The organism is Thermotoga neapolitana DSM 4359 (genome assembly GCF_000018945.1).
GTDB lineage: Bacteria > Thermotogota > Thermotogae > Thermotogales > Thermotogaceae > Thermotoga > Thermotoga neapolitana.
The window spans coordinates 1837846-1884562 of record NC_011978.1; the positions used below are offsets into that span (position 1 = coordinate 1837846).

Sequence of the window (46717 nt, forward strand, 5' to 3'; positions counted from 1 at the left end):
CCACAATCCGAAAGTGGTATGGGCAGACGAGCCCACCGGTGCCCTCGACAGCGAAACAGGAGGTATGATCATAGATCTACTCATGGAGATGAAAAAGAACTCCACTCTGGTGATCGTGACACACGATGAAAGGATAGCAGAGAAGGCAGATCGGGTCATCAAAATAAGGGACGGTCAGATCGTACAGGATATATACGAAACGGCGTTGTAGCCGATGTGAAGCATCAGGTGTTCAAAACTTCTGTATCCACACTCTTCCCACTGAGAAAGGAGACTTTCGATTTCTGGCGCTCTTCCATAAATTCTCATTTCGCCGTTTAAAAACTCGACCGTTCCTTCTGGTCCTGCGTAGTAGAAGATCCCGTTCATTTCTGCGAGCCTTCTTGTGAGAAGATCCACCAGCTCCACAAACACCTGAAGTCGGGGAACCCGGATCGCTTTCTGAAAGGGAAAATCTCTCAGAAGCCTTCTGTTTCTTTCCAGCAAATTTCCAAGATTTCCTCCCGCTTTTATGAACCTCGTTTCCAGTTTGTAACCACCTTCAAGGTGACTGCCATTTTTCACGAACAGGAAAGCGGGCTGTCTTGCCGAAATCTTCATGTTGATGGGAACTATCACCCTTCCTCCATCCTTCAGCTGACAAAACCAGTGTTCTGGTACCTCGTCCACTCCAACGGTGACGAAGATCACATCGTACGGTGCAAAATCCGAAACACCATAATAACCATCTCCACAAACAACGACAACGTTTTCTATTCCAAGGCGTCTCATGTTTTCTCGGGCAATTCTGCAAACCTCTTCGAAATACTCCACGGTCACAACGAGTCCTTTCTTTCCAACAACCCTGCTCATCACGGCTGCGTTGTACCCCGTTCCGCCTCCTATTTCCAGAACCCTCATTCCCTCATCCAGATCCACCCACTCCATGAACATCGCCATCAGCGAAGGCTGACTGGAAGTGCTGAAGACTTCCCCGTCCTCGTAAGAAACGAGCACCGTGTCCTCATAGACATAGGAGAGTGGATAGTGCCTTGTCAGGAATTCTTCCCGTGGTACCTCCAGAAAGGCCTTTGCGATACGATCACTTATTCCGTGGTTTTTCAAAATCCAGAAGAGCCTTTCTCTCATAACATCCCCCTGTGTTATCATATCACTGAGGGAGGGATCGGATGAAAAAAGCAGCGATAATCACAGTCGGAAGTGAACTTTTAGAAGGCCTTATACTGAACAGAAACGCTCAGTTTCTCTGCCAGGAATTGAAGAATCTTGGATACAGGGTGATAAAAGTCTCAACGGTGGGTGACCACCTCGAAGATATAGCCGAAGAGGTCAGATCACTCCTTCCAGAGGTTCACCTTCTGATACTGACAGGAGGCCTTGGCCCAACAAAGGATGATCTCACACGAGAGGCGGTGGCAAAAGCCCTGAACAGAAAACTCCTCCTCGATTACAATCTCAAAACGAAAATCGAAGAAAAGGTGAAAAAATACCATTCTAAAATACCATCTAACATCGAAAAGCAGGCACTCGTCATCGAAGGAGCAAAAGTGATCGACAACCCTGTTGGAAGTGCGCCGGGTCAACTTCTGGAAGTGGATGGAAAAAAGGTGATTTTGCTTCCTGGACCACCGAAAGAGTTGATTCCCATGTTCGAATCATTGAAAGAACTTTTGAAAACTCCCCATGCCTTTTATCAGGTCGTCCTGAAATACTACAGCATACCCGAAGCAGTACTGGAAGACCTCCTGAAAGAGATACTGTACTCTCAGGACAGAGTGGAAGTGGCTACGATGGCAGATCACGTCGAAGGTGTAAGATTGAGACTGACAACGAGTGCAGAACACAGAGAGTTCCTGGACGAACTCGTGGAAAAGATCCTCGAAAAGACGGGAGAGTACCTTTACGGAATGAACGACGAGAAGATGGAAGAGGTGGTCGTCAGGCTTTTGAAAGAGAACAAAAAAACACTTGCCGTTGCCGAATCCTGCACGGGTGGTATGCTCTCTTCACTCGTGGTGAATGTTCCGGGAGCGTCAGACGTCTTCATAGGAGGTGTGGTGGCCTACAGCAACGAGTTGAAAAAAAGCATCCTTGGGGTGAAAGAAGACACCCTGAGAAAATACGGAGCCGTGAGTGAACAGTGTGTTCAGGAAATGACTGAAGGGTTGAAAAAACTCACAGAAGCCGACATCTGTGTGGCCATTTCTGGAATAGCAGGACCATCGGGTGGTACTCCCACCAAACCCGTTGGAACCGTTTTCATAGATCTTTTTGAACAGAATCATTCTACAGTGCGTTATAATTTCTCTGGGGATCGGAACACCATAAGAACCCGATCAGCGATGATGGCTCTTGAGAACCTGAGAAAACATCTGAAGGAGCGTGGAAGATCATGATGGAAGAATATCTGGGAGTGTTTGTCGATGAGACAAGAGAATACCTTCAGAATCTGAACGATACCCTGCTGAAACTGGAAGAAACCCCCGAGGACATGGAATTGATAAACGATGCCTTTCGGGCGCTTCACACCCTGAAGGGTATGGCAGGAACCATGGGGTTCAACAGCATGGCAAAACTCTGCCATTCCCTTGAAAATGTTCTCGACAAGGCCAGAAACGGTGAAATAAAGATAACATCGGATCTTCTCGACAAGATCTTCGCGGGAGTCGACATGATCGCCAGGATGGTCGACAAGATCGTATCTGAAGGAACCGATGAGATCGGAGAAGATATTGAAGTGTTCACCGATACAATAAGAAGCTTTGTTCCTTCAGAAGGAAAACCAGAGGAAGAAAAAGCACCAGCGAAAAACTCTAAAGTCGACGATGAAAAGAACCCTCCACAGGCTTCAAACGAAGCGGAAGAATCGATGGTCCTTCCAGAAGAGGTGGTTCATGTCCTCCAGGAAGCAAAAAACAAAGGGTACAGGACTTTCTATGTAAAGGTTGTCCTCAAAGAAGGCACACAGCTCAAATCCGCCAGGATCTACCTTGTCTTCCACAAACTGGAAGAGCTGAAGTGTGAGGTTGTAAAGACCGTTCCTCCAGTGGAAGACATCGAGGAAGAAAAGTTCGAGAACGAAGTGGAACTGTTTGTCATCTCTCCCGTCGATCAGGAAAAACTCTCTGAAGCCCTGAGTAGCATCGCCGATATAGAAAAAGTCATCGTGAAGAGTATCATCCCCGTTACGGAGAAAAAGGCTACTTACGAAGAAAAAGAAGAAAAAACAGAGGAGAAAAAAGAGGAAGTTACCAGAAAGAAGATCGTCTCTCAGACCGTCAGGGTGGACATAGAAAAACTGGATACCCTGATGGATCTCATGGGAGAACTCGTCATAGCCAGAAGCAGAATTCTGGAGACTCTCAAAAAATACAACATAAAGGAAATAGACGAAAGCCTAACTCAACTGAGCAGGATCACTCTAGACCTTCAGAACGTCGTGATGAAGATCAGGATGGTTCCCATCGCCTTCGTGTTCAACAGATTCCCTCGAATGGTCAGAGATCTGGCGAAGAAGATGAACAAAGAGATCAACTTCATCATGAGAGGAGAAGACACAGAACTCGACAGAACCTTCGTTGAGGAAATAGGAGAACCTCTTCTTCACCTTCTGAGGAACGCTATAGACCACGGTATAGAACCAAAAGAAGAGAGGATAGCCAAAGGAAAACCTCCTGTGGGAACCCTCATCCTCTCCGCCCGACATGAAGGAAACAACGTGGTGATAGAGGTCGAAGACGACGGAAGGGGAATAGACAAAGAAAAAATTCTCAGAAAAGCGATAGAGAGAGGGCTGGTGGATGAATCGAAAGCTACCAGTTTGTCCGATCAGGAGATACTCAACTTCCTTTTCGTGCCGGGGTTCTCCACGAAGGAGAAGGTTTCGGAAGTGTCTGGAAGAGGAGTTGGAATGGACGTTGTCAAGAATGTTGTTGAATCCTTGAACGGAAGCATAAGTATAGAGAGTGAGAAAGACAGGGGAACAAAGGTCACCATAAGACTGCCACTCACCCTCGCCATCATTCAGGCTCTCCTTGTGAAGGTGAACAACCTCGTCTACGCCATTCCAATAGCAAATATCGACACAACCCTCAGGATATCCAGAGGCGATCTACAAAGGGTGCAGGACAAGAATGTCATAGTGATAAGGGGCGAAGTGATACCGGTCTACAAACTCTGGGAGGTTCTTCAGATAGAACACGAGAGGGAAGAGGAGGAAATGGAAGCGGTCATCGTGAGAATAGGAAACAGGAAGTACGGAATAATAGTCGACGAGCTTCTCGGTCAGGACGACATCGTTATAAAATCTCTTGGAAAGGTGTTCTCCGATGTCAGAGAGTTCAGTGGAGCGGCGATCCTTGGTGATGGAAGCATCGCTCTCATCATAAACGTCTCCGGTATTGTATAATGGAGGTGAAGAAGTTGCCCGATATGAGAGAGTTCGAAGTGCTCTCCTTTGAAGTGGAAGATCAGGCTCTGGCCTTCGATGTGGATAACATCGAGATGGTGATAGAAAAACCAGAAATAACCCCTGTCCCCAAATCCAAACACTTCGTGGAAGGTGTTATCAATCTGAGGGGTAGAATCATTCCCGTGGTGAACCTTGCAAAGGTTCTCGACATTTCCTTCGATGACTCGAAGATGAAGAGCATAATCGTGGCGAAGACAAAAGATGTGGAAGTGGGTTTTCTGGTTGACAGGGTGCTCGGGGTATTGAGGATAACGGAAGAACACGTTGAAATGGTGGACGTGTCTGACAAGTTCGGAAAGAAATCCAAGGGATTGATAAAAACGGATGGAAGGCTCATAATTTATCTGAACATCGACGAAATAATTGAAGAAATAACAGTTAAGGAGGGAGTGTAAAAGATGGCGAAGAGAGTTTTGATAGTTGATGACGCAGCGTTCATGAGGATGATGCTGAAAGACATCATCACCAAAGCAGGATACGAGGTGGTAGGAGAAGCCACAAACGGGCGTGAAGCCGTCGAAAAATACAAGGAACTCAAACCAGATATCGTCACGATGGACATCACGATGCCCGAGATGAACGGTATCGATGCGATCAAGGAGATCATGAAGATCGATCCGAACGCCAAGATAATCGTGTGCAGCGCCATGGGACAGCAGGCAATGGTCATCGAAGCCATAAAGGCCGGTGCAAAGGACTTCATCGTGAAACCGTTCCAGCCTTCCAGGGTGGTAGAGGCGCTCAACAAGGTCTCGAAGTGATGTACCATGAGTGCCATTTTGCAGTTTCTTCTAGCCTTTGGAATCGTCCTCTTTTTTCTTCTTATCGTTTATTACTTCGTAAGAAGAGGGTTCTTCTCTCAAAAAGGTTCCAGTATCTCGATAGTGGAAAGGCATTACCTCGATAGAAAGAGTTTCATAGCGATCGTCAGGGTGGTGGACGAGTATTTTGTCATACTGGTGACGGATTCGGGGGCCACGGTCCTTAAAAAACTCGAAGATTACAGAGAAAGTGATTCCTTTTCCTCGATTCTCTTCAGAAAAATAGGGAGAAGGAATAAATGAGGAAAATTCTTGTTTTTTTGCTGATACTTCTCTCGCTGATCTCTTTTTCCCAGGAGGTGCCCTTTCCCTCCATTTCTATAGGCGTCAGACCCGCTGAAGAGCCAGAGGACCTTGTGGTCACCCTAGAAATTCTTCTCATTCTGACTGTATTGACGCTGGCGCCTTCCATTCTTGTTCTCTTCACCTCGTTCACCCGAATCATCGTCGTTTTTTCTCTTTTCAGAAACGCCCTTGGAACAAGGCAAACTCCTCCAAACCAGGTCATGATAGGCCTTGCACTCTTTCTCACATTCCTCATCATGCAACCTGTCTGGAACGATATCTACAACAACGCCATAACGCCGTATCTGGAAAGGGAGATAGGATACCAGGAAATGTTTCAGAGAATCAACAACAGAATCAGGGAGTTCATGATAAAGGAACTGAAGAACCACCACAACGAAGACAACGTCTTCATGCTCGCCCAAAATGCAAACCTCGAGATCACCAGAGTAGAAGAAGCACCAAATTCTGTGTTGATACCTGCCTTCGTCTTGGGCGAACTTGAGATTGCCTTCAAGATGGGAGTGGTACTGTACGTTCCCTTCATAGTCATCGACATGATCGTGGCGAGCATTCTGCTCTCCATGGGCATGATCATGATACCACCCGTGTTCGTTTCTCTTCCGTTTAAAATACTGATCTTTGTGATGGCAAACGGATGGGACCTTCTCGTTGAGGGACTGATAAAGAGTTTTGCGAGGTGATACCCTTGACCATCGAGGTGTTTCTGGATATCATGAAGAGCGGAATAGGTCTCATACTGGAGATAATAGTTCCCCCACTCGTTGTGAGTCTGATCGTGGGATTGATAATAAGTATCTTCCAGGCCGTCACCCAGATACACGAGCAAACACTGATGTTCGCCCCCAGGGTCATCGTTATGTTCCTCACCCTACTTTTTCTGAGTGGCTGGATGGCACAGAAGATCCTGGACTTCTTCACAGAACTTTTGCAAAGGTACTTTCAGATGATCTGAAGGAGGTGTCGATATGAAACGATTATTTGTTGTTTCATTGATATTGACTTCATCTCTGCTCTCTTTTTCCAGTGTGTTCGATATAATCGACGACGCGTACCTTTCTCTTAAGGAGTTTCTCGATCAACCAGACAGCGGTGCCTTTCTTTCTCTTCTGGAGAGAGCAAGAGGCATCCTCATTGTTCCAAAGTATCTGAAACTCGGATGGGTGGTGGGTGGTCAGTACGGCCAGGGAATTTTGCTGAGAAGAGATCCTCTGACGAATACCTGGTACGGGCCACTCTTTGTTAAAATCTACGGTCTGAGCGTGGGACCACAGATAGGGTTCCAATCCGTGTCCCTCATCGCAGTCATCATGGAGAATGTGGAAACCTTCGCCAAAGGAAACATCACACTCGGTGGATCTCTCAGTGTTGCAGCGGGGCCCCTTGGAAGAAGACTCAGTGCGGACTACAACCTTGATGCCTCTGTCTATTCCTACTCGATCGCTCGTGGGTTTTACGCAGGCTTTTCTCTGGAAGGGGCAAAAATAGACGTTGATCTGGACCTCACACGGGAATACTACAACGTGTACAGGGTGGATCCACACGAGATTCTTTCGAAAGAAGTAGAAGGAAGAGCGGAGAAAATAATCGTTCTTTTGAACGAGAAACTCAAAGAAGAATAGGGCACCTCGGGGGTGCCCTTCATCTTGAACTCACCACTTTGTCCACTATACCGTATTCTTTTGCCTCTTCAGCACTCATGAAGAAGTCTCTGTCCGTGTCCTTTTCTATCTTCTCTATCGGCTGGCCCGTGTGTTTGCTGAGAATCCTGTTGAGAAGATCCTTTATCCTCAAAAGCTCTCTTGTGATGATCTCAACGTCTTTTGCAGGACCCTCTGCCCCACCAAGTGGCTGGTGGATCATGATCCTGGCGTTCGGAAGAGCGTACCTCTTTCCCTTTGTACCGGCTGCAAGGAGAACGGCAGCCATCGACGCGGCCTGCCCCACACAGATGGTGGAAACGTCACACTTTATGTACTGCATCGTGTCGTAGATGGCAAGACCGGCCGTCACAGACCCTCCGGGCGAGTTTATGTAGAGGTAGACGTCTTTGTCTGGATCTTCTGCTTCCAGAAACAGAAGCTGTGCTATGACGAGGTTTGCCACGTGGTCGTCTATGGGAGATCCAAGAAAGACGATCCTGTCTTTCAAAAGTCTGGAGAATATGTCGTACGCTCTTTCGTACCTTCCTGTGCTCTCAACAACTATGGGAACGTACTGATCAATTATCTCCTTTTCTTTCATCACCATCACCCTCTCCTCTTGGTTCAACCACCTTCACCGTCACCTCTTCGAGCAAAAGATCGAGTACCTTCCTCTTCAGTATGGCCCATCTCAGATCCTCTCTGAGATCTCTTCTCGACTTCACGAGTGACTTTGCGCGCTCAGGAGAGATTCCCCAGAACGGTGCGAGTTCTTCCGCCTCTTTCTCAAGTTCTTCATCGCTCACATCTACGTTTCTTTCTTTTGCAATTACCTCTATTGCCCTGTCTCTTTTGATATCGTCCAGGATTCTTTTTTTCAACTCTTCTTTCAGTTTTTCTTCACTCTCGTAGGAACTCACAATCTGATCGTACCTTCCTTCCCTCTTCAACCTGTTTATCGTTTCCTGTACGAGAAGATCGAGCGTTCTTTCGGAGATCTCTATCTCCACCACTTCTGGGAGCTTCTCCAGAAGTTGCTCTCGCATGCTTTCCTTCATCTCCACGTCGTATATGTCTTTCCCCTCTTTCTTCAACTCCTCCTTCAACTGCTCCAGCGTCTCGAACTCGTTGTTCACTGTCCTGGCAAGTTCATCCCCGATCTCTGGGAGGGTTCGTCTGTACACCTCCTGTACTTTTAGCCTGTAGGTGTATTTTTTTCCCTCGTACTCTCTTTCTATTTCAACCACATCGTCTTTCTTTTTCCCTATGAGGTCTTTCACGAACGGTCTGTCTTCCCCTTCTTTTATTACGTACTCGTACTCTCTGGTGGTGAGATTCTTTCCTTCTTCGTTGTACACCTCCATGCTTATCCTGACAAGATCTCCTACCTCGGCGGGACCCTCCTTGGGTTCGAGAAGTGCGTGTTTTTCCCTCAGGTCTTCGAGCCTTCTTTCAACGTACTTTTCCAGCACCTTTTCCTCGTCAACCTTCTCCACTTCTATCTTCGAGACGTCTCCTATCTTCACCTCGGGTTCCTCGTGAACCTCCACCACGAACCTTGCCGTATCCTCTTTTATTTCTCTTTCGGTGACCACAGGAGACATGATGAGGTTTCTGTCCTTCAGGGTATCCGGTATAAGGTCCATGAGGAAGTCAAGGGTATACTCCTGAAAGTCCTCACCGAGTCTCATCTTCAGGATGTTCTTTGGTACCCTTCCCTTCCTGAAACCGGGTATCTCTACTCTTTGATTCAGGTACCTGGCCGCTTTATCCTCCGCTTCAAGCACCTCTTCCCTGTTGAAAACGTACTCCAGTACGACCCGGTTCTTGTCTCTTTCGAGTTCTTTCACTTCCATCCTTAGACATCCCTCCTGTTGTGTTTTTTAACCTTTTCCGATGGTATCTCCTCTTGTCCAGATGTTCTTCTGAAGAGAACCCTTGATATTTCTGAGACCGGAAAGTTCCCGAAACAAACTGCTTTTCCTCTCTTCGATGATCCGAAGCCTTTCCCTGTCCTTTTCAAGGATCTCAGATAGTTTTTCCGCAGAAAGATCCTTCAGGAGCTTTTCTCTTTCTTTCAAAAGCACCCGAAGATGTTCATAATCTTCCCTTTCTATGGCCTCATCTATCTTCCTTTCTATTTCATCCACGTTCATCACTTTCACACTCCGAAAGCAAGATGTTCCCATACCTCACCAGTCTACAGTGAAGTTCTGAAAGCCTTTTTTTCAAAGAAAAAGGTGGAATCGAGGTGTCTATCTCCCATCCTTTGCCGGATCTTCCCAGAATACAAAAGTTCTCTCTGAGCACCTTCTCGTCGCCCTCTACAATGATACCACCCTTTCTTCTTTCAAGCACGACAACTGCCACCACGAACCTGTCGTGTGAAAGTGAGACGTGTACAAAATTGAACACACCGAAGTCACGATGTATCTTTACAACAGGTCTTCCACCTGCCTCCAGAAATTCCACATCTGTGAAACGATAACCGTTCAACCCCGTCCCCAGAGCCTTGAAGAACGCTTCCTTGAGTGCAAACCTTCCTGCCACGAACTCTTTTTTGTTTTTCCTGACTCGGAGAATCTCCTTTTCCTCTTCTCCCAGTACTCTTTCAGCGATCCTTTCGGGAACTCTTTCGATCTCAAGAAGATCCACACCAACACCCACGATCATGAGAGAACCACCGGAGGATCCACCACCAGTCCTCTTTTACCGTTCTTCTTCAACCTCAAAAGGACAAGGGTAGCCGTCCTATCAATTTTACCATGAACAAAGCACATTCTCTTCGGTTCGAGACGGTACGAGATAAACCTCTCCAGCCAGTCCATGAGGTTTTCAGGAGAGAGAACGTAAACCGCCATTCCACCGTTCTTTAGGAAACGAAACGTTGTCTTCACAAAAGATTCGATGTCCGATTTTTCCAGGCTCCTCGTTGATGACCTCAGGGGATAGGGACTTTTGACCTTCGTGTAGTGGGGTGGATTGGAGACCACCATGTCAAAGGACTCAGGAGGAAACGAGCAGTCCTCCACAGAGGCGTTCACAAAAGAAACCTTTCCTTCCAGACCGTTCAGAGAGATTCCCTGAACAGCCTTTTCGTACAACTCTTTTTCCTTTTCCACTCCAACCACTTCCACACCGTAAAGCCTTGCAAGAGCAAATCCCACCGTTCCCACACCACTTCCAAGTTCCAGAACTCTTTTCACACCCTTACTGGGTTTTGCGTACCAGACAAGAAGAGAGGAAGCGTGGGTGGGACGGTGGTGGGGACCCGCATCGACTATCTCCACACACCTGATGATGTCAGGATCGAACCTCATAGGGATTCCAGAATTTCCCTCACCATCTTGTTCACGAGTTTTCCGTCTGCCCTTCCTTTCACCTTCGGCATGACAAACTGCATGACCTTTCCGAGGTCCTTTGGAGAAGTGGCTCCTACTTCTTTTATCGCCTCCATAACGATCTTTCTTATCTCCTCTTCCGAAAGTTGCTTTGGAAGGTAAGATTCTATGATTTCCAGTTCTTTCTTTTCTTTTTCAGCGAGCTCAATTCTGCCGTGCTTTTCGTACTCTTCGATTGCCTCTTTTCTTTTCTTTGCCTCTTTCATGAGGGCTTCCATCACTTCCTCATCGCTGGCTTCTTTCATCTTCTCCACTTCGAGATTCTTCAGCGTTGTGAGTATCATGCGAAGCGTGTTCACTTTTATCGTGTCTTTACTCTTCATCGCTTTCTTCAAGTCTGCCATCAGTTTCTCTTTCAGGGACATGACGAATACCTCCTCTCCAAAAGATGAGACCCCGCAGGGCGGGGCCTCAGGAAATCACTCCCTTCATTATTCTTGCAAGTTCCACAAAGGATTCTTTCAGACTGGCTCCTCCAACCAGACCACCATCGATGTCTTTCTGAACGATGAGGCCGAGGAAGTTGTCTGGTTTTATGCTACCACCGTAGAGTATCCTGATCGTCTCAGCCGTTTCATCGTCGTACATCTCAGAAAGAAGCCTTCTTATGAACGCATGCACTTCCTGAGCCTGCTGTGGTGTTGCCACCTTTCCTGTTCCGATCGCCCACACGGGTTCGTAGGCTATGACCACCTTCTGTGCTTCCTCTCTGCTGAGACCGTAAAGTCCTTCTCTTACCTGTTTTTCAACAACGCAGAATGTGAGACCCTTTTCTCTTTCCTCCAGAGTTTCACCCACACAGAAGATCGGTGTCATTCCCTTTTCCAGAACAGCCCTGATCTTTCTGTTTATCAGTTCATCGTCTTCCTTGAAGATGCGCCTTCTTTCGGAGTGCCCCACGATCACGTACTCAACGCCGATTTCTTTCAGCATCACCGGTGACACTTCTCCTGTGAACGCCCCCTGGTCCTCGTAGAAGACGTTCTGAGCACCGAGTTTGATGTTTCTACCCGAGAGGATCTCTCCAACTTCGGATAGTGCGGTGAACGGTGGACAGACCACTGTTTCGAACTCTTTCACATCGTGCAGTTCGTTCAGAAGGAGCGACACGAATTTTTTTGCCTCAGATATGGTCTTGTGCATCTTCCAGTTTCCAGCGAGGATCAATCTACGCCCTGTTTTTTTTTATCGGCGATGCTGGCGATGCCAGGAAGTTCTTTTCCTTCGAGGAACTCGAGCGATGCCCCACCACCCGTTGAAACGTGCGAGAATTTGTCCTCGAGTCCGAATTTGTTGACGGCAGCGGCGCTGTCTCCTCCTCCGACGACCGTGATGGCACCCTTTTCGGTGAGAGAGGCAATGGCAAGTGCTATCTGTTTTGTTCCTTCGGCGAAGTCGTCGATTTCAAAGACTCCCATGGGTCCGTTCCAGACGACAGTCTTTGCATCGGAGAGTTTTTGTTTGAAGAGTTCCACCGTCTCAGGCCCTATGTCGAGTCCCATCCATCCCTCGGGGATACCATCGTCTATCCTGACGACCTTCTTCTCCACACCCGGTTCGATCTTCTGTGCTATGACAGCATCAACGGGAAGTACGATTTCGACACCCTTTTCTTTTGCTTTGTCGAGGAGTTCTTTTGCAAGATCGAGTTTGTCTTCCTCGTACTTCGAGGAACCTATCTGTTTTCCAAGAGCCTTCAGGAATGTGAACATCATGGCACCACCGATGAGGATTCTGTCGGCCTTTTCCATGAGATTCGTGATGACCCCGATCTTGTCGGAGACCTTCGCTCCGCCGAGAACAACCACGTAGGGCTTTTCAGGGTTGTACGTCACCTTGGAGAGGAACTTTATCTCTTTTTCCATGAGGAAGCCAGCGACACTGGGTATGAACTGGGCTATTCCGACGTTGGAAGCATGAGCCCTGTGTGCGGTGCCGAAGGCGTCGTTCACATGGATGTCCGCAAGGCTTGCCCAGAATTTCGCAAGTTCAGGGTCGTTCTTGGTCTCTCCAGGGTGGAATCTGGTGTTTTCAAGAAGGAGCACTTCTCCTTCCTTCAGCTCCTCTACTGCCTTCTTCACTTCATCACCGACTACTGCCGGAACGAACTTCACCTCTTTGCCCAGAAGTTCGGAGAGTCTCTTTGCAACGGGCTCAAGACTGAACTCAGGAGAAGGTTGACCCTTTGGCCTTCCAAGGTGGGAGAGAAGTATCACCTTCGCACCCTGATCGAGCACGTACTTTATCGTCGGAAGGGCAGCCTTTATTCTCGTGTCATCCTGAACAACTCCATCTTTCACGGGAACGTTGAAATCAACCCTCATGATAACCCTTTTTCCTTTCAGATCGACGTCCCTTACGGTCATCTTTTCCATGATCACACCCCCTTGTTTGAGTGTGGAAAGGGCGGGAACACCCGCCCTGAATCACATCTTGAGGAGAAGTTCAAGGGTGTCGACGACTCTGTTGCTGTATCCGTACTCGTTGTCGTACCAGGAAGCAACCTTCACGAGTTTTCCACCGATGACGTTGGTGAGTGTGGCATCGAAGATTCCAGAGAATGTCGTTCCGATGATATCGCTGCTCACGATGGGATCCTCGTTGTATCCGATGATGCCCTTGAGTCTTCCTTCGGTGGCTTCTTTCATGACTGCGTTCACTTCTTCTATCGTGGTTTCCTTCTCAACAAGAACTGTGAGGTCTGTGATGGATCCATCGGGAGTTGGTACCCTTATAGCCATTCCATCGAGTTTTCCTTTCACTTCTGGAACAACAAGGGCCACAGCCTTTGCTGCACCGGTTGTGGTGGGAATGATGTTCACCGCAGCAGCCCTGGCTCTTCTCAGGTCTTTGTGTGGAAGGTCGAGCACCCTCTGGTCGTTTGTGTAGGAGTGAACGGTCGTGAGCATTCCGCTGACGATACCGAATTTTTCGTGGAGAACCTTCACTATGGGCGCGATGGAGTTCGTTGTACAGGATGCACAGGAGATGATCTTGTGTTCGGGCTTCAGCTGGTCTTCGTTACAGCCAATGACGACCGTGATGTCTTCGCCCTTTGCGGGAGCAGTGATGATGACCTTCTTTGCTCCAGCCTGAAGGTGAAGCTCTGCCTTCTCCCTGTTTCTGAACACACCCGTGGATTCGATGACGAAGTCAACTCCCAGGTCTTTCCATGGGAGTTTGGAAGGATCTGGCTCTGCAAAGACCTTGATCTCTTTTCCATCGATGATCAGAGAGTTATCTGTGTACTCAACCTTTCCAGGGAACTTCTTGTGAACGGAGTCGTACTTGAGAAGGTGTGCAAGTGTCTTGGTGTCTGTCAAATCGTTGATAGCCACCACTTCGATGTCGGGGTTCTTCCTTTCGTAGATGATCCTGTAGACCAGTCTTCCTATCCTACCGAAACCGTTAATAGCCACTCTTGCCATGCTCTTTCCCTCCTTCTTACATTAATCCTGGTATTCCAAACTGCTGGGTGATTTTGCTCATTTCTTCCTCTCGACGTTTTTCAATTTTCTCCATGATCTCATTCACAGCGGCTGCAAGAAGATCCTTCAACGTTTCAAGATCTTCCTTCAGATCCTCATCGATCTCTATTTCCTTTACCCTGCGATCACACGTTGCCACGATCCTGACAGCACCACCTCCAACGGAGGCTTCCACCTCCATCTCGGAAAAACTCTCCTCCATCTCCTGCATCTTCTTCTGCAGTTCTTCCTGCATCTTCATGAAATCCTTCAGGAGTTTTTCCTGCTTTCCCCCACCCAGACTCTTTCCACCGAAACTTTTGATCTTTTTCAAATTATCCCTCCTGTTCGAAGAGCTTCAAGATCTTTTGAGAAACCTTCTCCACCGTCTCCTCTTTCCCCATCAGACGAAGTTCTACCTCTACTCTCTTTCCCAGCTTCTTCGAAAAGAGGTTCTCAAGTTCAGGAAGCTTTTTCTTCATGAGTTCATAGTGCATCGCTTTGGAAGAATCGAACGTCACAACGACCTTCCCATCCTCGAAACTCACTTCAGAAAGACTGAGTGCAACGAATATGGAAAGATCTCCTTTTTCCTTCAATTCTTCCATCAACTCTTTGAAACGCTCTTCGAACTCGATGTCTTTATCCTTTTCCTCCTTTGTCGTGCTTTCCTGAGCGTTGTTTTGATCATTATCAGCGTTGCTTGCTTTCGTTTTTTCCAGAACCTTTTCACCGGAAAACCTCGTGGATATGTAAGCGGATCCTACCCGGCACACAAGTCGTTTTTCTTCAGCGAACTTTATCTCCCGAAGAAGGTTGAGAAGCTGCCTCGAAACCTGAACGATCTCGGACGTTGAAGCGTTGTAGACCCTCTCCTCTCTTTCCAGATCGTCCACCAGGTCTTCAACGGCTTCCTGAATGAGGACTTCGTAATCTTTACCGCTGTAATAGACATCATCCAGTACGGTGAAGACCTTTCTCACGTTTCCCGATAAAATGGCGTTTACATAGTCCCTCACCACCTGAATCGGAATCAGTCCAAGCGCCCTGTGGACCGTCTCAAGATCGATCTTTCCCTCCGAAAACTTCCAGACCTGCTCCAGCATGGTGAGGGCGTCTCTCATTCCTCCGGCTGCCCGTCTGGCTATGAACCTCAGCGCTTCATCGTCGATGTCTATGCCCTCGGCCCTGGCTACCTCCTGAAGCCTCTTTTCTATGAGTTCATCGGGTATGTTTCTGAACTCGAAGACCTGACATCTGGAAATGATCGTTGGGGGGACTTTTTCCAGGTTGGTGGTTGCAAGAACGAACACAACGTGGGAGGGAGGTTCTTCCAGAGTTTTTAGCAGAGCGTTAAATGCTTCCTTTGTAAGCATGTGCACCTCGTCTATTATGTAAACCTTGTACTTTCCCTCCATTGGTCTGTAACCCACGGCGTCCCTTATCCTTCTGATCTCGTCTATTCCTCTGTTCGATGCCGCGTCGAGTTCTATGACGTCCATGAACGTTCCCTCATCGATTTCCCTGCACGACCTGCACCTGTTGCACGGTTCAACACCTTCTCTGTTCTCACAGTTCAGGGACTTTGCCAGGATCCTCGCGAGTGTTGTCTTCCCCGTCCCCCTGGGTCCAGCGAATATGTATCCATGGGCTACACTGTTTTTCTGTATCGCCCCGATTATTGCCTTTTTCACGTGATCCTGATTCACCACTTCCGAAAATGTCTTCGGCCTGTACTTTCTGTAGAGAACCTCCATGAAATCACCCCATGCTATAATCGAACTGTATCCAGCACTATTATACCAGAGGGGATTTTAAAAGTGATTGAACAGAGGAGGAAGATCGTGAAAAAAATAACTATACTGGTTCTGGTGCTCGTCCTCATACCAGTCTTCCTGAGCACCACTCCCACCGAGAAGAGTATCTCCTTTCGGGAGATAAACACCATCACTGTGAAAGAGTGGTTCAAGGAACTCGTCAGATCGAGAAGGGCATCTTACAAGTTGAAAAGCGATGAGGAATTCCTCGAAGATCTGTGGAAAACGGTAAACGAAGTGGCACGTGAGACCAACATCGACCCGATCCTCCTTGTGTCGGTCATAGACGTGGAGAGCGATTTCAGAAACGTGATAGGGCTGTACGGTGAACTGGGAATGATGCAGATCAAAAAAGAGACCGCCGAAATGGTGGCAAACATCTACAATCTGGAACCTCCGGAATCTGGCTGGACGGAACTCATCTGGAATTATCGACTGAACATAAAGTACGGTGCTCACTATCTAAAGTATCTGTACGACAGGTTCAACGATCTCAGGCTTGCACTCGAGTATTACAACGGCGGAAACAGCAGAAAGACGTACGCGAAAAGGATCCTTGAAACGTACGAAAGTTTCAAAAAGGAACTCGGAATTTAAACTCTTGTGTACATTTTCCCGGAAGAGTCCTGAATCACCCGCAGAGTTAAACCTTCCACTTCCAGTTCCTCGAGTTTTTTGCCATCCGGGGTTTTGTAGACAACCTTTCTAGTTCCCTTCACCTCCTCGAGGGGCTCAAAAAGGACTCTGGAGAACCTTTTCGCAACAGGGAAATTACTCCTTTTGTTCAAAACAACTCCGCTTACACCCATCAGAAATAGTTTTTCCAGTACTTCTTCGGTGACCTCCTGGAAGAAGAATTTGTTCTTGTCGAACCTTCCCACAGTTACTATCTCTCCTGTCAAGTCGTAGGGTTTTATTCCCTCGGATTTTTCGTACTTTTCGATGATATCAACAACTTCTTTGTCCACAACCACTATCTTCCCGATGTAATGAACCACATCTCCACTCGTCAACCGTCTTATAACGTTCAGAGAAACGGGATACCTCAGGACGATTTTCAAAGAGATCACCTCACAATCATCTGAACGAAGTCGTCTATGAACGTCACAAAAGGATTCATCACAAGCGGTATGATCCAGAGCACAAGTAGCGCTATCATGAACAGTATTCCATACACTTCGTACTTTATGAGCCATTCCATGTATCTATCTGGAAGCAAGGAGGCAAGAATCCTGCTTCCATCGAGAGGCGGTATCGGAAAGAGAGAAAAAAGAGCGTAAGTGAGGTTGTACTTGGCAGCCTTCACCATGAGAAACCACCAGAAGCTTCTTTCAGGCAACTTCGAGGCTATGAACCCGCAAAGAAAAAACAGCAAAAAGCTCGTCAGAGGACCGAGAATGGATATCTTCAGAAGGTCTTTCTTCTTGTTTTTCAGTTTCCAGTAGCGAACCGGAACGGGTCTGGACCACCCGAATTCGAACAAAATGAAGGAGATCGTTCCCACCGGATCAAGATGTACAAAGGGATTCAAAGACAGTCTACCGGCCTGCTTTGGAGTGGGATCACCGAGTCTGTAGGCCGCTATTCCCTTCACATACTCCCTCGGCATCGCAACGATGAGAACGGCAAGAAACCCCGTAAGAATGTTGCTCAGTGTTGGTGCAACCATCCTCATGAACTACCATCTCCTCAGTGTATCTTTCAGGAATTCCTTCATCTCCATGGCGTCTTCTTTTAATTTCTCTTTCAGACTCAATCTTTTCTTCAAAACTTTGGATACCTTGAGCGAGATTTCAAGGGGATCTCTTCTTGAGAAAAAGAACTCTTCTTCCGTGTACTTTCTGAAAAACCTCCTCGCCTTCTGGCAGTCAACGATGACAAAGGGGACTTCAAAGTAAGCAGCAACGAGCGCCGGGTGAAACCTTTCGGTGATGACGATCGACGAACTCTTTATCTCTTCGAGAACGTCTCCTCCGGTTCTGAGTGGAGGAAGGTACTGGCAGTCTTTCGAGAAAGCACTCGAGAGAACGAAATCTTCTATTCCGTGTTCTCTCAGACTCTTCAAAACACAGGACACGTCCAGAGGCTTTTTCAGAAAGAAAACGGCCTTATTCTCCTTTTTCACTTCTGATTCGTCGTTCATGAGATAGAGTATCGAAGGATCTGTTCCAAGCCAGGCGTTTCCTCCGAGCGCTCTGACGTACCTGTAGGAGACGGGCTCTCTTGCTATGAAGACCACACTTTTGTGACTCACCACCTCGTGAACGAGTCTTTTTGAGGCAGTTCTTTTCAAGGGGCCTATGCTGTTTCCAAAAAAGATAAGGGGTTTTTTCATGAGAAGTGACATCCTGGACAGATAGTAATAGTAAAGGATACTTCGAAAACTCGTCACATCCTGAAAAAGTCCCCCTCCACCTGCCATCGAAATCTGCGACCTTCTCAGGAAAGAAATCAGTTTCGGAGAGAACCTTCCCACCGATGTTACTCCCATCGATCTCTTCCCATCCGGAAGGGGAGTGTATATGGTTCCAAAATCCAGTTCCTTCAGGAGATCCACACACGCTCTGAACATGATTTCGTCTCCGAAGTTACCAAAGCCGTAATATCCCCACAGAAAGGCGGTTGCCAAGGAAAATCACCTCATTCTGTAGAAGAATACTCTTGGAGAATTATACTACACGAGGTGAAAGGATGATAACGAACCTCTCAGACAGCGTTTTCGTGATAGGCACTGGAATTTCTTCAAACAGCGTCCTCGTGTGTGGAAAAAAAGTGTGCATTCTCATCGACACAACTCTTTTTCCAGAAAAAGCAAGAAAGATCGAAGAGTTCGCACGGGAGATGTTGAAGAAGGAGATCGTCGCCGTCTTCAACACCCACTACCACCCGGATCACACCTTCGGAAACGAAATCTTTGGAAGGATAATTGCTCACTCTCTGACCAAAGAGTCCCTGAGCAAGATGGATGAAGAATACATGGAAAGAATCGGTGTGAAAGTGTCCATAAAACTTCCATCGGAAACGTTCAGCGACAGAGGACTTTACAGATTTGGAGACATCACCGTGGAGGCCGTTCACCTGGGCGGTCACACACCCGATTCCTCCATTTTCATCCTGAAAAACGAAAAGATCGTTGTGTGCGGGGATCTGCTCACCACCGGAATTCACGCCGAAATAGTCACAGACAGTGACCTGTCGATGTGGATATCGGCACTTGAGGAGATAGAAAAAACAGGTGCTCATTACTGTGTCCCAGGACATGGAAGGGTGGGAACGCTCCAGGATGTGAAAGAGATGAAAGACTACATCGCAAAGATACTCCGTCTCAAGAAAGGAAACATCCCTCATTCAGAACTACTGAGAGATCCGAACTTCCTCTCACGCGAACACCCTGAACTTCTGGAATGGGGAATTGAAAACATCATTCGTTGAGAAGTTCCAGCCTTTCCTTGGGACTCACAATCTCCGTCACCCTCACACCGAAGTTCTCGTCTATCACAACGACCTCTCCACGGGCTATGAGTTTTCCGTTAACGAGAATGTCCACCGGCTCGCCGGTGAGTTTATCGAGTTCTATGATTGAGCCTGGTATCATCTCCAGAACACGCTTCAGTGTCATCCTTGTCCTTCCAAGTTCCACTGTCACCTTTAAAGGAACGTCAAGCAACAACTCGAGTTTGTCCTGAGGAATCTCCGTTTTAGCCGTTCCGGATGGCTTCAACTCCGAAAACTCCACCGGTTCGACCTTCACTTTCTTTTCTTCCTTCTTTTCCTCTTTCTTTTCTTCAGCCTCTTCTTTATGTGCTCTGGTGAAGTACTCGTACATCTTCTTGACAAGATCTGCTCCGATCACCTGGTAGAATTTGGATTTTGGAAGCCCTTCTATCTCGATCTCGAACTCCACAACGGCAACATCCTTTTCTGGATCGTCCACAACCGGTGGAAATTTCGTGCTGGGATCGTCGAAGTTCAGAATTTCAACCTTTGGTGGGGAGATGTTCACGGTTATTCCCAGAAGTTCCGAAAGAGAAGTTGCGGCACTTCCCATCATCTGATTCATGGCCTCTCCTATGGCACTGAGTTTGATCTCATCCAGTTCTTCACTTTCCACCTCTCCACTTCCACCCATCATGAGATCGACGATCGCGGCTACCAGGCTTTTTTCCAGAACCAGAACGTTCAGTCCCTTCAATCCTTCCGTGTATTCCACAGTTACAACTACTTTCTCACCATTGAAGTCGCTTTTCACGTTCTTCATCTTTTCCTCGCGAACCATTGGAACGGTGATGTTGACGTTTCTTCCCAGGATCATAGAGAGCGTTGTTGCGGCACTTCCCATAGCGATGTTTCCAATCTCGCCGATCATGTCCTTTTCTTCTGGTGTGAGAACACCCTCTGCTTCTCCACCGAGCAGTTTATCTATCTCTTCCTGGGAAAGGAATTCATTCTCCGTCATTCCTCTTCACCCCCATTAGTGTACTCGCCGGTGATCTTCACAGCGTACTTTCCCTTGTACTTTCCAGGAATTCCCCTGAACTTGGGCTTTCCTTCCACATCGATTCTTATCTCGTCTTTGTAATGTGTGTTGAGCCTTATCACATCGCCTTCCTGAAGATTCAGCACTTCCCTCAGAGTCAGCCAGGCTTCCCCTATCACCGCCTGCACCGTCAGTGGAACACTTTGAGAAGCCACCTTGAGTTCTTCAACTCTTTCTTCGATCCTTTCTGGCTTTCTGCCCATCATCCAGAACCTGTTGGAAAGTTTTTCAAGGAAAGGTTCCAGAAGAGAAAAAGGCCAGCACACGTTGATGAAACTCGTGAACTCTCCCCAGGAAACAGAGGCGGTCACAAGAAGCACTATCTCGTTTGGGGGGACGATCTGGACGAACTGTGGGTTGGTTTCGATGTTTTCTATCGAAGGAATGAAATACTGAAAATCGCTCCATGCCTGAGCAAGAAGCGTAAGAATGTTGGTTACCTCTCTCCTCATTATGGAGGTTTCAATGTCCGTAGGGGTTCTGTTTGGAGGATTGTCTCCAGGGCCTCCCATGATGATATCCAGTATGGTGTAGAAAAGATCGAGCCTCATCTCGAATATGGCACTACCCTCGAACACGTCACCCGTGAAGATGACGATGAAGGAAGGAATCATTACAGACCTTATGAATTCTTCATAAGTGAGCTGGTCGATGCTGATCTCTACGTCAACGAACGTTCTCAACCTTCCAGAAAGGTACGTTGAAAGCGCTCTTCCAAAGTTCTCATGTATCATCTGAAATGTTCGAAGTTGCTCTTTAGAAAACTTGCTCGGCCTTTTGAAATCGTAAGGCTTGACCTTCTTTTCCCCTTCTTCCTTCAGAAGGTCCTCTTCTTTTAGCTCTCCTTTCATCAACGCTTCGATCAACTGGTTTATCTCTTCCTGACTGAGAACATCCGACATGTTACCACCTCACTCGGTGGTCGCAAAGGCCTTTATATAAAGATAAACGTTCAGAACACCGTATTTCTCTCTGTCACCGACGAAGCCGGTGATGGTGTTGACCGCCTCCCTTATCTGTCTCTTCAGAAGTTCAAGGCCCGGAACCGTGCTCAGTTCACTCTTTTCCTTGCTCAGAAAAATCATCATGAGGGCATCCATGATCTCATCTTCTTTCTCCGCGATGGCTGCCCTGCACGTGTCGCTACCAACGGTGAAGGAAAGAGAATCTATCACAACAACATCCCTTCCACCCTTCAAAAGGAACGTCTTGTTCTCACCTGGCTGGATGAGAACTGCCTTTATCTCGACCGGAGTCGAGGGTGTGCTCTCACTCTGTCCACCCTGATTTGTCCCAAGAAACATGGGAAGTAAAAAGTACACAGCGAGTGATACGATGAGCGGTATCACGATACTCATGATCAGTGACGAGACTCCCCGGCGTCTTGGTTCTTCCTCTCTTCTTTCTTCTTCTGCCATCTTCTCACCTCACACCCTCTCTCTCTTTATGAGGATGTCTATTCTTCTGAACTCTCTTCTCAGTCTTTCCAGTTCCTGCTGGTATCTTTCCTCCAGTTCTTTCATCTTCGCTTCCCACTCAGAACGGGTGATCTCGCCGTTTCTGAGTCTTTCGTTGAGCAGGGCTTTTTCTGCGTTTATCTCGTTTTCAAGGTCTTTTATCTTCTTCTTTATCTCCCTGTCCCCAAGACCTATCGGATAGAATCTATCGGGGTTGTAGAAGAAGTCTATGTTGAATCGACCAAGTTTGATATCGGCAGCCCTTTCGATCATTCTCTTTTCCTTCAGTTCCGTCAGGAAGAAATTCACCACACTCGCCGCTCTTGCACTCGAAAGATGCCAGTTGGAAACGTAAATAGAATTTGGAAGAACTGGCCTGTCGTCTGTGTAACCGAAAACCTCCAGCACGTTCGTGGTGTGTTCTATGACGATCTGTCCCACCTTTGCCAGAAGGTCCTTCGCTTCAGCCGTGAGTTTAGCGCTTCCTGTCTCGAAGAATACCATGTCCTTCAAAATTATGAGGGTTCCTTCGTCTCTTTCTTCCACCGTGATCTTCCCTTTGTATTCTTCGGACAATCTCATGAGTTCTTGATATATTCCTCTTTTCGAGGTGATAAGGGGTTCTTCGTTTATGCTCCTTCCTCCCATCAAAACACTCGGTGGTTGCCCACTTAAAGCAATTCTGAGTCCCACCGCCACCTGCTGGAACTTACCGGGACTGATGGTGGACATGGAGATAAGGGCCACAAAGAACGTGAGCAACAGTGTCACCATGTCCGAATAGGTGGTCATCCACTGAGGTGATCCCTTCTGTTCTTCCTGTTTCTTTGCCATCACGCAGCAGCCTCCTGAGAGGCAGCCTCATAGGCTCTTTTTTCTTTCTCAGGCAAGAAGGACTTCAGTTTCTCCTCCAGTATCCTGGGGTTTTCTCCTGCCTGAATCGAAAGAACCGCCTCCAGAATCATTCTCTTTTCCATGACGAGAATGTCTCTTCTCTTTTTTATCTTCTCCGCCATGGGGAGAAACACACCGTTTGCCAGAATAGCACCGTAGAGTGTCGTTATGAGCGCCACTGCCATTGACGGCCCCAGAGTTTCCGGGTTGTTCAAAGATTTCAACATCTGAATGAGTCCTATGAGCGTTCCTATCATACCGAACGCCGGAGCGTACGCACCGGCAGATTCCAAAACCGCCCTTTCTCCGTCCAGTTCTTCTTCAAAGAGTTCAAGTTCTGTCTCCATCATGTTTTTCAAAAGATCAGGATCTGTTCCATCGACCACGAGTTGAAGCGCCTTTTTCATGAACGGATCTTCGATGCTTTCGAGGTTTTCCTCCAGAGAAAGAAGTCCTTCTCTTCGTGCCTTCTCTGAGAAGGAAACCATCGTCTGTATGAGTGAAGTGTGATCTATTTTTGGTTCCCTAAGTGTGGAGAACATGATGTTTATGATTCTGAAAGCCCTGTCTTTTGGATGTGCCACCATTGTAGCCGCTATGGAGCCAACGACGGTTATGAAGAGTGAAGGTATGTTTATGAAGGCCGCAAAATCTCCTCCACCCGTTGCGATTCCTATGAAGAGAGCCGCTATCACAAGAGCCAGCCCCATCAGGGTTGCAAGATCCATGGGATCACCTGCCCTGCTCTTTCCACCAGTTGAAGATCTTTCTCTTGTATTCTATCACCCTCCGGACAACCTCTTCCACGGGCTCTTTCACGATGTACTTTCTACCGTTCACAAGGGTGATCGTTGTATCGGGCAGTGCTTCGATGGTTTCTATGAGATCGGCGTTCAGAACAAACCACTTACCATCGATCTTTGTGAGCCTGATCATTTCTCATCATCTCTTGATGTTCACAAGTTCGTTTAGAATCTGATCCGCCGTGGTGATGACGCGTGCGTTCGCCTGGAACCCTCTCTGGGCAACGATCATCTTGGTGAATTCTTCTGCAAGGTCCACGTTGGACATCTCAAGGGCCCCGGGAATCAGAGTACCCCTTCCACCACTTCCAGGTGCTCCTATTTTGGGAACCCCACTGTTGGAAGACACAGCGTACAGGGAATTTCCCACTTCCATCAAACCTGCTGGATTGTTGAACACCGCAAGGGCGATCTGTCCAAGAACGTCTGTTAATCCGTTGCTAAATGTTCCAATGATCTCTCCCTGCTCGTTTATGGCGAACGACTCCAGAACACCCATGGGGTTTCCGTCCTGCCACGGGATGTTCACGGTGCTGTCACCGGAGAACTGGGTGATTCCGGAAAGATCCGCTGTTATTGTGACTACACCGTCACCATTCTGACCTGTGTCGAACTGGATCGTTCGAAGTTCATCGCTGCTAAGCGCGTAGGAAGAAGAACCAGAATCGTAGTAAAGTCCTCTGTACTGAACAGGTCTTCCGGACTCGTCGAACTCCACAAGACCTGCTATGTAATTATTTCCGCCCACACCTGTGCTTCCGTTTTCGTCCACAAGAGTCACGGGTTCTCCGCTTGCTGTGTACGCCCTCCAGATCCACGCGTTCTTGAAAGATTCAGATCCTATGGTTGTGTTCCCGAGTCTGATGAACTCATAGTACACAGTGTATTCATTTCCAAGAGAGTCGTAAACCTGAACGGCAGTGGTGTACCTTGGAGAGGTGTAGTCGACCTGAACGAAGTTCGTTGGATTGTCTGCCTCGTAGAACCTGGGCTCGCCAGAGGTGGGTATGACGAGTTCAGCACCAGGGGCTATTGTGAGAGATGATGATAAAAACGTTACTGTGTAATCGTTCCCGGAAGTTATGTCAGAATCGGAAATTGTGAAACTACCATTTGAAACTGTGGTCGTTCCGTTGTAGACTTCATTCCCAGAAGAGTCTCTAACTATCACCTGATAGTTTCCATCAGAAAGTGTGGTGGTCCCTTCGATGATTCCGTTGGCTGTTGTGGTCTGAGATTCAGAATAAAGAATCACCGTGTAATCGTTCCCGGAAGTTATGTCAGAATCGGAAATTGTGAAATTGCCACCTGAAACATCTACCGTACCACTGTAAATAACATTTCCAGAAGAATCCAGAACTGTCGCATTGTAGTTTCCATCTGAAAGTGTGGTGGTTCCCGAAAGGCTGCTATCAGTGTTGGCTGTCACAGTTTGGTAATCAGAATTAAGCATTACGGTGTAATCATTACCACCGACAATATTGGGATCAGAGATTGTGTAACTACCATTTGAAACATCCACTGTACCATTGTAGACCACATTCCCAGAGTTGTCTAAAACTACCGCCTGGTAAGTGCCATCTGAAAGTGACGTGCTCCCCGTGATGCTTCCATTGGCTGTTATAGTTTGAGAATCAGCATATATCCCCGCCTCTTCCACCCTTCCAAACTCGTTGAACACCGCATAACCACTCACGTCCGCCGTTCCATCGTTGTTAACATCGATTCTCATCGTGTACCTTTGAGAGGAACTGAAAGGGTCTGTTCCAAGGTCTCCGGCTGTCTTTTCGAACCACACCCGAACGTCGTGATCAACTCCGCTGTCGTCCGTCAGGGTGATGGTGAAAGAGCCAGGTCCCACGTTGGAGTTGAGATTTCCTTCAAATCTCACGTTCGACGTTTTCTTTGCGGGCATCGTCATTCCTGCACTGATAACAAGATCTCCGATCGGTCTGTTGGTGTCTATGTACCTTTCGCCCGTTTCGGGATCCTGAACGGCCGTCCATCCCTGAACCTTGTAACCCGTTGATGTCTGAATCAGATTTCCATTGCTGTCCAGTGTGAATGCCCCCGCCCTCGTGTAATAGTAGGCGTTACCATCGGATACGATGAAGAAGCCATCGCCCTGTATGGCAAGGTCTGTTTTCACACCCGTGTTCTGGAAAGACCCCTGCGTCATGATCTTGTCGATGCTTGCCACCTGGGATCCAAGGCCGATCTGCATGGGATTGGTTCCTCCTACGCTTTCCTGTGGAGCTCTGCCCGCCTTGATCGTCTGGGCAAGCATCGTCTCGAAGTTCACCCTCGAAGCCTTAAACCCCACCGTGTTCACGTTGGAGATGTTGTTTCCTACAACATCCATTGCAACCTGGAAGTTCTTGAGCCCTGTGATACCGCTGTAGAGAGACCTCATCATCACGCATCACCCTCCTGGGAGATCTCCAGAATGGAATCAACGGGATAGAGCGAACCGTTCACCAGAACGAAACCTTCACCGTTTTTTATCTGAACAGCCTCAACCAGACCACCTTCCATACCGCCTATCTCCTCAAGCCCACTCGAGGTGACTTTGTACACATGGTAAGTGTAAGTCCCGTCTTCCACACTGACACCGTTATCGTCCCTGCCGTCCCACTGCCAGCCGTGTACACCCGCTTCAACACTTCCCAGGTCTTCTGTTCTCACCAGGTTACCGTTTTCATCCAGGATCTGAATCACAACGTTTGCATCCTCGTCAAGATTGAATATGATGCTGTCTGCTTCTCCGTCTTTCAGATTCACCTCGTTGTTCTTCACCACGACGTATTTTCCTATCAGAGACGCAAGTTGAGCGGGATTCACGCTCGTTTGCGCCTCAACAAAGTCTTTCACAGCACTCGTGAGGTTTGTGATCTGTTCCAGACTGGTCAGTTGCGACAGTTGCGAGATCATGTCCTTTGTCTCCATGGGTTCCAGAGGATCCTGCATCTCCAGTTCTTGAAGGAGAAGTCTGAGAAAAGCATCTTTATCGAGTGTTTTGCTGGCAGTGTAATTTGTTCTCACACCCTGAAGCGTCGAGTAATAGATGTTTCCAAGATCGTATATCATGTCTTCACCCCCTCGATGAATTCCTCAAAGGAAACTTTCTCACCACTGTGTCTTCCTCCATTTTTTTGTTCTCGTCGACCCTCTTTCGCACTCCCTTCGTTGTTTTCCTGGTAAAGATAGTCATCTTCTTCTCTTTCAACGTAGACCTGAGCGTTCAGGCCTTTCTCGTTGAATCGATCCACCAGTTTGGGTATCTCATGCTCAAGAACGTGCTTTGCTTCCTCTGATTGCACCCTGAACACGATCTTCAGGTCGTTGTTTTCCTTTGTGATGGTGATCTCCAGTTTTCCAAGTCTTGGGGGTTCCAGGTCTATCGTTGCTCTTTCCTGCTTTTGAACGTACATCTTTTCCACTATCCTCGGTACACTCTGAAGATCCGTCCCTTTTACTTCTCTCAACGGATAAGCGCTTTTTGCCCTCTCACGTGTGATCATCTCCTGGACTCTTCCATCTGTTAATTCTCTAAAACTCATCAGTTTTCCTTTTTCTTCGTATTTCAAAGATATCTCCTTCAGATCTCTTTTCAGTTCGTTCCCTGAGAAGTCTTTTTCCTTCGATGTTTCACCACCTGACGGTTCCTTCACAACCTCGCTTTTTCCCTGAATTGAAGACCTTTTGAATTCAACGTGTTCACTGGAAGGCTGTTTTTCATTGCCTCCAATTTTTATCTCAAGCGTGCTGATATCTTTTCCAGTTTCTGTCAAACTGGTGATGATCTTTTCTTCCTTCACGTGTGTCACTTCTGTTTCCGATGGCTTCTGTTTCAAAATGCCATCTTGCTGGGGTGTTTCCTGAACCACGCTTTCTTTCTGATCTACAGGAATTTCCCCTGAGATCGTTTCTGCTCTGGGCCCAACGGTTGTTTTTTCCTTTACAGGTATGAACGTTCTTTCAGAAACAGGGTAGGCACTTTCTTTCGAAGCGGTTTCCACATTCTCAGGAGAGATCTTTAAAACATGTTCAACGCTCTGTACGGTTTTGTCCTGAAGCTTTCTACCGTCTGGCAGGCTCTCGTTTGAAACGTGTGAGGAATTTTTTTCCGTTCTCTCTTTTTCTGAAATCATCCTTACTGGTACAGTTTTTCCGATTATTGAATCATTTCGTGAAGTGCTCGCATCAGAAACGCGCTTGAAATTTACTGGTCCCTGAGCCTGAACATTATGCTCTTTCCTTCCCATCATACCTTCACTACCTGTTGTTCTAATTTCTTTGATCTCTTTTGCTACCGAGATATTCTTCTGACTGAGATCGTTTTTGAGAGGAAGATAAGAACCCCTTTTTTCTGACAGCAGAACATCTTCAGGTTCAACATTTCTGGGAAGAGCATTCTCCTTGGATCTCACATCTTTTTCCGTCGAAACAGAATCAGCGGGGATTTTCGTATCGAGAAGGCTTTTAATATCAGCAGGAATTTTCTTTGAAGATACAAATACACGAGCCATCCTGTTCTCGTTAACTCTCATGTTGCTGTCCATTGTTTTTTTCAGAGAAACAGATATATGAGTTCCATCATCGAAAAGAGAGATTCCATCCTCTGGATAACCCGTGAGATCACGCTCGATTTCTGAGATTTTTTTCGTATCTTCAGGAATTTCCACATCTGTGAAGGACGTATCTGGTTTGTCCTTTTCAGATGCTTTCGCCCTGTAATTACGGATGTGATCGAAAAGCACAGAGTAACGAGAAAGCAGAACGTTCGCTTCTTCTCCTTTCTGTTGCTTCTTCCCTTCTTCAGTAAAAACGAAAGGTTTTGATTGAACTTCTTTTTGAACTTCTTTCTTCTCAGTGAGTATCTTCTTCTCGTCGAGAAGAACCGATAGAAATTTTCCTTTCTTTTCCTTTTGAAGTGTTCTCATCAAATTGAGAAGGCCCTCTTTCAGAAGTGTTATCCTCATTCTTTCTCCTCCAGAAGTTCCATCGCGTTCTGTACAATGTACTGAACCAGAGCGGAAGCACGTTCCCTGTCCATCATGGAAAGGATGATCCTCAGAGTTTCAGGATCCACGTTTTCTTTCTTCAAAAACTCAACGGCCACATCGGGTGAAACATTGTTCAGAGCGTCCGCCACAACCTTCAGGTACGTCTCCCTTGAGAACAACTGCGCCTCTTTTTTCGTCATCTCCTCTATCGAACTCTTCGCCTGCTCCATGAGAGATTCCAGTCTTTCTATGGTGTTGTCCACCCCGACCATCATCTCCATCACCCTGGCGGCCTTCTGGGGATTCACACCTGAGAGGGCCTCCAGAAATTCACCGGCGTAGGTGGGATCTGTTCTTTTGAATATCACCGCAAGCGTTTTGTCATCCACGTTGTTCAGAGCGCTTGCAAGATTTCTTGGATCTGTGTTCAAAAGCACGTTTACAAGCTCGTCTACCTGCTTTTTGTAAGACTCCAATCTGTTCTTCTCTTCGATCAGCTGGCTCTTCAGGGATTGAACCTCCTCAAGCATTTTATCGACAACGGATTTTTGAGTCTCCATCACCTTCATCTTCTCTTCTATTTCCTTTCCTTTTCTGGTGAGTTCCTCTATCTTCTGCGTGTAGATCTCTATGTACCGCTGGTAGATCCTGGAGTAATATTCGGCAGGGCTTTCTGCCCTGAGCGGCTGATAGGTGATCCTGTCCTTCAAAAAGGGAACCTTGGAGGCAAGAAAGGCAATGTAACTCCTCCAGTCTTCGAAAGGAGACATCCTCCCACCGTACATCCTGTTGATCTCAAAAGAGATGTAGCCGTACATAAAAAGAATTATGAGAACAAGAAGCGTTACAAGAAACGCTACAAAAAAACCTTTTCTTTTTCCAGGCAAAGTGCATCTACCTCCCTCGATTCCATACTTCTATGGAAACTCGACGTTTTCCTACGAGATGATAGAATAGACTGGGGGGCGTGAATGTGGGGAAAATTCCTGTCATAAAAAGAAGCGGAGAAGTCGTTTACATCGATCAAAGCTCACTGAAGATCTTTTCGAGGGATTTTTCGACTTCTCAGAGAGTCGAAAAATCTTTTTATCTTGATAGTTTCAAAATAGAGTCTCGCGGAAAGAAGTACCATGTGGAGATCGTGCTGAAGAGTTCTGATGGAGAGAAGATCTCAGGAAGGAGCGAGGGAGCAGGAACGGAGAAGAATCTTCCAAAACTCGTTGGAGAGGCGGTGGTGGATGCCTTCAACATCGAAGAGGACATCTCAATAGACGACATAAGAACCGTTTCTCTTGCCGGAAAAGAGTTCGTCTTCGTACACGTTACCTTCTTCAGAGATGGGAAAGAAAGATGGAAAATAGGAATTTCCCTTCTGGAGAAAGATTTTTTGAGTTCGGTGATCTCTTCCGTGATAGATGCCCTGTCGGGTATAGTACAATAGTAGGTAAGAACGCATCGAGTGGGGGGTATTTCGATGAGTGCGAAGACTCTGGAAGATGTCATATCGAAGATTTCCGGTGTCATTTCTGTGAAGGTGATAGAAGAAGACGGCCAGCCAAGAGAGATCCACGTCATAGCAGATCCTTCCAGAAATCCAAAGCAGATAGTGCGGGACATCGAGACTGTAGCACTCGCATCTCTTGGAATGAAACTGGACAGAAGGATCATCAGCGTGGCCCAGCTCAGTCAGGGGAGGGTCTCTCCTTCTCAGTCCTACGAGATCTCATCCATCGAGGTGAAAAGCCTTGACAGAAAAAAGCAGGTGAGGGTCACAATAAACAATCTCTTCGAAGATGAAGAACTGGTCGGTGAATCCGTCGGAGCGGGCACCTCAACGAACCTTCCAAGACTCGTTGGGGAAGCGGTCATAGAGGCCTTCAACATCGATTCTCCCGTTTCAGTGGACGACGTTCAGAGGGTCTTCCTTGCTGGAAAGGAGTTCGTCCTGGTTCATCTCACTGTTCAGGACGACGAAAAAGAGAGGGCAGAAGTGGGGGTTGCTCCACTTGAAGGAGACTTTCTGAAAGCCGTTGCAAAGGCCACACTCAGGGTGGTGAAGGACCTCGCCTAGATGAACAGCTCCATCGTTCTGACAACCTCTTCTATCTCTTCATCGCTGAGTTCTGGAAACATGGGAAGGGCAAGACTTCTCTTCGAAAGTGATTCTGTCACAGGGAAATCTCCCTCTTTGTAACCAAGGTCACCGAAACACCTCTGAAGGTGAAGAGGAAGTGGATAATAAATGGCCGTCTGGATTCCTCTTTCTGAGAGACCATTCTTCACCCTGTCTCTTGTTTCTTCGTTTTCAAACAGAACGACGTACTGGTGGAACACGTGGTACCTGAAACCCTTCTCCTCCACCCTTGGATAGATCACTGGAAGGTTTCTTTCTTCAAACAGTCTTTGATAAGTTCTCGCCACTCTCAATCTTTCCTCTGTCCACCTTTCAAGGTATCTGAGTTTCACCCTCAGGATCGCAGCGTGGATCTCATCGAGCCTTGAGTTGTATCCCACCTTCTCGTGGAAGTACTTCTTTCTTGCACCGTGCACCCTCAACGTTCTGCACTCTTCTGCGATCTGATCGCTGTCTGTCACGATCATTCCGCCATCGCCGTAGGTTCCCAGGTTCTTGGTGGGAAAGAAGGAAAAGATCGCCGCATCACCGACAGAACCACTCTTTTTTACCTTGCCGTTTTCGAACTTCCACTCTGATCCAAAGGACTGGGCGCAATCTTCGAGAACCATCACACCGTATTTTTCCCTCAGGAAACTCAGTGCCTCAAGATCCATCGTTCTTCCAAAGAGGTGAACGACTACGACCGCCTTCACTTTCTCTTTTCTCAACACGTGTTCTAGATGGTTCAGGTCCATGTTGAACGTGCTCTCTTCCACATCGACGAAGACCACCCTGGCACCGAGCCTGTAGGGGGCACTCGCTGTGGCAAAGAACGTGTAAGGTGTTGTGACCACCACATCACCTTTTTCCACTCCCATCGCCTGCAGCGCGATGAGTAGTGCATCGCTTCCACTTGCAACACCTATTCCGTGTTTCACTCCGACAAACTCTGCCACTTCTTTCTCGAGTTTTTCCACGTTCTCTCCCAGTATCACCCTGCCTGATGCGATCACCCTGTCTATCGCGTCCAGGATCTCCCCTCTTATCTTCATGTACTGTCTTGTGAGATCAAAAAGTGGAATCATCCTCTCACCCCTTGAAGAGCCTGATGGCGTTCTCAGTTGTTCTTTCTTCCACAACCGTACAGGACGTGTTCAGCACGTTCGCGATCGTCTCTATCACGTACCTAAGATACTTCGGCTCGTTTCTTTTTCCCCTGAACGGCTGAGGTGGAAGGAAAGGACAGTCCGTCTCCAGAACGATGTGTTCAAGACCCACCTTCCTCACCACTTCCCTCAGGGAATCGTTCTTCGGATAAGTCACAGGCCCTCCTATTCCAAGAAAAAATCCCAGGTCGACGAACCTCTTTGCCCACTCGTAGTTCGAAGAAAAAGCGTGGATCACTCCTCTTTTTTCTGGAAGCTTTTCACCTGAGAGTATCCTGTAGGCCTCCTCGTACGCTTCTCTCACGTGGACGATGAGGGGAAGATCGAGCATCCGTGCAAGTTCTATCTGCTCGATGAAAACCCTCCTCTGGTCCTCTGGAGGAGAGATGTTTCTGAAAAAGTCAAGGCCCGTCTCTCCGATGGCAACGACCTTTTCACTTTCTGCAAGTTCCTTCAGTCTCTCTGCAAAATTTTCCGGTACACTCTTTGCTTCGTGTGGATGAATCCCCACCGAACAGAAGATCCTGTCGCTGAGTTTTGCAACTTCAAGGCTTTTTTTTGAATCCTCCAGATCCACTCCCACGTTCACAACAAAGTCGATTCCATCTTCTTCGAACCCTGCGATGATCCTCTCTCTGTCGCTGTCAAACTGATGGAAATGAAGGTGCGTGTGTGTATCCACCATTGAAATCAACCTCCCCACGTGTTAATATACTACCAGGAATTTTTGTGATAAAGTGAACGCCTTCACCTTTTTGTGATGGAAAGGTTTCTCTGTTCTTAACAATTAGGCTGGTATAATTTGTGTGAACAAACAGATCTGGAGGTGGTGGATATGGCATCGGGATGCGGCTGTTCAGGAAGGTGGGTGAGTTCTTCAAAGATTTTGTAAACACTTTCAGGCACATCTCAGAGGATCTTGAGATGTACCTCAAACTCGATCCCGCCGCAGAGAGTAAACTCCAGGTGTTCTTCTTCTACGCTTCCTTCCAGGGTCTTATGTGGTACAGGTTCGCTCATTTCTTTTACAGGTGGAGACTGAAGATCCTTGCCTACATCATCTACTACTTCGTACGTGTGGTGTTTTCCATGGACATTCATCCCGCCGCTCAGATCGCCCCAGGTGTGGTGATAGACCATGGAATTGGGGTGGTCATAGGGAGCACCGCAACGGTGGGGAGAGGTACTCTCATCTACCACGGAGTAACGCTGGGAACGAAAAAGCCCTGTGGTGGAAAGCGCCATCCCGACATCGGTGAGAACGTGATGATAGGAACAGGGGCGAAGATCCTCGGCCCGATAAAGGTGGGAAACAACGCCGTCGTTGGCGCAAACGCCGTTGTTCTGGAAGACGTTCCGGATGGGGCGGTCGTTGTAGGTGTTCCGGCGAAAATCGTCAAATGGAGGAGGGATATGTGCGATGATGGAGAGGTTGATAGGGAACACTCCGATAGTGAGACTGGATTCGGTGGACTCGAGGATATTCTTGAAACTGGAGAAAAACAATCCAGGAGGTAGCGTTAAAGACAGACCCGCTCTCTTCATGATCCTCGACGCAGAGAAAAGGGGTCTTCTAAAAAACGGAATAGTGGAACCAACGAGCGGAAACATGGGAATCGCCATAGCGATGATCGGTGCAAAGAGGGGTCATCGAGTGATACTCACAATGCCAGAGACGATGAGTGTGGAAAGAAGAAAGGTTTTAAAGATGCTCGGAGCAGAACTCGTGCTCACCCCTGGGGACCTTGGAATGAAAGGGGCCATAGAGAAGGCAAAAGAGATCGCACAGGAGACGGGAGCACACATGCTTCAGCAGTTCGAAAACCCATACAACGTCTATTCCCATCAGTTCACAACGGGGCCCGAGATCCTGAGGCAGATGGATTACCAGATAGATGCCTTCGTTGCGGGCGTGGGAACAGGGGGAACGATCAGCGGTGTTGGAAGGGTCCTGAAGACCTTTTTCGGAGACAGAGTGAAGGTGGTGGCCGTTGAGCCGGCAAAATCCCCTGTTCTCTCCGGTGGACAGCCCGGAAAGCACGCCATACAGGGAATAGGAGCTGGGTTTGTTCCGAAGATTCTCGACAGGTCTGTGATAGATGAAGTGATCACCGTCGAAGACGAGGAAGCCTACGACATGGCGAGGTACCTTGCGAAAAAAGAGGGTCTCCTTGTGGGAGTCTCCTCCGGTGCGAACGTCGCCGCCGCACTGAAAGTGGCACAGAAACTCGGAAAAGACGCAAGGGTCGTGACCATCGCACCCGACCACGCAGAAAGATATCTGAGCATCCTGTGAAGGGAACGTACATCCTGCTTCTGAAACTCGAAAAAAGCGTCACTTTGAAACACGGAAAGAAAACCTCACAACTGAAACCGGGCTACTACGCCTACGTGGGATCTGCAATGGGGGGATTCTCAAAGAGGATCCCCCGTTATTTCTTAGGTCCTCAGAAAAAGCACTGGCACATAGACCACCTCCTTGATCATGCAAAGATCGCAGGACTGGTCATGTTCCACGGAAAAAGACTGGAGGAAAAGATAGCGGGTGTGTTATCATCATATTTTGAAGGCATAGAAGGTTTCGGTGCCAGTGATCTTGATGTGAAGACCTGTCTTTTTCGTGTTGATCCCGTCGAACTTTTTTCTCTTCTGGGGGGATTCCGTGAGAATAGAGATACTCGACGGCCACAGAAACATCGGGGGAAACAAGATCAGGGTGGTTGACTCTGAAAACGACGCCTTCCTTCTCGATTTCGGTCTCAACTTCTCCAGATGGGGGGAGTTCTTCGAAGAGTTCCTGAACCCAAGAACAGGGAGGATCCTCCACGACCTTTTGAAACTCAACATGGTTCCCCGTCTGAACATCTACAGAGAAGACCTCTTCGATGGAAAGTTCGAAGACCCGGTGAATTACTCCTTTCTTTTCCTGAGCCACGCCCACGCAGACCACACCGGAATGGTCGGTCTCATAGATGAAAAGATCCCCCTTCTCATGACTGGTGAAACTCTTGCTGTGATGAACGCAAGTGTGAAGACAACCAACTCGAACGTTCTCATCCAGCTCGATGGAAAAAAGAGAAGAAAAGCATCAGAAAAAGACGTGGAAAACGGTATCAGACCTGATCTCACGGTGAGCGGAAGATCGAAAGACACAGAGGAACTTGAAAGGTGCATCTCCTTTCCGGAAAAGACAGAACTCGATGACTACAGAACGGTTGAGATGAGTACTCTCTGGAAGGACGACCTCTTCGTCGAGCCCGTCTATCACTCCGTGATCGGTGCAGCCGGTCTTGTGGTGAAGGTGGATGGGTTCTGGCTCGCCTACACCGGTGACTTCAGAACGGGCCCGGAGACACCAGAGGAAGAACGTTACTGGCTGGACACACTGGGCGAAAAGAGACTATCACTTTCTCTTCGAACGTTTCAGTTTTTTGAAAAACTGAAGGACAAGCGCCCCATCGTCCTCATCGTCGAAGGAACAAGACTGGCAAGAGAAGAGAACGTGGAAAACACAGAAAAAGACGTCTACGAAAACGCAACGAAGGTCTTCAGAAAGACAAAAAACCTGATACTCGTTGACTTCCCAGTTAGACACCTCGAAAGGCTCTTCACCTTCCTGAAAGTCTGCATGGAAAACAACAGAAAACTCGTTCTCATGCCAAAAGACTACGCCTATCTCATCGAAATGGAACGCGTGGAGCCACTCTGGAAACTTTCCGAAGAAGAGAAAAGCCACATCAGGGTGTATCACCCCGGAAAACTGACCTACATAAACCTGGAAAAAGAGGCACTCATCAAAGCAAAGAGTGAGGGTATCCTCATACCTCCCAATGAGATAAACTACTCCCCCGGAGAGTACACACTGGTTGCAGGCTACTGGGACTTTCCACACATCCTCGATCTCGACGAGAACGTTTTGAACGGTGCCATCTACATTCACTCCACCAGCGAGGCCTACACGGAAGAGCAGGAAATCGATGCAAGGCGCTTCATGAACTGGCTCAGATACTTCAACATAAAACCGTTCGGCCTGAAGGAGCGAAACGGAAGTGTGGTCTTCACAAAAGAGTTCCACGCCTCGGGCCACGTTTCACCGAGAAGCCTCGAGGCGATCCTGAACGATCTGAAACCAGACTACATCGTACCCGTTCACACGCTGAACCCGAACTGGTTCGTCGAACGCTGGAAAGAGAGAGTCCTTCTGAATGATGTGATTGTGCTATAATTTGTTCTGACACTTCTAAAGGGAGGTGGAAAGGTGGCAAGCAGAGAGGAGATCCTTTCGAAAGTGAAGAGCATAATCTCAGAGAAACTAGGAGTGGACGAAGAACAGGTCACGGAAGAGGCAAAACTCATAGACGATCTTGGAGCGGACTCTCTCGACCTTGTCGATCTCGTGATGGACTTCGAAAGCGAGTTCGGTGTGAAAGTGGACGATGCAGACCTTGAGAAGATCTCGACGGTGGGCGACATAGTCAGTTACATCGAAAAGAAATTGGGGTGAGCTCGCCTCACCCCCTTTCTATCTCCTCCGGTGTGATCAGTCTGATCCTTCCTGAAAGTTCGTACTCTCTGAACCTGTCCCCACTCAGAACGACCGCCCCCATGGAGATCGCAAGAGACACGATCAGACGATCCGCAGGAGACTCGAAGAAAACGTTCGGTGATTCCTTCCACCTCCTGAACCTCTCCCTTTCTGAAACGGGAAGAACAAACTCTGCGTTCCTGTCGAAGACGATCCTGTAGGGAAAGAAAAAATCTTCGAAGATGGAGAGCTTTTCAAAGATTCTGTAAATGTACGAAACAGAGAGGTTCCCCCTCCACAGGAGGTTGCTCCCATCAAGAACAATCGGACAGACAGGTTTTCTCACAACGGCCGCAACAACGTAAGGATGAACCTTCAGAGATTCAATCCTGCTTTTCTCAGAAGCCGGCAAAATCCTGTAGAAACTTCTCAACTCCTTCACCTTCTCTTCACTCAACTCCTCAAGCGAGAGTTCCTCGATGTGCTTCAAAATATCCGTCTCTTTACTTTCTTCCTCTTCCTCGTCGACATCTTCCAGATGAAGGTAAAGGTCCAGGAAGTCTCTCTTTCCGAGTTTCATCCTGAGAGAATTCGCCTTCTGAATGAACTCATCGACGTTTTTTGTCTTCAGCATCCTTTTGAGTTTTTCTGAAGGAAGAGGAAACTTCTTTGGAGAGTACCAGAAGAGAATCTCAAGAACGTCCACCTCATCGACCCCCAGGATCTTCGAGGCAAAAGAAAGATCGCCCTTCAGCGCCTTTCTCACGGCAAGTTCGAAGATGTCAACCGGAACATCCACCTCGGAGAGCCTTCCAAGAAAGATCCCCTTTAAGACCTTCAGATCCTTCTCCTTCCAGTTTCTTCTTCTGAGAAGAAAAAAAAAGTCGTTTCTTGCTTCAAGGAGTACCTTCCTCATCTGCATATCTCTATCTCGTCTCCTTCTTTCACAGAGAGAACTTCTCTTGCATCTCCCATGTTCACCGCCACTTCAAGAAAGCCGGCGCTGTCTGGGTGAACAAGGAGTTCCCCTCTTTCCACATCACCGAAGGCCCTCGTGACGGTCGCCCTGTACTCTTTCTTTCCAACCTTCACTCTCACCACGTCGTCGAAGTCCACTCCAAGGCTCATGAACATCTCGAAGGGAATGTTCGTTGAGACGTTCCCGAAGGTGTCCACAACGGCAATCTCGCCGATCACACAGTCTTCCTTCAGGGTGGGTTTTCTCATCTTCAAGGCCTCGTACGAGAGAAGCCTTTCTCCCACCTTTTCCATCGGAAGACCCATGTCAAGGTGTGCCGCAACGGGAGCGAAGATGTCCCGCCCGTGGAAGGTGAAGGAAGGACTTTTTTTGTAGAACAGTTCTCTGTTCTCTATTTCTCTGATCTCTGCCACTCCGTACTCTTCTGCGACAACCGTGAGAACACCGTTATCAGGGGCAACAAAGAAGAGATCGTTCCTGGTCTTCATGACGATCGCTTTTCTTGCGGTTCCCACACCGTAGTCGACAACAACGAGGAACACCGTGGAGGGTGGAAAATCCAGTGACGCACGATAGAGCACATGGGACGCCTTTCTCACGTTGAAGGGTTCTATCTCGTGCGTGATGTCTATGATCTCGGCGGATGGGTTTATCCTCTTGATCACCGCCTTTGCGACTCCCACGTAGTGGCTTTTCAGGCCCCAGTCTGTGAGAAAGCCGATCATATTTCCCCCTCCATTTTTTTGAATTGTTTCACTGTTTTATGGTATTATTATAGCGTGATCATTCGTTCGTATCCCGCCCGAGCCCGCCGGGCCGTGGGGAAAGAGAAAGGGGAGGTTTTCCCTCCCCTTTCTCCGTGAGACTTCTCCGATCACTCCACAGGTTCAAAGTCTTCCTTCGAGGCTCCACAGAGTGGACATACCCAGTCATCTGGCAGTTCCTCGAAAGGTGTTCCGGGTTCGATCCCGCTGTCAGGATCCCCCTTCTCCGGATCGTAGATGTAACCACAGAGTGTGCACCTGTACTTCTTCATGGACTCACCTCACTCCTCGACAGTGATCTTTTTGCTACTTTCCCAAAGACCGTGTATGTTGCAGAAAGACAGCGCGAGTATGGTACCCGATCTGTTCAATTTTAACACGGTCGTGACGACGGGCTCCGTGTAGACGAAACCAGTGTTCGGCCCCTGAACAGACTCTCCATGCGCGTTGAACTCGTACCTTCCCACCTCGTAAACGTAGGGATCACCGTCTGGCTGGAAGAAGACCTTGATCCACCTGATGTGGTGCTCCGTCGTGTTGGGATGTGGGATTTCTTTTCCCACGGTGACGGTGATCTGAACCGCTTCTCCCTTCTTCACCTTCTCTGGTGCCTCTATAACCGGAACGTGCTTTTCCTTTTTGAAATCCTCCGTTTTGATGAAATCAGAAAGTTTCATGCTATCCCTCCTTCATACTGAAAACTCCCTGTAGGCACTCCTCGGTGCACCACAGACGGGGCACTTCTCTGGTGGCTCTCCCTCGACGGTGTGTCCACAGACAGGACAGATGTAAACCTTCTCAGCGGGGTAGTCTTCTCCCTTTTCGACGAGTTCTTTTGCCTTCTTGTACATCTCCGCGTGGATCTTTTCTGCCTCCCAGGCAAACTTCGTACTTCTTTCTGCTCCCTTTTCCTGCTGGAACTGGGCAACCGTGTTGTAGACGGGGTACATCTCCTCGATCTCGAAGGTCTCACCATCGATACACTGCTGGACGTTCTCTGCCATTTCCCTGTAGATCTTCCCGAGTTCCCTGTAGTGGTTCCTTGCGTGGACGAACTCGGCGTAGGCGATCGCCCTGAAGAGATTTGCAAGTTTCTTCAATCCCCTCTGCTCTGCCTCGTCTGCGAAGATCAGGTACTTCATGTGGGCCATGCTTTCTCCCGCGAAGGCATCTTCGAGGAACTTCTTCGTCATCTCTCTCATCCTTCCACCTCCCAACACCTTGGTTGATCCAGAATCATTTTACCACATAATTATAAATTGTAATGGTTTTGATTTTTTACTTTAACATCTGTTTTCGCTCCATTTTTCCATTTCAGGCGTTTGAATGTGTCTTTCCTAAATCGATTTAGAGATATTTCAGTGATATTTAAGTGATGATTCAGAGATTTTTGAGTACTCGTTTTAGTGGATGGTGGGTATACTGCGAGTGGAATTCTGGAGATACCCGGGGTCTCTGGGAAAATCCAAAAAATCTTTGAGGAGGGGTTCAGGTATGAAGAGGTTACTCGTTCTTGCGCTGGCGGTGGTGTTCGGAGTGGTGATGTTCGCAGGAGCCCAGTATCCTGGAGATTTTGAGGACGTTACACTGAGTGGGGAGGCTACCATCAGAGTGCACCAGTGGCTCGATGCAGAATTCACTGCCGGAGAATTCGATATCTACGATTACACCGACGAAGACGATGAACCAATTGACATCGACCTTGGTGATCTGTGGCTTGACTCCAACGCAGATGTGGACGTGAGCGTATCGGTTGATCTTGGTGATCTGGCTGGTTATATCTCTTATGCTTCTATTTACCCAGACGGTGCTGTAGATGCTGACAACCAAAACTACGATGTCATCCTTGAAGATGCAACAGTCGATCCTAACACACCAGCAGACGAATACACTGTAACTGTCACAATAACTCTCAATCCTACCGTTACATTCTGATGGAGTGAGCAAGCGAAAAGAAATGGGGTGATGTTATGAGGAAAGTCATTGCTCTCTGTGTCCTGGCACTCGCCGTCCCCCTTCTTTTTGCAGGAGCCGAGTATTCTGGAGATTTTTCGAACGTTGAACTGAGTGATGAGGCTACCATCAGAGTTCACCAGTGGTTGGATATTTCCTCTCTCAACACGGTGAACAACGAGTTCGATATCTACGATTATGACCAGGAATACGAACATCTTCCACCCGTAGATTACGTAGCTTCCTTCATTGTTTACAACACAAACGCGGCTTTGAGTGTAGTTGTGCTAGTTGATCTCGACCCTGAACCTCAAGATGGACAGTTTACAATCAAGGTAAGATTCTACGAATGGCAACCGAATCCGGGCACATGGTTTCCTGCTGATGACTTCGTAGATCCTGGTACTGAAGTAACAATAGAAGATCATGCCGACTCTGATCTTGGACAGTCACTGGGGATTGGTTTCAAAATCAGTGCTAACGAAGATGTACCGGCTGACACGTACACGCTAAACTATCAGATTGTTTTCAATCCAACGGTGACTTTCGCACAGTCACAGTGAGAGGGGAGGGGGGAACCCTCCCCCTTGAAGAAACAGAAAGGAGAGAGAGACATGAAGAGATCCGTTCTCACATTTTTATTTTTTTTGTTCGTTTCCTCCACCTTCCTTGCTTTGAACGTATACCCTCTTGTGAACTGGCTCGATATGAAACCCGGTGAAGAGAAGACCTTTTCCATTCGGCTCACCGCAGGAAATTCACAGGAAACCGTGGGAATAGAGATAAAGGACTTCGCCATAAAGGCTGGTTCTTACGTGTACGATCTTCCTGATTATCCCTACAGTTTGAGAGAATACATATCCGTTCCTTCGACCGAAATCACACTCGCACCCGGAGAGGTGAGGAACCTTCCCATAACGGTGAAGATACCGGAGGATTTCACCGGTGCCCAGGCGTTCGGTTCGATCATGTTCACCGCCTCCAGTGGAAGAAGAGGTAACATCATCTTCACGCTGAAAATAGCCGTCCTTGTGCTCGTGAACGTGGAAAACCCAAAGATTCTGAATCTCTCCGTTGAGGACGTCAGTTTCTTTGATCTCACCTCTCCAGAATGTCCTCCGGAGTACAGAAACAGGTACGGTGATTTCGGAACTGTGATGAAGTTGAAAGTGAAGAACGAGGGTAACCTTGTGTGTGCACTGAACGGTGAGTTGAGGGTTGTCTCAAGGGAGATAGGGAGGATAGTCTCTTCCATTCCTCTGTCTGGCGACGAATTTGTGATCTTTCCCGATCTGGAGGAGGAATTCACCCTCTACACCGAAAAGATCATGCCGTCCGGAAAGGTTTCACTCCAGATAGAGGGTATGAGTCAGGGAGTGAGGGTCGCCGCCTCGCACGATGTGACCCTCCCAGAAAGAAAGATCACAAAAAAGGCGATCGCTTTGAAGCCGGATCTGATCGTTTTCGATGCGAGCCAGCCGGTGAACCAGAAGTTGCAGATCCAGAACCTCACCCCGGAAAGGCTCACTCTGAATTTTTCCACAGAAGATCCCATCACCGTCCTTCCAAAACGGTTCATCCTTCCTCCGTACGCCGAATCCAATCTCTACGTGAGATACAACCCAAGAGACATCGACAAACTGGAAAAGGGAGACAACATCTTTTTCCTGAAACCCAGCGAAGATGTTTCTCTCGTGGGTCGAGGTGCAATAGTCCTCAGAAACGAAACGGTTGAGCCCTCGTACAGGATCACCATGACCGACTACGCCACAGAAACACAGCAGGCAACGCTCCTTGTGGAGAACACGGGAAGAATGATCATGGAGTTTTCTGTGGTAGAAAAAACTGCCCTCGAGACGAAAACTCTCGTCGAACCCTTCGTACTTCTTCCAGGCGAGAAAAAAATCGTGAGTTTCACGCATCTTCTTCCGATAGGGATGGCAAAAAACGCCGTTCTTCTCAGATCGAGAATCTACAACACGGAGACCTGGAAGGAAGAAAAGCTGAAGTGGAAGGAGTGAGAGCATGAAAAGATGTGCTCTCATGGTTCTCATCGTCCTTTCAGTTTTTCTCTTCTCTGAGGAAAAACTGCTCGACCTGTCCTTCTTTCAAACGGACATAAGGGATGCGCTAACGCAGATCTCCTACGAGATAGGAAAGCCCATCATATACGATAGAACGGTTACGGGATTCGTATCCCTCGAGGTCTATCAGGTGCCCGTTGAGAAGGCACTCGACCTTCTTCTCCTTCCATACGGATACCAGTGGGTGGAGATCGACGGTGTCTACTTCGTGGGATCTCCAGACCCCGAAAGCCCCAGTTTCTTCACCCTCTCGAAGACATACCTCTACAGAACAAAAGGAAACAGCGCCGACCAGCTGATAAAGGCACTGCCCCCTGTGATGAAAAATTACGTCTTTCCCCTGAGCACCGACACCGTGGTCATAAACGCCCCACCCAAGATAGCGAGCAAAATAGCGGAGACGCTGAACACGATCGACGTTCCTGAAGAAGAACTCATCCTGGAAGTGAAAGTGGTCGAAGTCAACGAAGAAACGCTGAGAAAGTGGGGAATCTCCTGGCAGTATTCGAACCAGTCAGAGGGGGAAAATTTCACCATCAACCTGCTTGAGAAGGCCCTGGACATCGTGTTCAACACCCTGGACTACAGTGTTCTCTCTCACATAGAACTCTCCATCGGAGACGGATCGGCAAAGCTTCTTGCAAATCCCAGACTGAGACTCCAGAGCGGAAGTTCAGGAAAGTTCTCTGCGAAAACCCAGAGAAATTACATCACAACCGAGAACGACAAAAAGGTGGTCAAGAGCGTGGAGCTGGGAACGGAGGTCGAGATAAAGCCTTTTCTTCTCAGGGACAACACAGTTTCACTGACGGTGAAGATCACCTCCTCGAACGCTCTGGATAAAAACGAAGGTCTTCCGGATACCACTTCCCAGAGCATAGAGGGAACTGTAAGGTTGAAACTGGGTGAAACCGTCGCCATAGGTGGTATCGGCTTCGACACCTACACGACCGTGACGGACAAGGTACCTCTTCTTGGAGACATCCCCGTTTTTGGATATCTCTTCAAGAAGGAAACAGAGAGAAAGATCCACAAGGAAATCCTCATCCTCGTAAAGTGCACAAAAGCGGGTGAAAGTGAATGAAAAGGGTGATCTTTTCGATCGTCCTTCTTTTTTGTGTGCCCGCTTTTTCGATAGACGTTTTTTTCCAGGACACGGACATAAAGGATGCCCTGGTTCAGCTCTCACAGCTTTCAGGTGTGCCCATACTCTTTTCGTCGAAGATCAGTGGCAGAGTGAGTCTGGAACTCTACGATGTCTCACTCGACACCGCCCTGAATCTTCTCCTTTCCGGAACTCCGTATGACTGGATCAAAGGGGATGGATACTACCTCGTCTTCGCACCATCAGACATGGAAAAACTGGTCTTTCTTCCCTCCGCAGTCATCAACCTCCAGCACGTGCCGGCAGAACAGGTCGTGGAGTACCTGGGAGCCTACAAAGACTTCGTCGTACCAGTTGGGAACACCCTGATCGTGTTCGGTGGTGGGCGTGTTTTGAGAGCCGTGAAGGAAATCGCAGAGAAGATCGATGTCGAAAGGGAGCAGTACATCGCATGGTACAGATACGTTCGAATCTCAGAGGAAAAAACCGTTACCCTTAAGAGATTGCTCTCTTCAAAAGTCGTTTCCGTGGGAGACACCTATACGGTGATCACGGATGAAGATGTCCTGACCGTGGAAGATTTCATCAGAGTTCTCTCCGAAGAAGAGATGAGAACGATAGCCTCCGGAGTGGTTCCCATCGAAGAGGGCAGGGAAACAAAGATATCGCTCCAGTACAACGAAAAAAGCATCTGGCTTTCCCTGGCTCTCTCTGGAAACAGTATCAGAATAAGTTTGAAGGACTCCAGAACAGCACTGGAAACGGATGTTTCCCTGTCGAGCAAGAAGATCACCATTGTGGACTTCGAAGGTGGTATCCTCGAGTTGAAGGTGGGAAAGATCGCTCCTGTGTCGATCAAGGAAGAGAAGAAAGATGAGGAAAAAGATCACACCCTCACAGGTCGGGTTGAGATGGGCAAGAGTCTCACCTTCCTGAGCGGTGCCACAGCGAGAGTTGTTGGAAACCTTGAACTGGGGCTTCTTGCAGGAGTGAAAGATGAGGAGGTCTTTCTGTCGATCAGTTTGAAGGACGTCCACAACATTCGGGGGAACATCTTCTCCTACGGGGAGTTTCAGCTTTCGATGAACAAAGATGCAGAGGTTTCACAGGAATTTTCCCTGGGAATCGCCTGGAAAGAGAAGGTACTGTTCGGGCTCGGTGTCTGGTCTGATTTTTCGAAGATGAGACCAGAGATCCGTCTTGCTTTCGGTCAGGACGCAGGAGTGGAAATCATCTATGTGGTTACAGAAAAGGTCATCATCGGTTTCTGGGTGAGGTGGTAGCATGAAAGGATTCACTGTTTTCTTTCTCGTTGCACTCTCTTTCAGCCTGTTTGCTCAGAGCGCACTCCAGGAAATAGAGAAAACAAGAGAGTACGTCCTGGAAAGACTCCAGACCGTAAAGCCTCAGGGGAATTCTCTGATAATGATGGAACCTCAGACAACGAAAAACCCCGGGTACAGGTTCTCTTTTTATCTTCTCTTCGATCCGGAAAAGGTGGCTAGCACGCTGAACCCATGTGATTTTCAGGGAATGATCCTCTATCTGATGCTTCATCAGTGCGAATTGAAATCTGGAAGCCTTTCCATCGGAGAGGATATATACGATTACACAGACAACTCAAAACTTCTCTTTGGAATTTTCGTGATGAGTCCATACGAGATGAAAGTAACATTTCAGTTCGATCTGGATGTAAAATTGAAGAGGATGTTCCTCTACGATTTTGTAAGACACTGGGCGGATGACTCTGGAAAAGACCTCAGCGACTATCTTCTGAGGGACATAAGGGATGTTCCGGAAAAGTACAAGACGATCTCCGAAAACAGGGAAGGAAAGATGGTTTTTGAATTGAAAAAAGAAACCTCGTTCTGGGAAAAAGGAATGTACGTGTGGATCTACGCGGTGTGGGCGGAATTTTCCATAGATAGAAGAACACCGGCCGGAATGTACAGTGGAGTGTACACGGTGAAGTTCGAACCTCTGGCAGACTTCAATGGAGAGTGAGGAGATGGCCTACAGGTACATCTGCAAACAGTGTGGATCTGTGTGGTATTCTGCGTCTTCTCTTGACACACTCTACAAAAAAAACTGTGAAAAATGTGGAGGAGAATTGATAGAGTTCACAACCACCCCAAAACTGGGGGAAATCCTTGTGGCACTTGGAGTTCTTAACACCGCGAGGCTTCAAATTTCCCTGAACCTGCAAAAAAGCCTGAAAAAGAAAATCCAGATTGGAAAAATCCTGCTGAGGCTTGGGTTTGTGGGGAGGGAAGATCTTCTCAAAGCGCTCGAGATTCAGAGAAAACTCTCTTTTCAATCGTAGTACTTCCACCGAAACGTGAGATTTTCATCCGGAAACCTTTCCTTCAGCCTTTCGATGATCTTTTCCTTTATCGCCTCTCTGGCATCTTTTGAAATCCCGCTGATCAGAACCCTCAATTTTCCACTTTCTTTATCAAAACAGAGAATGTCCCCGCTTCTGAAGATCTTTGCAAGATCCGATACACCCGCACTGTCCACTGATGACAGCTCCAGTTCTATTAATAAAGAATTCCTGGTGTTCTGAATGTACCTTTCGAACACATCCTTTTCCACGACGAGAGCGCTGTGTCTTTTCTGACTGTAAAAAGGTATTGTTCTCCACTCTATGAGATCTTCGAAAGTGAAGGACAGGTCCACCCCCAGTTCTTTTCTGAACATTTCGGAGAATTTCTCGTATTCCCTTTTTGCCTGAACCAGTCTCCCCATCTTCACGTAACAAGCCAGTTTGTAAAAATACCCTATCTCGTTGAATTCGTCCTCATCCAAAAGCTCGTTCAAAACATCGCTCAGTTTTGTGAAATGGTTCTTTTCAAAGTAGTATTTGACCAGTTCCTCGAGAAGGAGAATGTATTTCTCCCTCAAACCCTCCCGATAGGGAATGGTCCATCCTTCATCCAGAAAACTCGGAAGAAAATGTCCCCGATAAATCCTTTTGGCTTCAAGGAGTTTCTTCTCCTTCTCTTCTCCCTCGCAGACCAGAGCTTCGTTCAACGTTTTTTCGAATTCCACCGTATCGACTTTTACATCATCGGCAATTAGATAACATCGCCCCGCTTTCACAAAAAGTCGATCTTTTGGGATCTTTGTCAATCTGCGAAGAAGGGAAAAATTGGTATAGAAACTCGAAAGAGATGCTTTCGGGTCGATTTCCCACAGGATCTCACAGATTCTACCTATAGCAACCGGTGAGGAAGAGTTCACGAGGAGAAACAGTATTCCAAATGCTTTGCGATGATTGAAAACGATATCAGTTTTCACTTTCCCCCCAATTTTCACCACAACACGGGCTGTTCCTAAGGTATAGATTTCAAGATGCATAAAGTTCCCCCTATTCAAATCTTAAATTCTGAGGTTAATAAC

58 protein-coding genes (1 of these 58 cut by a window edge) are annotated in these 46717 nt (G+C 47.7%); 25 read left to right on the forward strand and 33 right to left on the reverse strand.

Annotated elements, in window-relative coordinates:
- Window positions 1–211 carry the end of an ABC transporter ATP-binding protein gene (locus CTN_RS09360; protein ID WP_015920292.1) on the forward strand. Its footprint begins 467 nt before the window's first position, so only the last 211 of its 678 coding nucleotides appear in the window; its start codon lies off the left edge, out of view; the stop codon is at window positions 209–211.
- On the opposite strand, the gene CTN_RS09365 is transcribed toward CTN_RS09360, so the two are convergent.
- Window positions 175–1128 (reverse strand): protein-L-isoaspartate O-methyltransferase, encoded by a 954-nt coding sequence (locus CTN_RS09365; protein WP_038068138.1) that lies wholly within the window; start codon window positions 1126–1128, stop codon window positions 175–177. The two genes, CTN_RS09360 and CTN_RS09365, sit on opposite strands and share 37 nt — an antisense overlap.
- A 41-nt stretch (window positions 1129–1169) precedes the next feature.
- Here CTN_RS09365 and CTN_RS09370 point away from each other — a divergent pair, with 41 nt between their 5' ends.
- From CTN_RS09370 to CTN_RS09405, 8 genes are read left to right on the forward strand one after another with little or no spacing between them, the layout of a single operon-like run.
- Window positions 1170–2396, forward strand: a complete 1227-nt coding sequence (locus tag CTN_RS09370) for a competence/damage-inducible protein A (RefSeq protein ID WP_015920294.1) — start codon at window positions 1170–1172, stop codon at window positions 2394–2396.
- Window positions 2393–4408: a chemotaxis protein CheA gene (gene cheA, locus CTN_RS09375; protein ID WP_015920295.1), complete on the forward strand. Its 2016-nt coding sequence runs from the start codon at window positions 2393–2395 to the stop codon at window positions 4406–4408. Before CTN_RS09370 ends, cheA begins: the two co-directional genes overlap by 4 nt.
- On the forward strand, window positions 4408–4866 hold the full coding sequence (gene cheW, locus CTN_RS09380) for a chemotaxis protein CheW (RefSeq protein WP_015920296.1): 459 nt from the start codon (window positions 4408–4410) through the stop codon (window positions 4864–4866). The genes cheA and cheW overlap by 1 nt, the downstream gene beginning before the upstream one ends.
- Before the next feature lie 3 nt (window positions 4867–4869).
- The gene (gene cheY, locus CTN_RS09385) at window positions 4870–5232 is read left to right on the forward strand and encodes a chemotaxis protein CheY (RefSeq protein WP_015920297.1); all 363 of its coding nucleotides are present in this window, start codon (window positions 4870–4872) and stop codon (window positions 5230–5232) included.
- 6 nt (window positions 5233–5238) lie between these two features.
- The gene (gene fliO / locus CTN_RS09390; RefSeq protein WP_015920298.1) at window positions 5239–5535 is read left to right on the forward strand and encodes a flagellar biosynthetic protein FliO; all 297 of its coding nucleotides are present in this window, start codon (window positions 5239–5241) and stop codon (window positions 5533–5535) included.
- Window positions 5532–6281, forward strand: a complete 750-nt coding sequence (gene fliP / locus CTN_RS09395; protein ID WP_015920299.1) for a flagellar type III secretion system pore protein FliP — start codon at window positions 5532–5534, stop codon at window positions 6279–6281. The genes fliO and fliP overlap by 4 nt, the downstream gene beginning before the upstream one ends.
- A gap of 5 nt (window positions 6282–6286) precedes the next feature.
- Window positions 6287–6553, forward strand: a complete 267-nt coding sequence (fliQ, locus tag CTN_RS09400) for a flagellar biosynthesis protein FliQ (protein WP_038068142.1) — start codon at window positions 6287–6289, stop codon at window positions 6551–6553.
- 13 nt (window positions 6554–6566) lie between these two features.
- A complete protein-coding gene (locus CTN_RS09405; protein ID WP_015920301.1) occupies window positions 6567–7220 on the forward strand; it encodes a lipid-binding SYLF domain-containing protein in 654 nt (217 codons plus the stop codon).
- Window positions 7221–7239: 19 nt separating this feature from the next.
- Here the strand turns inward: CTN_RS09405 and clpP are convergent, their stop codons facing one another.
- Genes clpP through dnaX form a run of 11 tightly spaced genes read right to left on the reverse strand, consistent with a single transcriptional unit; the run spans window position 7240 to window position 15866 of the window.
- Window positions 7240–7848, reverse strand: a complete 609-nt coding sequence (gene clpP / locus CTN_RS09410; protein ID WP_038068144.1) for an ATP-dependent Clp endopeptidase proteolytic subunit ClpP — start codon at window positions 7846–7848, stop codon at window positions 7240–7242.
- Window positions 7820–9097 carry a trigger factor gene (gene tig, locus CTN_RS09415; RefSeq protein ID WP_015920303.1) on the reverse strand — a complete coding sequence of 426 codons (1278 nt, stop codon included), beginning with the start codon at window positions 9095–9097 and terminating at the stop codon, window positions 7820–7822. The genes clpP and tig overlap by 29 nt, the downstream gene beginning before the upstream one ends.
- Before the next feature lie 27 nt (window positions 9098–9124).
- On the reverse strand, window positions 9125–9397 hold the full coding sequence (locus CTN_RS09420) for a flagellar protein FliT (protein WP_038068146.1): 273 nt from the start codon (window positions 9395–9397) through the stop codon (window positions 9125–9127).
- Window positions 9384–9914: a holo-[acyl-carrier-protein] synthase gene (locus tag CTN_RS09425; protein WP_015920305.1), complete on the reverse strand. Its 531-nt coding sequence runs from the start codon at window positions 9912–9914 to the stop codon at window positions 9384–9386. The genes CTN_RS09420 and CTN_RS09425 overlap by 14 nt, the downstream gene beginning before the upstream one ends.
- On the reverse strand, window positions 9911–10561 hold the full coding sequence (locus CTN_RS09430; RefSeq protein ID WP_015920306.1) for a tRNA1(Val) (adenine(37)-N6)-methyltransferase: 651 nt from the start codon (window positions 10559–10561) through the stop codon (window positions 9911–9913). The genes CTN_RS09425 and CTN_RS09430 overlap by 4 nt, the downstream gene beginning before the upstream one ends.
- Complete coding sequence (locus tag CTN_RS09435; protein ID WP_038068148.1) at window positions 10558–11007, reverse strand: GatB/YqeY domain-containing protein; 450 nt, start codon at window positions 11005–11007, stop codon at window positions 10558–10560. Before CTN_RS09435 ends, CTN_RS09430 begins: the two co-directional genes overlap by 4 nt.
- Before the next feature lie 46 nt (window positions 11008–11053).
- Entirely contained in the window at window positions 11054–11785 is a 732-nt protein-coding gene (tpiA, locus tag CTN_RS09440) for a triose-phosphate isomerase (protein ID WP_038068226.1), read from the reverse strand.
- A gap of 20 nt (window positions 11786–11805) precedes the next feature.
- Complete coding sequence (locus tag CTN_RS09445; protein WP_041437845.1) at window positions 11806–13017, reverse strand: phosphoglycerate kinase; 1212 nt, start codon at window positions 13015–13017, stop codon at window positions 11806–11808.
- A gap of 51 nt (window positions 13018–13068) precedes the next feature.
- A complete protein-coding gene (gene gap / locus CTN_RS09450) occupies window positions 13069–14070 on the reverse strand; it encodes a type I glyceraldehyde-3-phosphate dehydrogenase (RefSeq protein ID WP_015920310.1) in 1002 nt (333 codons plus the stop codon).
- Between the two features lie 16 nt (window positions 14071–14086).
- On the reverse strand, window positions 14087–14443 hold the full coding sequence (locus CTN_RS09455) for a YbaB/EbfC family nucleoid-associated protein (RefSeq protein WP_015920311.1): 357 nt from the start codon (window positions 14441–14443) through the stop codon (window positions 14087–14089).
- A 1-nt stretch (window position 14444) separates the two neighbouring features.
- On the reverse strand, window positions 14445–15866 hold the full coding sequence (gene dnaX, locus CTN_RS09460; RefSeq protein WP_015920312.1) for a DNA polymerase III subunit gamma/tau: 1422 nt from the start codon (window positions 15864–15866) through the stop codon (window positions 14445–14447).
- Between the two features lie 87 nt (window positions 15867–15953).
- Here dnaX and CTN_RS09465 point away from each other — a divergent pair, with 87 nt between their 5' ends.
- Window positions 15954–16523, forward strand: a complete 570-nt coding sequence (locus tag CTN_RS09465) for a transglycosylase SLT domain-containing protein (protein WP_231556123.1) — start codon at window positions 15954–15956, stop codon at window positions 16521–16523.
- Here the strand turns inward: CTN_RS09465 and CTN_RS09470 are convergent.
- From CTN_RS09470 to csaB, 3 genes are read right to left on the reverse strand one after another with little or no spacing between them, the layout of a single operon-like run.
- Window positions 16520–16996: an uL10 family ribosomal protein gene (locus CTN_RS09470; protein WP_015920314.1), complete on the reverse strand. Its 477-nt coding sequence runs from the start codon at window positions 16994–16996 to the stop codon at window positions 16520–16522. The two genes, CTN_RS09465 and CTN_RS09470, sit on opposite strands and share 4 nt — an antisense overlap.
- Window positions 16993–17601, reverse strand: coding sequence for a site-2 protease family protein (locus tag CTN_RS09475; RefSeq protein WP_015920315.1), 609 nt, complete (start codon window positions 17599–17601; stop codon window positions 16993–16995). The genes CTN_RS09470 and CTN_RS09475 overlap by 4 nt, the downstream gene beginning before the upstream one ends.
- Before the next feature lie 3 nt (window positions 17602–17604).
- Window positions 17605–18555, reverse strand: coding sequence for a polysaccharide pyruvyl transferase CsaB (csaB, locus tag CTN_RS09480; protein ID WP_015920317.1), 951 nt, complete (start codon window positions 18553–18555; stop codon window positions 17605–17607).
- Window positions 18556–18617: 62 nt separating this feature from the next.
- Between csaB and CTN_RS09485 the strand changes: the two genes are divergently transcribed.
- Window positions 18618–19358 carry an MBL fold metallo-hydrolase gene (locus CTN_RS09485; protein ID WP_038068151.1) on the forward strand — a complete coding sequence of 247 codons (741 nt, stop codon included), beginning with the start codon at window positions 18618–18620 and terminating at the stop codon, window positions 19356–19358.
- On the opposite strand, the gene fliY is transcribed toward CTN_RS09485, so the two are convergent.
- From fliY to CTN_RS09535, 10 genes are read right to left on the reverse strand one after another with little or no spacing between them, the layout of a single operon-like run.
- Window positions 19348–20382, reverse strand: coding sequence for a flagellar motor switch phosphatase FliY (gene fliY / locus CTN_RS09490; RefSeq protein ID WP_015920318.1), 1035 nt, complete (start codon window positions 20380–20382; stop codon window positions 19348–19350). The two genes, CTN_RS09485 and fliY, sit on opposite strands and share 11 nt — an antisense overlap.
- Complete coding sequence (fliM, locus tag CTN_RS09495) at window positions 20379–21365, reverse strand: flagellar motor switch protein FliM (RefSeq protein WP_015920319.1); 987 nt, start codon at window positions 21363–21365, stop codon at window positions 20379–20381. Before fliM ends, fliY begins: the two co-directional genes overlap by 4 nt.
- A 9-nt stretch (window positions 21366–21374) precedes the next feature.
- Window positions 21375–21881, reverse strand: a complete 507-nt coding sequence (locus CTN_RS09500) for a flagellar basal body-associated FliL family protein (RefSeq protein WP_015920320.1) — start codon at window positions 21879–21881, stop codon at window positions 21375–21377.
- A 9-nt stretch (window positions 21882–21890) separates the two neighbouring features.
- Entirely contained in the window at window positions 21891–22754 is an 864-nt protein-coding gene (locus tag CTN_RS09505; RefSeq protein WP_038068229.1) for an OmpA/MotB family protein, read from the reverse strand.
- Window positions 22754–23542 (reverse strand): motility protein A, encoded by a 789-nt coding sequence (locus tag CTN_RS09510; RefSeq protein ID WP_038068153.1) that lies wholly within the window; start codon window positions 23540–23542, stop codon window positions 22754–22756. Before CTN_RS09510 ends, CTN_RS09505 begins: the two co-directional genes overlap by 1 nt.
- A gap of 4 nt (window positions 23543–23546) precedes the next feature.
- Window positions 23547–23750 (reverse strand): flagellar FlbD family protein, encoded by a 204-nt coding sequence (locus tag CTN_RS09515; RefSeq protein WP_015920323.1) that lies wholly within the window; start codon window positions 23748–23750, stop codon window positions 23547–23549.
- 6 nt (window positions 23751–23756) lie between these two features.
- Window positions 23757–26033, reverse strand: a complete 2277-nt coding sequence (locus CTN_RS09520; protein ID WP_041437865.1) for a flagellar hook-basal body complex protein — start codon at window positions 26031–26033, stop codon at window positions 23757–23759.
- Entirely contained in the window at window positions 26033–26704 is a 672-nt protein-coding gene (locus tag CTN_RS09525; RefSeq protein ID WP_015920325.1) for a flagellar hook assembly protein FlgD, read from the reverse strand. Before CTN_RS09525 ends, CTN_RS09520 begins: the two co-directional genes overlap by 1 nt.
- Window positions 26701–28599 carry a flagellar hook-length control protein FliK gene (gene fliK / locus CTN_RS09670; RefSeq protein WP_015920326.1) on the reverse strand — a complete coding sequence of 633 codons (1899 nt, stop codon included), beginning with the start codon at window positions 28597–28599 and terminating at the stop codon, window positions 26701–26703. The genes CTN_RS09525 and fliK overlap by 4 nt, the downstream gene beginning before the upstream one ends.
- Window positions 28596–29510: a MotE family protein gene (locus CTN_RS09535; protein WP_015920327.1), complete on the reverse strand. Its 915-nt coding sequence runs from the start codon at window positions 29508–29510 to the stop codon at window positions 28596–28598. Before CTN_RS09535 ends, fliK begins: the two co-directional genes overlap by 4 nt.
- An 86-nt stretch (window positions 29511–29596) precedes the next feature.
- Here CTN_RS09535 and CTN_RS09540 point away from each other — a divergent pair, with 86 nt between their 5' ends.
- Window positions 29597–30064, forward strand: coding sequence for a hypothetical protein (locus CTN_RS09540; RefSeq protein ID WP_038068155.1), 468 nt, complete (start codon window positions 29597–29599; stop codon window positions 30062–30064).
- A gap of 33 nt (window positions 30065–30097) precedes the next feature.
- Window positions 30098–30694, forward strand: coding sequence for a hypothetical protein (locus tag CTN_RS09545; RefSeq protein WP_038068157.1), 597 nt, complete (start codon window positions 30098–30100; stop codon window positions 30692–30694).
- Here the strand turns inward: CTN_RS09545 and CTN_RS09550 are convergent.
- Window positions 30691–31824 (reverse strand): DegT/DnrJ/EryC1/StrS family aminotransferase, encoded by a 1134-nt coding sequence (locus CTN_RS09550; RefSeq protein ID WP_015920330.1) that lies wholly within the window; start codon window positions 31822–31824, stop codon window positions 30691–30693. The genes CTN_RS09545 and CTN_RS09550 overlap by 4 nt on opposite strands.
- 4 nt (window positions 31825–31828) lie before the next feature.
- Complete coding sequence (locus CTN_RS09555; protein WP_015920331.1) at window positions 31829–32590, reverse strand: TatD family hydrolase; 762 nt, start codon at window positions 32588–32590, stop codon at window positions 31829–31831.
- A gap of 161 nt (window positions 32591–32751) precedes the next feature.
- Between CTN_RS09555 and cysE the strand changes: the two genes are divergently transcribed.
- Genes cysE through CTN_RS09580 form a run of 5 tightly spaced genes read left to right on the forward strand, consistent with a single transcriptional unit; the run spans window position 32752 to window position 36409 of the window.
- A complete protein-coding gene (gene cysE, locus CTN_RS09560; protein ID WP_015920332.1) occupies window positions 32752–33423 on the forward strand; it encodes a serine O-acetyltransferase in 672 nt (223 codons plus the stop codon).
- Window positions 33326–34201, forward strand: a complete 876-nt coding sequence (cysK, locus tag CTN_RS09565; protein ID WP_038068160.1) for a cysteine synthase A — start codon at window positions 33326–33328, stop codon at window positions 34199–34201. Before cysE ends, cysK begins: the two co-directional genes overlap by 98 nt.
- Window positions 34198–34629, forward strand: a complete 432-nt coding sequence (locus CTN_RS09570; RefSeq protein WP_015920334.1) for a GIY-YIG nuclease family protein — start codon at window positions 34198–34200, stop codon at window positions 34627–34629. Before cysK ends, CTN_RS09570 begins: the two co-directional genes overlap by 4 nt.
- The gene (locus tag CTN_RS09575; protein WP_038068163.1) at window positions 34568–36130 is read left to right on the forward strand and encodes an MBL fold metallo-hydrolase; all 1563 of its coding nucleotides are present in this window, start codon (window positions 34568–34570) and stop codon (window positions 36128–36130) included. Before CTN_RS09570 ends, CTN_RS09575 begins: the two co-directional genes overlap by 62 nt.
- A gap of 33 nt (window positions 36131–36163) precedes the next feature.
- Window positions 36164–36409, forward strand: a complete 246-nt coding sequence (locus tag CTN_RS09580) for an acyl carrier protein (protein WP_015920336.1) — start codon at window positions 36164–36166, stop codon at window positions 36407–36409.
- Between the two features lie 7 nt (window positions 36410–36416).
- Here CTN_RS09580 and CTN_RS09585 read toward each other — a convergent pair whose 3' ends face one another.
- From CTN_RS09585 to CTN_RS09605, 5 genes are all read right to left on the reverse strand, one after another.
- Window positions 36417–37346: a hypothetical protein gene (locus CTN_RS09585; protein WP_231556124.1), complete on the reverse strand. Its 930-nt coding sequence runs from the start codon at window positions 37344–37346 to the stop codon at window positions 36417–36419.
- On the reverse strand, window positions 37343–38134 hold the full coding sequence (locus CTN_RS09590) for an SAM hydrolase/SAM-dependent halogenase family protein (RefSeq protein WP_015920338.1): 792 nt from the start codon (window positions 38132–38134) through the stop codon (window positions 37343–37345). The genes CTN_RS09585 and CTN_RS09590 overlap by 4 nt, the downstream gene beginning before the upstream one ends.
- 149 nt (window positions 38135–38283) lie before the next feature.
- Complete coding sequence (gene rd, locus CTN_RS09595; RefSeq protein WP_015920339.1) at window positions 38284–38445, reverse strand: rubredoxin; 162 nt, start codon at window positions 38443–38445, stop codon at window positions 38284–38286.
- Between the two features lie 9 nt (window positions 38446–38454).
- On the reverse strand, window positions 38455–38850 hold the full coding sequence (locus CTN_RS09600) for a class II SORL domain-containing protein (protein WP_015920340.1): 396 nt from the start codon (window positions 38848–38850) through the stop codon (window positions 38455–38457).
- Window positions 38851–38862: 12 nt separating this feature from the next.
- Window positions 38863–39375, reverse strand: coding sequence for a rubrerythrin family protein (locus tag CTN_RS09605; RefSeq protein WP_038068166.1), 513 nt, complete (start codon window positions 39373–39375; stop codon window positions 38863–38865).
- Window positions 39376–39667: 292 nt separating this feature from the next.
- On the opposite strand from CTN_RS09605, the gene CTN_RS09610 reads away from it, so the two are divergent.
- Genes CTN_RS09610 through CTN_RS09640 form a run of 7 tightly spaced genes read left to right on the forward strand, consistent with a single transcriptional unit; the run spans window position 39668 to window position 45638 of the window.
- Window positions 39668–40108 carry a hypothetical protein gene (locus CTN_RS09610; RefSeq protein ID WP_041843819.1) on the forward strand — a complete coding sequence of 147 codons (441 nt, stop codon included), beginning with the start codon at window positions 39668–39670 and terminating at the stop codon, window positions 40106–40108.
- A gap of 35 nt (window positions 40109–40143) precedes the next feature.
- Window positions 40144–40689 carry a hypothetical protein gene (locus CTN_RS09615; RefSeq protein ID WP_015920343.1) on the forward strand — a complete coding sequence of 182 codons (546 nt, stop codon included), beginning with the start codon at window positions 40144–40146 and terminating at the stop codon, window positions 40687–40689.
- Window positions 40690–40713: 24 nt separating this feature from the next.
- Window positions 40714–42147 carry a WxL protein peptidoglycan domain-containing protein gene (locus CTN_RS09620; RefSeq protein WP_015920344.1) on the forward strand — a complete coding sequence of 478 codons (1434 nt, stop codon included), beginning with the start codon at window positions 40714–40716 and terminating at the stop codon, window positions 42145–42147.
- Between the two features lie 4 nt (window positions 42148–42151).
- Window positions 42152–43294, forward strand: coding sequence for a secretin and TonB N-terminal domain-containing protein (locus CTN_RS09625; protein ID WP_015920345.1), 1143 nt, complete (start codon window positions 42152–42154; stop codon window positions 43292–43294).
- Complete coding sequence (locus CTN_RS09630) at window positions 43291–44598, forward strand: secretin and TonB N-terminal domain-containing protein (RefSeq protein ID WP_015920346.1); 1308 nt, start codon at window positions 43291–43293, stop codon at window positions 44596–44598. Before CTN_RS09625 ends, CTN_RS09630 begins: the two co-directional genes overlap by 4 nt.
- 1 nt (window position 44599) lies before the next feature.
- On the forward strand, window positions 44600–45319 hold the full coding sequence (locus CTN_RS09635) for a hypothetical protein (protein ID WP_015920347.1): 720 nt from the start codon (window positions 44600–44602) through the stop codon (window positions 45317–45319).
- Window positions 45320–45323: 4 nt separating this feature from the next.
- Window positions 45324–45638: a hypothetical protein gene (locus CTN_RS09640; RefSeq protein ID WP_038068171.1), complete on the forward strand. Its 315-nt coding sequence runs from the start codon at window positions 45324–45326 to the stop codon at window positions 45636–45638.
- On the opposite strand, the gene CTN_RS09645 is transcribed toward CTN_RS09640, so the two are convergent.
- Window positions 45629–46675 (reverse strand): AfsR/SARP family transcriptional regulator, encoded by a 1047-nt coding sequence (locus CTN_RS09645; RefSeq protein ID WP_038068172.1) that lies wholly within the window; start codon window positions 46673–46675, stop codon window positions 45629–45631. The two genes, CTN_RS09640 and CTN_RS09645, sit on opposite strands and share 10 nt — an antisense overlap.
- Between the last annotated feature and the right edge of the window lie 42 nt (window positions 46676–46717).

Coding starts and splice junctions, on each gene's coding strand:
- CTN_RS09365 (WP_038068138.1), bottom strand. CDS start 1,128: ATGAGAGAAAGGCTCTTCTGGATTTTGAAAAACCACGGAATAAGTGAT.
- CTN_RS09370 (WP_015920294.1), top strand. CDS start 1,170: ATGAAAAAAGCAGCGATAATCACAGTCGGAAGTGAACTTTTAGAAGGC.
- cheA (WP_015920295.1), top strand. CDS start 2,393: ATGATGGAAGAATATCTGGGAGTGTTTGTCGATGAGACAAGAGAATAC.
- cheW (WP_015920296.1), top strand. CDS start 4,408: ATGGAGGTGAAGAAGTTGCCCGATATGAGAGAGTTCGAAGTGCTCTCC.
- cheY (WP_015920297.1), top strand. CDS start 4,870: ATGGCGAAGAGAGTTTTGATAGTTGATGACGCAGCGTTCATGAGGATG.
- fliO (WP_015920298.1), top strand. CDS start 5,239: ATGAGTGCCATTTTGCAGTTTCTTCTAGCCTTTGGAATCGTCCTCTTT.
- fliP (WP_015920299.1), top strand. CDS start 5,532: ATGAGGAAAATTCTTGTTTTTTTGCTGATACTTCTCTCGCTGATCTCT.
- CTN_RS09405 (WP_015920301.1), top strand. CDS start 6,567: ATGAAACGATTATTTGTTGTTTCATTGATATTGACTTCATCTCTGCTC.
- clpP (WP_038068144.1), bottom strand. CDS start 7,848: ATGGTGATGAAAGAAAAGGAGATAATTGATCAGTACGTTCCCATAGTT.
- tig (WP_015920303.1), bottom strand. CDS start 9,097: ATGGAAGTGAAAGAACTCGAAAGAGACAAGAACCGGGTCGTACTGGAG.
- CTN_RS09420 (WP_038068146.1), bottom strand. CDS start 9,397: ATGAACGTGGATGAAATAGAAAGGAAGATAGATGAGGCCATAGAAAGG.
- CTN_RS09425 (WP_015920305.1), bottom strand. CDS start 9,914: ATGATCGTGGGTGTTGGTGTGGATCTTCTTGAGATCGAAAGAGTTCCC.
- CTN_RS09430 (WP_015920306.1), bottom strand. CDS start 10,561: ATGAGGTTCGATCCTGACATCATCAGGTGTGTGGAGATAGTCGATGCG.
- CTN_RS09435 (WP_038068148.1), bottom strand. CDS start 11,007: ATGTCCCTGAAAGAGAAACTGATGGCAGACTTGAAGAAAGCGATGAAG.
- tpiA (WP_038068226.1), bottom strand. CDS start 11,785: ATGCACAAGACCATATCTGAGGCAAAAAAATTCGTGTCGCTCCTTCTG.
- CTN_RS09445 (WP_041437845.1), bottom strand. CDS start 13,017: ATGGAAAAGATGACCGTAAGGGACGTCGATCTGAAAGGAAAAAGGGTT.
- gap (WP_015920310.1), bottom strand. CDS start 14,070: ATGGCAAGAGTGGCTATTAACGGTTTCGGTAGGATAGGAAGACTGGTC.
- dnaX (WP_015920312.1), bottom strand. CDS start 15,866: ATGGAGGTTCTCTACAGAAAGTACAGGCCGAAGACATTTTCGGAAGTG.
- CTN_RS09475 (WP_015920315.1), bottom strand. CDS start 17,601: ATGAGGATGGTTGCACCAACACTGAGCAACATTCTTACGGGGTTTCTT.
- CTN_RS09485 (WP_038068151.1), top strand. CDS start 18,618: ATGATAACGAACCTCTCAGACAGCGTTTTCGTGATAGGCACTGGAATT.
- fliY (WP_015920318.1), bottom strand. CDS start 20,382: ATGACGGAGAATGAATTCCTTTCCCAGGAAGAGATAGATAAACTGCTC.
- fliM (WP_015920319.1), bottom strand. CDS start 21,365: ATGTCGGATGTTCTCAGTCAGGAAGAGATAAACCAGTTGATCGAAGCG.
- CTN_RS09500 (WP_015920320.1), bottom strand. CDS start 21,881: ATGGCAGAAGAAGAAAGAAGAGAGGAAGAACCAAGACGCCGGGGAGTC.
- CTN_RS09505 (WP_038068229.1), bottom strand. CDS start 22,754: ATGGCAAAGAAACAGGAAGAACAGAAGGGATCACCTCAGTGGATGACC.
- CTN_RS09510 (WP_038068153.1), bottom strand. CDS start 23,542: ATGGATCTTGCAACCCTGATGGGGCTGGCTCTTGTGATAGCGGCTCTC.
- CTN_RS09515 (WP_015920323.1), bottom strand. CDS start 23,750: ATGATCAGGCTCACAAAGATCGATGGTAAGTGGTTTGTTCTGAACGCC.
- CTN_RS09520 (WP_041437865.1), bottom strand. CDS start 26,033: ATGATGAGGTCTCTCTACAGCGGTATCACAGGGCTCAAGAACTTCCAG.
- CTN_RS09525 (WP_015920325.1), bottom strand. CDS start 26,704: ATGATATACGATCTTGGAAACATCTATTACTCGACGCTTCAGGGTGTG.
- fliK (WP_015920326.1), bottom strand. CDS start 28,599: ATGAGGATAACACTTCTGAAAGAGGGCCTTCTCAATTTGATGAGAACA.
- CTN_RS09545 (WP_038068157.1), top strand. CDS start 30,098: ATGAGTGCGAAGACTCTGGAAGATGTCATATCGAAGATTTCCGGTGTC.
- CTN_RS09550 (WP_015920330.1), bottom strand. CDS start 31,824: ATGATTCCACTTTTTGATCTCACAAGACAGTACATGAAGATAAGAGGG.
- CTN_RS09555 (WP_015920331.1), bottom strand. CDS start 32,590: ATGGTGGATACACACACGCACCTTCATTTCCATCAGTTTGACAGCGAC.
- cysE (WP_015920332.1), top strand. CDS start 32,752: ATGCGGCTGTTCAGGAAGGTGGGTGAGTTCTTCAAAGATTTTGTAAAC.
- cysK (WP_038068160.1), top strand. CDS start 33,326: ATGATGGAGAGGTTGATAGGGAACACTCCGATAGTGAGACTGGATTCG.
- CTN_RS09585 (WP_231556124.1), bottom strand. CDS start 37,346: ATGAGGAAGGTACTCCTTGAAGCAAGAAACGACTTTTTTTTTCTTCTC.
- CTN_RS09590 (WP_015920338.1), bottom strand. CDS start 38,134: ATGATCGGCTTTCTCACAGACTGGGGCCTGAAAAGCCACTACGTGGGA.
- rd (WP_015920339.1), bottom strand. CDS start 38,445: ATGAAGAAGTACAGGTGCACACTCTGTGGTTACATCTACGATCCGGAG.
- CTN_RS09600 (WP_015920340.1), bottom strand. CDS start 38,850: ATGAAACTTTCTGATTTCATCAAAACGGAGGATTTCAAAAAGGAAAAG.
- CTN_RS09605 (WP_038068166.1), bottom strand. CDS start 39,375: ATGAGAGAGATGACGAAGAAGTTCCTCGAAGATGCCTTCGCGGGAGAA.
- CTN_RS09610 (WP_041843819.1), top strand. CDS start 39,668: ATGAAGAGGTTACTCGTTCTTGCGCTGGCGGTGGTGTTCGGAGTGGTG.
- CTN_RS09615 (WP_015920343.1), top strand. CDS start 40,144: ATGAGGAAAGTCATTGCTCTCTGTGTCCTGGCACTCGCCGTCCCCCTT.
- CTN_RS09625 (WP_015920345.1), top strand. CDS start 42,152: ATGAAAAGATGTGCTCTCATGGTTCTCATCGTCCTTTCAGTTTTTCTC.
- CTN_RS09630 (WP_015920346.1), top strand. CDS start 43,291: ATGAAAAGGGTGATCTTTTCGATCGTCCTTCTTTTTTGTGTGCCCGCT.
- CTN_RS09635 (WP_015920347.1), top strand. CDS start 44,600: ATGAAAGGATTCACTGTTTTCTTTCTCGTTGCACTCTCTTTCAGCCTG.
- CTN_RS09640 (WP_038068171.1), top strand. CDS start 45,324: ATGGCCTACAGGTACATCTGCAAACAGTGTGGATCTGTGTGGTATTCT.
- CTN_RS09645 (WP_038068172.1), bottom strand. CDS start 46,675: ATGCATCTTGAAATCTATACCTTAGGAACAGCCCGTGTTGTGGTGAAA.